Below are 57,671 nucleotides of genomic sequence, written 5' to 3' on the forward strand. Positions count from 1 at the left end.
TATAACACTTCTGTGAAGCAAGAGCTTTTAGCTGGCATCACAACTTTTTTTACATTTGCGTATATTCTTGTCATCAATCCGAAAATATTATCTGATGCAGGTGTACCATTTGAGCAAGCTTTTACAGCAACTATTATTGCGACGGTTGTAGGAACGCTATGTATGGCATTTTTAGCTAACTATCCAATTGTTATTGCTCCAGCTATGGGAATGAATGCGTATTTTGCTTATTCTGTTGTTCAACAGGCAGAGGGGATTACATATGTCATTGCGTTTTCAGCAGTATTTGTAACAGGTATCATTTTTCTTTTATTATCTTTCACTTCATTTAGGCAAAAGCTAATTGTCGCAATTCCTGATAGTTTAAAACATGCAATTGCAGGTGGAATTGGACTATTTATTGCTTTTATTGGATTACGCCTTTCTGGAATTATCGTTGATCATCCATCTAATTTAGTTACGATTGGTGATTTTCATTCTCCAGCCGTTATTTTAACTTTAATTGGTTTAATATTAGCGGCGGTATTAATGGCGTTACGTGTGAGCGGTGCGTTATTTATTAGTATGATTGTGACGGGAGTTATCGCCTTCTTTACAGGGCAACTGAAGTTTGAGGATAAAATTGTTGCAATGCCTCATTTACCAGAAGGAATTATCGTTTCAAACCCAATCAATGCTTTTTCAGATGTAATTGAATACGGATTATATGGTGTTGTATTTTCATTTTTACTTGTACTGTTATTTGATACAACAGGTGCATTACTTGGTTTAATTAAACAAGCAGGTTTAATTACAGATAATACAGAGAAACGTTTTGGTAAAGCGTTTATTGCAGATGCAATTGGTGGGACTACAGGTTCTATCTTTGGAACAAGTCCAACAGCAGCGACGATTGAATCGTCAGCTGGTATTGCTGCAGGTGGTAAAACAGGATTAACAGGCATTGTAGTTGTCGGTCTAACGATTATAACGGCATTCTTCAGCCCTGTGATTGCTTCTTTGTCAAGTGTAGCCGCTATTACAGCTCCTTCATTAATTATTGTAGGTAGTTTAATGGCGCAAAGTCTTCGTGATATTAATTGGAATGAATTTGAAGATGCATTACCGGCATTTTTAATTTTCGTTGGTATTCCGTTAACGTCTAGCATTGCGAATGGAATTGCAATTGGATTTTTAGTGTATCCAGTCTTAAAGATTGTGAAGGGGAAAGGGATGGAAGTACATCCGTTACTATACTTATTTACAATTTTATTTGGATGTCATTTATTCTTATAATATAGAAAAGGGGGCTTCTTATGAGAGGCTCTTTTTTTGTGTATAATAAGGTGGAAATCAAATTAAAAGAGTAAAATATAAATTACTTAATGGAATATATATGTTACAATATAAGTAGAGGAGGAACATGAATGGCTGTAAGTAAAATAAAAGTCGCGCGTGTTCAGTTAGATTTAACACAGCAACAATTAGCAGAAAAAGTAGGCGTTACAAGGCAAACGATTAGTTTAATTGAGAAGGGGAAATACAACCCGTCTTTAGATTTATGTTTGAAAATCTGTTATGTGGTAGATAAAACATTGAATGATTTATTTTGGGAGGAAGAGGAGTGAGAGGATGAGGATCGTGAAAGATGAACGTTTAATGATTGAGGGGCTAAAACATATTAGACTCGTTTTCATCTTACAAAATATCGTCATACTAGGTATTGTCTTTTATCGCTACGTTTTGCAAGATGCAGGATATGAAAGTGTATCAGATTTATTAATGGTATTTATGGTTGGGATAATAGTTATTAACTTTTTAAACTTAAAAAATTCGGTGGAAGTGTATGAGCATACAGGGGGAGTATCTCGTAGTTATTTTAGGAAGCTATTATTCATTCCTGTAGGTATTGTTATTGGGATTTTAGCCATTTGTATCGTTGTAACACCGGATATTTCAATAAAAGAAATTAGTATAATGGGACTTATTATGTTTGCTTGTTTTTTAGTTCCTAGTTTGTTTATATACATATATATGAACAAAATAAAAAGTGAAGATTGAAATATAAGAAAAGCTTTCCCATATTTGCGGAAAGCTTTTCTTATATTCTTTTATACAGTACTTTATGAAGGCCAATCGGTTCAATTTCAAAGATTTCACCATATTCCTGAAAACCTAAGCGCTTGTAATAGTCAACTACAGTAATTCGGCCATTACACCATAATATATTTGCTTTACGTTCTTGCAAGATTTGTACCGCCTTCTGAATTAAGGAGCTTCCAGCAAGGTTGTTTCGAAATTCGGGTAATGTTGCCATTCCGCGTAGACGGTAATGAATATCTGCTGGTAAGTCGGGATATATTTCTTTTGAGAAGGAAGCGATACTAATCAGTTCATCGTTTATAAATGCGCCTAAGTGAAAGGTTTCTGTTTCATAGTCGGAAGAGTATTTACAATCTGCTAATGTTTGATTTGGGCGTAAAATTTTTTGACGTAATACGTAAGTTTCAGATCCCTCAATATTTTTCACAGTAATCATATTAACATCCTTTCTTATAAGGCGTTTTCTGTTAATTGTATGAAGAAATAGGCAGGTGCGGCGAAAAGTCCGAGTATGCTAGCAGTTCCGAGAAGGAGTGAAAGTAAGAGGCAAGAGTATTTTATTCCATTCGATTTTTTCCATCCATAACTACAAATTTCAATGCTAACACCGATGAGAATAATAGCAATGAGTATTTCCGCCAATAATAAAAGAGCTAAAGTTACAATAGACATAATGTGATCCATCCTCATAATATGTGATAGTAACATTTTACCATATGAAATGAAAAAAATGCCCCTCAATTATGTGAGGGGCATTTTCTATTCTAATATGTTTTTCAACGTATCAATATGTTCTTTTGAACCTGTGACAAGCAATGTATCACCATGTTGTAGTCTCGTATCACCATGAGGGATTAATGCTTTATTACCGCGGTAAATTTGAATGACGAGTACATCGCCTAAAAACGGAAGGCGACGTAGTGCAACACCGTTATATGTATTGCTGCGTAGTTCAACTTCACGAACGGTTTCATTTGCTGTTGTAATTAAGCGAACGAGACTCGGTTTATCAATTAGTGCACGTAACAGAATACGTGTAGAGTTAATTGTTGAGAATACGGCTATATGTTCTTGCGTTGCTTTTTCTTGTAGAAGTGGATCTTCTACACTTGCAATAACATGTTCAACACCTAGTTCTTTTGCATGTTCTGCTAATAATAAGTTTTGTTCATCATCGCTTGTTGCAACAACAACGCGGTCTGCATGAAATGCTGCTTGTTCAGTTAATGAAGCGATTGTGATGTCATCTAATTTCACGATAGGGAAGTCATGTGATTTCGCTTCCTCATCATTTATTTTATTTTGACGCATCATATATAGTGTTACGTCATAATCTTCTCGTTTTAAATCAAGTGATAACGGAAGGGTAATTCTGCTTGCCCCAATAATAGAAACTTTTGGTTTTGGTGTCTCTACTTTTGGGAACATTTTTTTAAATAATATAGGTGCAAAAATACAAGTAATAACTGCGCTTAAAATAAGGGAAGCAGATAAACTTGGACTGATGATTCCTAGTTTTTCACCAATTTGTGCAGCTGCAATAACTAAAGAAAGTGTCGATGTTAATAAGATGGCACTTCCTAGTACGATATTACGTGGATACCATTTTCGTAAGACGAGTGATGGTATCAGTTTTGAGATAAAGAGTCCTACAATTAAAATTGGGATCATTAGCATACTAGAAGGTTCTTTAAAAATAGACCAAACCTCTAAGTTTACACCAACCATCACGAAGAAAATAGGAATGAAGAAACCATATCCAATGGAATCCAACTTTTCCACCATATCTTCATTTGGTGATAATAACGATACGAGTACCCCTGCTAAGAAGGCACCTAAAATATTTTCAGCTCCAACAGATTCAGATAAACCAACTAATATTAAGATGAGTGCAAAAACAGCTCGTGTATCAATTTGTACACTACCAGCTTTTAAGCTATCTAAGTATGGAATGTTTTTAAAGCGTTTTGCAACGAAGTAAATAACAATACCAGCGCCGAATAGAAGAAGAAGGAGCCACATGCTTTGGCCGCTTTCGGAATTTAATCCGACGAATACAGCGAGTAAAATCATTGTAACTAAATCTGCAATAACAGCGACTAATAAAATGATTTGTCCGATTGCCGTTTTTCCTAAGTTATTCTCTTTTAATGTTGGTACAACAACACCTAAAGAAATAGTTGAAATAATTAAAGTCATAAACATTGCATTATCCACGAATCCTAGCCATACGAACAGTAATGATAGGGCATAAGATAAGATGAAAATAAATAAGAAGATAATGCTTGCTGCTTGGAATGTGTTTGGTTCGTTTGTCGTATTCTTTTTCCCTTTTTGTTTAAAGATAGAAAAATCAATTTCTAAACCGCTTAAGAACATTAAGAAGATAAATCCTAGTGTCGATAAGACTTGAAGCCACATATCTGGCTCAATAATATTAAACCCACTTTTACCTACAAAGATTCCTGCGATGATTTCTGCAACAACGACAGGAAGTGCTTTTAATTTAAAGCGTTGTAACAAAAGGGGAACGAAAAACGCGATTGCAACGACAACCATAAGTGATAGAACAGAAGTATGATGTTCCATTGCGTTCTCTCCCTTCAAATAAATATAGTACTTATTTAGCCATATAATAGGTAGAAAAGCAACGCATATGAATTCGATTTCATAAAGAAAGAGTTTTCTTAACATTTGTCATAATAAGTATATTTTTCATGATTCTGTTGTTAATTCCGTAATGTGGATGTAATAGGGGAGGGGATAAAGTGAAACTTTAATTAGTAGGATCTTACTGCTCGTTAATGAGGGATAAAAAAAGACTGCTGAGGAATCTCAGCAGTCTTTTTCATGTACATTACATTGAGAAGAAGATCCATACAGTTAAACCTACTGTTGCAGTTGCAACGAAGAAACTGTATATCATTGTAAGGATTTGAACTCTTCCTTCTCCTTCTTTTAAATGCATGAACATAATTAATTGTAACAACGCTTGCGCAACAGCCATTGCGATAATGGACGTTAATATCGTTGAAAGTGGCAAGTTTGTATAAAGTGCCACGTATAAAGCTAGGAACGTTAGTGCAAGCGATAAAATAAATCCGAAAACGTGTGACCATGGGAATCCGCTATGCGCATGCCCGTTTGCTTGATTGTTATTTTGACTCATTTACGCCACCATCCCGTTCAAGTAAACTAGTGTGTAAATAAAGACCCAAACAAGATCAAGGAAATGCCAGTATAAGCTGATAATAAATACTTTACGAGCTGTGACTGGTGTTAAACCTCGTTTTAAAATTTGGATAATAACACAAGTTGCCCAAATGATACCACCTGTTACGTGGGCACCATGCGTTCCAAGAAGAACGAAAAATGCAGATAAGAAAGCACTTGTTTGAAGCGTTGCGCCTTCACCAATGTACATAATGAATTCTTCAATTTCAAAGAATAGGAAACCTGCACCTAAAAGTAATGTAAGGATGAACCATCCAAGCATTGCTTTTTGGTTGTTCTTACGCATTTCGTGAATCACGATACCACATGTGAAACTACTTGTTAAAAGTAGTAATGTTTGAATTAAAAGCGTTTTAAGTTCAAACAGTTGCGCTGGAGTTGGGCCATCTGCCGTACGACCAGCAAGTACTAGATAAGAGGCGAAAAGTGTTGCGAACAGCATAATTTCAGCCCCAAGAAAAATCCAGAATCCTAGGATATTCAATCTGCTTTGCTCGGATTGATATTCCAAAGGTAAGCTTTTATCTAAAGCCGCCATATCATTTCACCTCTCATGCTATATGTTCTGTTTCTTTAATTTCATCAACGCTTACGTAGTAGCCATCATCATAATCGAATGAACGATAGATTAAGCAAGCTAAAATACCAACGCCGCCGATTGCTGCAAGCCAGAACCAGCTAAATACTAATGCGAAACCTGCAAGACCGAAGAATAAAGACGCAATAATAGGCACGCCAGAGTTACTTGGCATGTGAATTGGTTTTAAATCTTCTGCTGCTGGTGTAATTGTTTCTCCACGTTGTTTCATGAACCAGAAAGCATCAGCTTCTTTAATTTCAGGAAGTTTCGCGAAGTTGTAATGTTGTACAGGAGATTGAGTTGCCCATTCAAGTGTACGACCATCCCATGGATCTCCAGTTGTGTCACGTTCACCGTGACGTGCACTCCAAATTACGTTGTAGCAAAGAATTAGGAAGCCGATACCCATCATTACAGCACCAACAGATGCGATTTGGTTTAGCCATCCCCATCCAAGACTTTCAGAGTAAGTGTACATACGACGAGTCATACCGTCTAAACCTAAGAAGTACATTGGGAAGAAACAGATGTTGAATCCGCTCATAAAGATCCAGAATGTCCATTTACCTAGGCGTTCATTTAACATATGACCAGTCATTTTTGGATACCAGAATGTGAATCCAGCAAGCATAGCGAACACTGTACCTGCGATTAATACGTAGTGGAAGTGAGCGATTAGGAAGTAGCTGTTATGGTACTGATAATCAGCTGCTGCCATTCCAAGCATAACCCCTGTAACCCCACCGACTACGAAGTTTGGAATAAATGCCAATGACCAAAGCATTGGAACTGTAAAACGAATACGTCCTTTATACAGTGTAAACAACCAGTTAAAGATCTTAACCCCGGTTGGAATCGAAATCGCCATTGTCGAAATCGAGAAGAATGAGTTAACCGCTGGACCTGCACCCATCGTGAAGAAGTGGTGAAGCCATACGACGAAACTTAGTAAAGAAATTGCAACCATTGAGTATACCATCGCACTGTAACCGAATAGACGCTTACGTGAGAATGTACTAATGATTTCAGAGAAAATACCGAATGCCGGTAAAATAACGATATATACTTCAGGGTGACCCCATACCCAGAATAGGTTGGCCCATAACATTGGCATACCGCCGCTCGCCATCGTAAAGAAGTGAGCATCGAATAGACGGTCAAATGTCATTAATGCAAGAGCAACTGTTAATACTGGGAAAGCGAAAATAATGATGACTGTTGTAATTAAGATTGACCAAGTAAACATTGGCATTCTCATTAAAGTCATACCAGGTGTACGCATTTTTAAGATAGTAACAAGGAAGTTAATACCGGTCATTAGCGTACCGAGACCTGAAATCTGTAATGCAATTGCGTAGTAGTTATTTCCTACACCAGAAGTAAACTCTGTACCTGCCATTGGGAAGTAAGAAGTCCACCCAGCGTCTGGAGAACCACCGATTACGAAAGCGATGTTGAATAACATTGCTCCGACAAAGAATAACCAGAAACTTAAAGCATTTAAGAACGGATATGCAACGTCACGAGCACCAATTTGTAATGGTACTACAAGGTTCATTAATCCCATAACGAATGGCATCGCCATGAAAAGAATCATAACTGTACCGTGTGTTGTAAAGATTCCGTTATAGTGTTCAGCATTTAAATAAGTTGTTTCTGGGAATGTTAACTGTGCACGGATCATTAAACCGTCCATACCACCACGGAATAACATGATAACCGCAGAAATAATATACATGGCCCCAATCTTTTTATGGTCAACAGTTGTTAACCATTCGTCCCAAAGCCATTTCCATTTTTTATACTTTGTTAGTACGAAAATGATTGCTAATGTCACAAGAACGATAGAAGCGTCTGCACCGTAAATAATCGGGTCACCTGTGACAAAGAATTCATCAAGCTTCACTGTGTTCACTCCAATCTGTTGGAATAATAGCTATTATTTTTTGTTTTTGTAGTAGTTGTAATCACAATATTCAAGTGATTTTGGATCTACATAACTTAAGTGATGACTAGAGAATGTCATACGACCAACTACACCAGGTTTAACAATTTCGTTGTACTTATCTTCTGTTAGTTTAGGAGCAGTTTGTTGTACTTCTTTTACCCACTTGTCATACTTCTCTTTAGTTTTTGCTTCAACTTCGAACTCCATGTGAGTGAATCCTTCACCAGAGAAGTTCGCGCTACGGCCTAGATAAGAACCTGGCTTATCAGCTTGTAAATAAAGATCCATAATCATGCCGTCCATTGTGTACTTCATACCACCAAGTTCTGGTACCCAGAAAGCATTCATTGGACCAACAGAAGTCAGTTTGAATTGAATTGGTACACCAGCTGGGATATTTAAATAGTTAACGGTTTCAATTTTTTCCTCTGGATAACTGAATAACCATTTCCAGTTTGCAGATGTAACATAAATCTCAACTGGTTTAATATGTTTGGACTCTTCCGGAACCTCTTCCGAAGCATAAGTTGCTTTTACTGTTGGAATCGATAATGCGATAACGATAATAACAGGAACAAGTGTCCAAATAATTTCTAATAATGTGTTACCGTGTTGATCAGGTGGCTCATAGTCCATATTCTCTGGTTTTTCACGATAACGAATCAAGATGACTGTAAACAAGATGAATACAATTGCGATAATTAATGACATAAGCAAGAATGACCAAACAATTAAATCATACTGTGCTTTTGCAACAGGTCCTTGCGGATTTAATACTGCGAGTTTCTTATCACAGCCACCGAGGAACAGAAGTAATGATAACGGAAGAAGCGAAGCCAGCTTCCAAAACGTTTTCTTTAGTTGCACGATTGAAAATCTCCTTTCTCCTTGGATTGAAACTATGCCAATAAAACAATATAAACCTATTAATTTATAGATGGCAATAGTTTTTGTGATATTGTTAAAAAATAGACACAAATGCACACTTTTTAAGGTGAATATCATTTGTAACTTGATAACATTGTAAACCATTTTCCAGTGAAAAACGTGATTGTGGAAATTTTAAGATAAATAAAGTTATACCAAGATATCCAAGAAATAGAAAAAAACTATCTTATCATAAGAAAGATAGTTGAATATTTTGTATATTTAGTTTACTTCTTTTTTTAGATTTATTTGTTGTTCAAATGTGACAACTTTTTTATATTTTAATTGGTATAAAATGTAACAAATAATCATAAATGGAATACCACAATAAAGGGCAATTCTCTGATCTGGAATGAAAGCTAAACTAACAAATGTAATGAAATTGAGTGAGAATGCTACGATTGGAACGATTGGATAAAGCGGTGTGCGATATTTTAAATCGTTAATGTCTCCGCCGTTTTTTAAGAAATTTCTACGGAAGAAAAACTGTGAAGCTGCGATTGACATCCAAACTACGACAGCGGCCATAGCTGCAATAGATGTTAAAACTAAAAAGACAGTATCTGCCGCAAATATACTTGTTAATAGAGACAAACTTGCAAAGATTAGACTGAAAATTAATGCGTTTAGTGGCACTCCTTTTTTCGTTAACTTCGTAAAAGCTGGACTTGCCATTCCTTGTTTTGCCATCGCCCAAAGCATACGAGAATTTGCGTATAGACCAGAGTTGGCTACGGATAATACTGCTGTAATAATAACAAAGTTCATAATGTCAGCTGCATATGGAACACCAGCCACATCAAATACAAGTACAAATGGACTTTCGACTAGATTAGCCTCTTGCCATGGTAGTAAACCTACAACAACTGATATTGCTAGGACGAAGAAGAAGAGAGTTCGCCAAATGGTATTTTTAATCGCTTTTGGAATTGTTTTTTCAGGGTTTTCACTTTCTCCTGAAGCAATTCCGATTAATTCTGTTCCTTGGAAGGAGTAATTTACTGTAATCATCGTAAGAAGAACAGCTAATGCACCGTTTGGAAATAATCCGCCATTTTCAGTGAAATTGTGAAGCATTGGCGCTGGTTTTCCATTAAAGTCTAGTAGACCGAACATAACTGCACCACCGAGTACGATGAAAATAACAATGGTTGCGACTTTTACACTTGCGAACCAAAATTCTGCTTCTGCATATGCCTTTGCTGATAATGCGTTTACAAGAAAGAGTGCTGCTGCAAATGTAACACACCAAATCCACGAAGAAACGTCTGGAAACCAACGTTTCATTAAAATACTTACAGTTGTTAACTCTACCCCAACTGTAACAGCCCAATTTAACCAATACATCCAACCGACAACAAATCCAAAACCAGGTGAAATAAATTTGCTTGCATAGCTTTGGAATGAACCTGCTTCTGGCATAGCAACTGATAATTCACCAAGACATAACATCGTTAAATACATAACAAATCCACCGACTAAGAATGCAAGAATAGCACCACCAGGACCGGCGTTATGGACGATTTGACCAGATCCCATAAATAGGCCAGTTCCAATAACACCACCAAGTGCAATCATAAATAGGTGTCTACTTTTCATTGTTCGTTTTAAATCTGTTTGTTCTACTTGTTGATTCATATGCCCCTCACCTCGTTATTTTCTTGTATGTATGAATTAATTTTCATTCCGAGTTTTTAATCATTAGTGGGGGATGTGACACATACTCGGCTTATTTATTATGAAATGAATGGAGTATGTAAAAATGCGAACTATGACTAAATACTCTAAGAATGTTTTTATTAACAAGGTGATATCTTCACTATGTTAATTATTTCGATTTTAGCAAAAATATTAAGAAAAGTATATTGTTTTTTCTTTTTATTAAAAATAATTAGAATTTTATAACGATGGAAGTGTGAACAATAATTCACAGAATCTTTCTAGCAAACTAGTAAGAAGAAAGGTACAATGATAGGAGGTATGTCTGTAAAATAATAATTAATGGAGTTTTGTTTAAAATGAAAAAGTTAAAATATCTTTTTGTTTTTGGAGTTATATTTGCTGCCGCGTTTTTTATAGGAAAAGATAAAATTATGCAAAAGGCGCAAGTGTTCCGTTTAGAGTTTCTATCTGAAATGAAAGAAGCGACTATGATTGAAAATGTTCCGTTTATAAAACAGTTACCAGAATTACCTCGTGGATGTGAAGTTACAAGTTTGGCTATGTTGCTGCAATACAAAGGTATACAAGTAGATAAGATGCAACTTGCTAGCGAGATTCATCGTGTTCCATTTGAACAAAATGGTTTACGTGGAAATCCTTATGAGGGGTTCGTTGGAAATATTTATACGAAGGCAGAGCCAGGATATGGTGTATATAATCAACCGATTTTTAATTTAGCAGAAAAATATATTCCTGGAAAAGTAGCTAATTTAACAGGTAGAGACGTGCAAGATATGTATAAAGTAGTTAGTTCTGGGTCGCCAGTATGGGTCATTATTAATACAACGTTTAAGCCACTAGCTGAGAGTAGTTTTGAAACATGGAATACAAGCTCTGGCGAAGTGAAAATTACATATTTTGAGCATAGTGTAGTAGTAATTGGATATGATCAAAACTTTGTGTATGTAAATGATCCTCTGAAAAATAATCCGCGTTTGGCTGTTCCGCGAGCAGAGTTTGAAAGCGCTTGGGAGCAAATGGGGAAACAAGCAATCACTATTTTATAATAATGAAAAAGTCATCTTTTTGATGGCTTTTTATTTTTAAGTTTTAGTAACTGAAAATTCAGAAGATTCTTTTAAAAAATAACAATTCGCGTTATAATAACCTTTAACTTGGTGAAGAAGGGGCGAAGAGAAATGGATGTTGCAAAGGAACTGGTTTTATCGAAAAATCAATTAATTGAGTGGAGAAGGCATTTTCATAAGTATCCAGAGTTATCTTTTCAAGAAGAAAAAACGTCACAGTTTGTATTCGATATACTTCGGAAAATCCCATATTTAGAAGTGTCAAGACCTACTAAATATAGTGTAATGGCAAGGTTAATTGGTAAACACCCTGGTAAAACTATTGCGGTTCGTGCTGACATGGACGCTCTTCCTATTCATGAAGAAAATGAGTTTGATTTTATTTCTACATATCCAGGTGTGATGCATGCATGTGGCCATGATGGACATATAGCGATATTACTTGGAGTTGTACATAAGTTAGTAGAGGAAAGAGAGAGGGTTAAAGGAGAGGTTCGTTTTCTCTTCCAACATGCAGAAGAAAACTTTCCTGGCGGTGCAGAGGAAATGGTTGCAGCGGGTGTAATGGAAGGTGTGGATTATATTATTGGTGCTCACCTTTGGGCATCGTTAGAGGTTGGTCAAATAGGAGTAATTTATGGTCCTGCAATGGCTGCCCCAGATGTTTTTAAAATTACGATAGAAGGAAAAGGTGGACATGCTGGAATCCCTCATGAAACGGTTGATAGTATTGCAATCGGTGCACAAGTTGTTGCGCAACTTCAGCAAATTGTATCTCGCCTCACAGATCCGCTAGATTCCCTTGTAGTATCTGTTACGCAATTTCACGCTGGGACAACCCATAATGTGATTCCAGAACAAGCGGAAATTGAAGGGACAGTACGGAGTTTAAGGCATGAGTTGCGAGAAGAAACAGAGAAAAGGATTGAACGGATTGTGAAGCATGTGACGGAATCTTACGGAGCGAAATATACATTTTCTTATGAATATGGATATCGACCAGTAGTAAATGATTATGAAGTTACAGAGATTATTGAGCAAACAGCATTACAGCTTTATGGAAGGGAACAAGTTACTCGTTTACAGCCAACGATGGCTGGGGAAGATTTTTCAGCGTTTTTACAAAAGGCGCCAGGAACATTCTTTTTTATCGGAGCGGGAAATAAAGAGAAAGGAATTATATATCCTCACCACCATCCTCGTTTTACGATTGATGAAGATGCATTACCGATTGGAGTGGAAGTCTTTGTATCATCCATTATGAATTTTATAAGTAAAGGAGAATGAGATGAAGAAAATACACGTATTAGCGCTTATTCCAGTTTTTTGTTTAGTTGTTGGACCCATATTTGCTAATTCAGTTACTCCTTACGTATTAGGGATGCCATTTTTATTATTTTGGGTATTATTATCGGTGCTCATTACGTCTCTTTGTATGGGGCTTGTGTACGTATTTGATCCTGCTAATAAGGGGGATGTGAAATGACCGCATTACTTATCATTATATTATTTTTGTTTCTCGCACTATTTTTAGGGATTCGGGCACAACATGGAAAAGATATGAATTTAGAGCAATGGTCAGTTGGTGGAAGAGGATTTGGTACTATTTTTGTTTTTCTTCTGATGGCAGGTGAAATTTATACGACGTTCACATTTTTAGGTGGAAGTGGATGGGCGTATAGTAAAGGAGCACCTACTTTCTATATTTTAGGTTATGGTGCATTAGCTTATATTTTATCTTACTTTTTATTGCCGCCAATTTGGAAGTATGCGAAAGAGCATAATCTTGTTTCGCAGCCAGATTTTTTTGTGAAGAAATATAGGAGTCAGACACTTGGCATTATCGTTTCTATCATTGGGGTTATTTCGATTATCCCCTACCTTGTTTTACAGTTAAAAGGATTAGGAATTATCGTTTCGGAAGCGTCTTATGGAAGGGTATCATCAGTTATTGCAGTGTGGATTGGTGCAATTGTTATAACGATATATGTAATGGTTTCAGGTATACACGGCTCTGCTTGGACGGCCGCTTTGAAGGATATTATGATACTGTTTATCGTTATGTTTTTAGGTATATATTTACCATATCATTATTACGGAGGTTTTCAGCCGATGTTCGAAGCTGTAGAAGCAGCAAAACCAGGATTTTTATCTTTACCTGATGAAGGAATGAGCATTTCTTGGTTTGTTTCTACTATTGTATTAACAGCTCTCGGTTTCTATATGTGGCCCCATACATTCGCTTCTGCTTTCTCTGCAAAAAATGAGAAAGTATTTCGTAAAAATGCAGCAATTATGCCACTGTATTCTTTAGTTTTACTTTTCGTATTCTTTGCAGGATTTGCAGCTATCTTGCAAGTTCCTGGATTAAAGGGAGGGGATGTAGACCTTTCGTTATTCCGTCTGGCTCTTCAAACTTTTGATCCTTGGTTTATTGGGATTATTGGTAGTGCTGGAGTTTTAACAGCATTAGTTCCTGGTTCTATGCTTGTCATGGCCGCTTCTACATTATTAGCGAAAAATATTTACCGAACGATGGTCCCATCTGCTTCAGATAGACAAGTTGCAAAAGCGGCGAAATTATTTGTTCCTGTAGTAACGCTTGTAGCTGTTTTGTTCACTTTTAAAGGAGGCGAAACAATAGGAGCGCTTCTTTTAATGGGCTATAGTATAGTGACACAGCTTTTTCCTGCGCTTGTATGTAGTTTGTTTCCACGTCAGATTATTACGAAGCAAGGGGCAATTGCAGGAATGGGGATTGGATTGTTAGTGGTCGCATATATTACTTTATCTGGTTCAACTATAGCTACGATGTTTCCGGGTTTCCCTCAATATATAAAAGATTTAAATGTAGGTATAGTTGCATTGTTAATGAATATGATTGTAATGTTTATCGTTAGCGGGTTGACGAAAAATGTGTCTATAAAGACAGACAATATAATAGTAGAAAAGTAATCCGTGTGCTAGAGCTATCTTTGAAAAGAGATAGCTCTTTTTTGTATATATTTTCTTCTATTAGCGGAATCTAACTAAAAACTTGTTGAAAAGGAAGTTAGGTGGGGGAATTGTTAGAGTTAAAAGGTAACTTATTTGAAATTATGAAAGAAATTAGGGATGAGTTAGGTTCTCCTAATGATTTAACAATTAGGGAAGTTGCCCTTGCTGGTAGTTTTACACGCTGTGCTGTTATTTTTTTATGTGGGTTAACAGATAAGGATAATGTTTATAAATATGTAGTTCGCACACTTCAATATGAAGAAGTACAAAAGGAAGGCGCTGTTGTTCAAACGTTATTGGATCGTTTTATTTCTATTGCGGAAGTCGGTAAGAAGACAACGTTTCCTGATATTATAAATGCGATTTTAGCGGGAGATACAGTTATATTAATTGATAATATTCAAACCGCTATCGTAATTAATAGTAGAGCTTGGGAAAAAAGAAGTTTAGAACCGCCAGTAACAGAAGATTTAATACGTGGACCGAGGGTCGGATTAAATGAAGATATTAACGTGAATAAAATGTTAATTCGTCGTAGTTTACGTGACCCAAAGCTGAGATTTGAATCTTATATTATGGGAAAGAGGTCCCAAAAAGAAGTGACGTTAGTATATATAGAAGACATTATTAATCCTTACATTGTAAAAGAACTAGATCGGCGTCTTCAATCCATAGTGACAGATGTTATTTTTGAGACGGGTACGATTGAGCAATTAATTCAAGATAATAATTTGTCACCGTTTCCGCAGTTTTTGAATACGGAAAGGCCTGATAATATTGTGGCCTCATTAGCGAAAGGGAAGGCAGCTATTTTAGTGGATGGATCACCGTTTGCTCTTATAGCTCCGCTAGTATTTGTTGATATTTTTCAGTCTGTGGAAGATCACTATGAGCGTTGGATAATTGGGACTTTATTAAGAATTTTGCGGATGGGTTCTGGTATAGTCGCAGTTTTAATGCCAGCGATGTATGTAGCACTCGTCTCATATCACCAAGGACTTATTCCTTCTAAACTGGCGTATTCAATTGCTGGGGCGAGGGAAGGTGTTCCGTTTCCTGCATATATAGAAACATTAATGATGGCATTAACGATGGAGTTAATACGAGAAGCGGGAATTAGGTTGCCAAAGCCGATGGGACAAACCATTGGGATTGTAGGTGGTCTTGTAATTGGAGAAGCAGCGGTGAACGCAGGGATTGTAAATCCGTTTTTAGTTATCATAATTGCGGTTACAGCTATTGCTACCTTTTCTCTCCCTGTATATAGCATTACGATTACGTTTCGTATTTTACTTTTTGTCTTTGTTTTAGCAGCGACTGCTTTTGGTTTGTACGGAATCATTTTAGCGCTTATTGCACTTGCAGTTCATATTACGAATTTGAAGAGTGTTGGTGTCCCATATACAACGCCTATTGCTCCTGCGTTTTATAAAGATTGGAAAGAAGAAATTATCCGCATGCCAAAATCAATGTTGAAAGATAGACCAGAGTATTTACAAACGAAAGATTCTACAATACGTCCAAAGGAGCGAGAATAATTGAAACCATTTGAGTATGGCGATGAAGAAATTGGATCTCGGGAGCTGGGTTTTGCGGTATCGTCAACGATTATTGGTATAGGTGCACTATCTATGCCACGAGATATCGCTATGCAAACTTTATTTTCAGATGGTTGGATTATTTTACTTCTTGGCGGATTGATATGTGCGTGTTTAGGGTGGTTTGTGACTCGGGTTGCTATTTTATTCCCAAAACAAAATTTTGTTCAATATACGAGCGAGCACTTGACGAAGCCTGTTTCATACACAATTAGTATCATCTTAGTGTTAACATTCGTTGCATTGACAGCATATGAGGCCCGGAAAATCTCAATTATTTCACAAACCTATTTATTTAGTGATACGCCGATCCAATTGTTATCTTTCTTTTTTTTGTTAGTTGTTGTTTATGGAATTGCTGGATCTAGAGCTGCTTTATTAAGGTTAAATGTATTATTCTTACCTATCGTTTTAATTGCGATCGTACTGCTTTCTTTATTGAATGTGAACTTAATGGAAGTAGATAATTTACTACCTGCTTTTCAAACGGACGTCAGTCAATATGCTGTTGGAGTAAAAAATTCTATTTTTACGTTTATTGGATTTGAGGTAGCTTTATTTTATGCGGTGATGTTAAACGATACGGCAAAAAAGGCACCGATGGCGGTTGCAAAAGCTGTGATGGTAAACGTGTTGTCTTACATTTTAATTTATTTAACTTGTATTAGTGTGTTTACATATATGACAACTCGTGGATTAACATATCCAACGATTGAATTAGGGAAAGAGATTGAAATTGGTGGGGGATTTTTAGAAAGATTCGATGCGATTTTTTTTACGACTTGGATTATTACTATTTATAATACGACAGCCATGTATTATGATGTTGCATCTTTATTGTTTTGTGCCATGTTTCCGAAAGTTAAGAAACATATCTTTATTTTCGTAAGTGCACCTATGATTTTTGTATTGAATATGCTTCCGGGTAATTTAAATACTTTATCAAATTATGGAACGTATTTAGCTTGGATAGATATGGGGTTTGTCGTGTTAGCGCCTTTGTTAGTTTTTATTGTATATAAAATAAAAAGAAGGAATGGTAGAAATGAAACACCTTCTTAAAATTATAATGATTCTAGTGTTAGCGGGATCGATAAGTGGATGCTCTGAGCTAGAAGAAATAGAAGAAAGAGGATTTGTAGTAGGTGCAGCTTATGATATTGTGAAAAAAAAGAAATCGAATCCGATTATGAAAGGGACGTATCAGATGGTACTTCCCAGTAAGTTAGCACAGCAAGGTGGACAAGGTGGTGGGGATAGCGAAAATTATATTAATGTTAGTGCAAAAGCAGATAGTGTCTTTGAGCAAATAAGAATTATCGCTAAAAAAATTAGTCGCTCATTATTCTTTCCGCATATACAAGTGATAATTTTTTCTAAAGATTTATTAGCGAATCCATATGTTTTACAAAATACGTTAGATGTATATATTCGTGATCATGAGATGAGACGAAATATTCGTTTGTTTGTTTCTAAGAAAGATGCAGAAGCTATTTTGAAGCAGAGTGCGAAGCCTGAAAATTTACCGGCGCAGTATATTGATATGTTAGCTGAACATCCTCCGAAAAATGCTCAAATGATTGAGGCTGCAAGAATTGGTGAGGTACAGCAAAAAATGATTGCTAACAGAAGCTTCGTATTACCTATTCTTGAACTAACGAAACAAGGGGTACAAATGAACGGGGCAGCGTTGTTTCGAGGGAAGGATAATAAGTGTGTAGGTAGTTTGAATGGAGAAGAAACATTTGGAATGAATTATATAATAGGTAAGAAAATTGGAGGGTTCTTTACTGTTCGTAAAAAAGACCAGCTTATTACATATGAAATTCATAAGATGCATCGAAAGATTAAAGTATCTACAGAAAATGCCACAAAACCGAAGTTTGATATTCATTTATCTTTGGAAGGCACTTTAGCTGAGTTACACTTTAGTGATCATAAACAAATTATGAATGAAGATCGATTGAAGAAAAACATCGCGGAAGAAATGGAGAAGCGTATCCAAAAATCGATTGAGATTGTTCAAAAAAAATATAAGGTAGATGTATTAGCATTAGGAGAAGTATATAAGCGGCATAATTATAAAGAATGGAAGAAGATAGATAAGAATTGGGATCAAGGTGAAAATTACTTTAGTAATGCTGAGGTTACTGTTCATGTTCATCCGACAATTGAGCATTCCGGTTCAGCCTTACCGAAAAGAGTGAAATAAGGTGATGTAAGTTGTTTACTGGCCTAGGGATTAGTTGCACGATATTAATGGCGGTTCTTCCGGGAGCTATATACTTTCTTCATAAAAAAATTTCAACGTACGGAGCGCAGCCTTGGAAAGAAAAAAAGAAACCTGAATGATTTTCAGGTTTCTTTTGCGCAAAGCAAATATGAAGGGGGATACCTTCTATGTATGCTTTGCTTATACAAGCCCTAACCAATGTACCAATTGTGTAGAGAGGAATGTCACAACAATGGCGATAACGGTAGGGATTGCAAACGATAAAAATGTCCATTTTGCACTTTTTGTTTCTTTATATATGTTAACCAGTGTTGTTCCACATGGGAAATGAAGAAGTGAGAACAACATTGTGTTTAACGCTGTTAACCAAGTCCAACCATTTTCTAAGAATAAATTTTTAATTTGATTAAAATCATCTATTTCAGTTAAAGCTCCAGTTGATAAATAAGACATTAATAAAATCGGGATAACAATTTCATTAGCTGGTAGTCCAAGAATGAACGCAGCTAGAATAAAACCGTCAAGTCCTAACATTTTAGCAAATGGATCTAGGAAGTTTACAAAATACATAAGTAAGCTTGTGTCGCCGATGAAAATGTTAGCAAGTAACCAAGTTAATGCAGCCGCAGGGGCAGCTACGACGACAGCTCGTTTTAAAACATAAATAGATTTATCGAGTGTTGCACGTACAATTGTATTCCAAACTTTTGGCTTACGGTACGGTGGTAACTCAAGGGTGTAGTGAGTTGGCACACCTTTTAAAGCTGTTTTTGATAGTACCCAAGAAACAGTTAATGTCATAATAACACCAATTACAACCATCCCAACTACAACGCCAGCAGTAACTAATGTTTGCATACTACCTGTATAACCAGCAGCCATAAATAATGAAGCCATTAAAATTAACATAGGCCAACGACCGTTACAAGGAACGAAGTTGTTTGTTAAGATTGCAAGCATACGTTCACGTGGTGATTCAATAATACGTGTTGACATAATAGCGGCTGCATTACAACCAAAGCCCATTGCCATTGTTAAAGATTGTTTGCCGTGTGCACCGGAGCGTTTGAATAAGCGGTCCATATTAAATGCAACACGTGGTAAGTATCCGTAGTTTTCTAATAGTGCGAACATAGGGAAAAAGATTGCCATAGGTGGTAACATAACGCTAATAACAGCACCGATACCACGGAATAAACCAAGTATTAAAATGCCATGTAACCATTCAGGTGCATGCGCTGCTTGGAACCAAGATGTTAAATATCCTTCGGCCCATCCGAAGAATTCAGCAATCATATCAGACGGTACGTTAGCACCAGCAATTGTAAGATAAAAAATAATAGATAAAATACCGAGCATAATTGGGAATCCCCAGATGGGAGATGTGAAAATTTTATCTAGTTTTTCAGAACGATACAATTTATCGGTATTTGTATATTGAACAGACTCTTTACATATGCTTGCAGATGTACGATAAATATCTCCGACAATATCATCTCGTATATCTTCTTTTGAAAGTGATTGTGCATGTTGAATAATATAGTCTAATGGAAGAGCCTTACTGGCTGAGTGAGATTCCATTCATTACGACCTCCCTTACAAGCGGTTCATTATGGTGTTTTTGAAGGGTAGTTAAGAAATTTTTATCTCCATCTAATATACGTAACGCAATCCAACGTGCTGGATACGTATCACCGAACACTTTATAAATTTGTGGTTCTAATTCTTGAATCATATTTTCGATTTTTTCACTGTAAGAAATTTTAATTGGTGTTGGAATTAATTTTTTATTTGCTACTTTAGCGATAACACTTAGCAAATGCCCAATACCTACTCGGTTACGAGCAGAAATCTTAACTACAGGTACACCGAGCGATTTTGCTAATTTCTTTTCATCAATAACGATGCCTTTTTTCTCTGCTTCATCAATTAAATTAATACAAATGACTACATTGTTCGTCATTTCCATCACTTGGAGTGCTAAATTTAAATTTCTTTCCATTGCAGTTGCATCTATAACAACTACAGTTACTTCTGGTTTTTCAAATATAATATAATCTCTTGCTACTTCTTCATCCGCAGAATTTGAATATAGTGAGTAAGTTCCAGGTAAATCTATTAATGTATATTTACTTCCGTTATGTTCATATTCCCCTTCAGCTTTTAAAACAGTTTTTCCCGTCCAGTTTCCAGTATGTTGTTTTAAGCCTGTTAAGGTATTAAATAATGTACTTTTTCCGGTATTCGGGTTGCCAGCTAAAGCAATGCGATGTTTGCTCATCTGAAATCATCTCCTATTAATACCCCGAAAATAAGGGAACTTTCTTCCTTACGTAGTGCAATAGTCGTATTGCTTACTTGATAAGCGACCGGATCTCCAAGTGGACTGCGTTGTAATACTTTAATCGTTGCTCCAGGGATAAATCCTAAATCTAATAAACGTCGTTTCATAGTTCCTTCTAATTGTATCTTCTCAATCTGTACAAACTCTCCTGTTTTAAATTCGGAAAGTGGTTTTGTATTAGCCGATACCATAAAAGTTACCTCATCTCTATATTGTTAGTTTGAGTTTAAAAAGTTTCCTTAGGTAAACTTTTTGTTAATAATATAGTAGACTACATTGGATGATGCTGTCAATTAGTACTTTAAAAATATTCATTTATTTTTAGAATTGTTCCAATTTATTTAGTTGTACTAAAAAATATTACTGAAATTCTGTTGAATGTAAATGAAGTAAGAGTGTAAAAGTTAAAAAATATAATGGATTTGTAAATGTATTTTTAACTAAAAGGGGAAAAGAGCAAAAAACATTTACATTGAATTTACATTGTTAAGAATAAATTTACATTACTGCTTAATTAGTGTGGATTTTGTTGGGTTCTTTAACTATAAATGTTGGGATTCCTAGCTTTTAAAGATTATTATCGTCATTTACTTAAAATTAAAATTTGCTTAACACTCACATAATATTGTTGTCCTACAATGAATTTGTGTTCGAAAGAAAATGAATTCGAAAAGTGATAATCCAAATGGGGGTACAAGACATGGTTATGAAAAAAGGTATTAAATTTTCTTTAGCAGCTTTAGTGGTGGCAGGAGCGTTAGTTGGATGTGGGAAAGCAGAAGATACAGCTAGTAAAGATAGTGCTAAAGGAAGCGATAATACAAAACAAGAATTATCAGGTACGATTGCAGCGGCTGGTTCTACAGCTCTTCTACCTCTTGCGGAGGAAGCTGGAAAGAAATTCATGGAAAAAAATTCGAAAGTTTCTATTCAAGTGCAAGGTGGCGGTAGTGGAACTGGGATTAACCAAGTAGCATCGGGTGCAGTACAAATCGGTAATTCAGATGTTCCATCAGGAGATAAAATAAAAGATGCTGAAAAAGCGAAAGAATTAGTAGATAACAAGGTTGCGGGTATTGCATTCGCACTTGTCGTAAATAAAGATGTAAAAGTTGATAACTTAACAGTACCACAAGTACAAGATATCTTCACTGGAAAAGTAACAAACTGGAAAGAGGTAGGCGGGAAAGATGAAAAAATCAACGTAATTAACCGTCCGGCTTCATCTGGTACACGTGCTACATTTGAAAAGACAGTTATGAAAGACGCGAAAATTAATGATGGAACTGGTACAACACAAGATTCTAACGGTGCAGTAGAGCAAGCGATTAACTCTACTCCAGGTTCAGTAAGTTATTTAGCAATGTCTTACATGGTTGGTGATAAAAAAGGTGCATTACAAACAGTGAAAATTGATGGTTCTGAACCGAAAGTTGAAAACATTTCGTCTGGTAAATATCCGTTCTGGTCTTACGAGTACATGGTAACAAAAGGTGAAGCGAAAGAAGCAACGAAAGCTTACATTGACTATGTAAAAGGTAAAGACTTTGAAAAGCAAGTAGAAGATATGGGCTACATTCCAATGTCTAAATTAAATAAGTAATAAAATTTTATGGGGCTGGCTGCAAGGCCAGCCCTGTTCATTTCAATCTATGAAGTGGGGTCTGACCTGTGATGAAGGGGAAAAAACAAATTAACTACGTAAAAAGTGAATATATAGGAAGATCGCTTGTTACGTTTTGTGGTATTTTTATTGTTTTAATTACATTAGCTATTATTGCGTTTATTTGCGGTAAAGGTATTCAATCTTTTACGCAAAGCGGTATCTCATTTACTGAGATGTTAACATCGACAAAATGGAATCCAAATGCTGATCAAGGATCCTTTGGGGCTTTGATTTTCATTGTAGGTTCAACAGTGGTTTCGTTAGGTGCGGTTATTATTAGTGCGCCAATTGCTATAGCTCTTGCTATATTCATGAATTTAATTTCGCCGAAGTTTGGAAATAAAGTATTGAAGCCTGTTTTAGAATTATTAGTTGGTATTCCTTCGGTTGTATACGGATTATTAGGGGTTACGATTTTAGTGCCGCTATTACGTGATTCGTTCGGGGGAGTGGGCTTTAGTCTAATTGCGGGTATTGTTGTATTAAGCATTATGATTTTACCTACTATTGCTAGTATCGCTTCTGATGCAATACGCTCTGTTCCGTTTGATTATTTAGAAGCTTCTTACGGTCTAGGATCAACGAAATGGCAAGCGGTTAGCCGAGTGATTGTTCCTGCTGCGAAAAAAGGGATTTTAACAGGTGTTGTTTTAGGTTTAGCGCGTGCTTTCGGTGAAGCATTAGCGGTTCAAATGGTAATCGGGAACACGATTAAATTACCAGAAGGAATATATAGTCCGACAGCAACGTTAACTGGTATTTTGACAATGGACATGACAAATACATTGAACGGAACTGCTTGGAACAATGCGCTATGGACTTTAGCGATGATTTTACTTGTTATTTCATTCCTGTTTATTTTAGTAATTCGAGCGATTGGGCAAAGAGGTGAGCGATAATAATGAATGCAAGAACGGTAAATAAAATTTGGACAGGTATCTTTTATGCAGTTGCAGCTTTAGTTGTAGCTCTGCTAGTATTCTTAGTGTTTGAAATTTTGCAAAAGGGATGGGGATTTTGGGATCCTAATTTCTTGTTTGGAGAACCAAGTAATACAAGAGCTGGTGGTGGGATTGGTCCGCAGTTATTCAATTCTTTTTACATGCTTGTTATAACGCTTGTTATATCTATTCCTCTGGGGTTAGGTGCTGGAATATATTTAGCAGAGTACGCAAAACAAGGGCGTTTTTTAAATTTTGTTCGTTTATGTATTGAGACAATGGCGTCTTTACCTTCTATTGTTGTTGGTTTATTCGGTTTGTTAGTGTTCGTTACAATGACAGGCTGGGGATACACAGTAATGGGTGGTGCTCTTGCTCTAACTATTTTAAACTTACCAGGTTTAACACGTGTTTGTGAAAATGCAATTTCAGAAGTTCCTCATAATGTAAAAGAGGCAAGTCTTGGATTAGGTGCAACGAAGTGGCAAACGATCGCTCGTATTATTATTCCGTCGTCATTACCGCAAATTATTACGGGTATTATTTTAGCGGCGGGTCGTATATTTGGGGAAGCAGCCGCACTGATTTACACAGCGGGTTTAACATCCCCAATTTTAAATTCAGCAGCGGACTTCTCAAGTCCTGCGCATCCTTTAAATCCATTTAGACCAGCTGAAACGTTAGCGGTTCACATTTGGAAGTTAAATTCTGAAGGAGTTATTCCGGATGCAAAGTTGATTGCGACAAAATCTGCAGCTGTATTAATTATTATGGTATTACTATTCAATGTTATTTCACGCTTGATAGCATCTGTATTACACAAACGTTTTACAGGAACGAAAAGAAAAAGTAAAACGACGAAGAAAGTAAAAGCAGCATAAATTATAAAGAGGAACTCTCTGCTTATAAGTAGGGAGTTCTTTTTGTATTTTAATATAGAAGGAATGGATGTAATGATTGTTGAATTTGTAATTGATTATATAGATGAATAGGGCGGATGAGAGGAGAAATTAATTTGTTTTTTTTGCAAATGTCAGGTTTTCCAGGATCGGGAAAATCTACAGTTTCTAAGTATATAGCGAAGTTAACAGGTGCTGTAATTGTAGATCATGATGTTTTGAAATCGGCATTGTTGCAATCATTAGAAATGAAAGGGATTGAATCGAGGATTGTTGGAGGAGTATCATACGATATTGAATGGGTATTGATTGATTCTTATTTAGAACAAGGGCATAGTGTGATATTGGATAGTCCATGTCTATATGAAGGGATGGTTGAAAAAGGAATAAAACTGTCTAATAAACATGGTGTAAAATATAAATATATCGAATGTTACCTTAATAATATGGAAGAGATTAATAATAGGCTACAAACACGTAAGTGTATGGTCAGTCAGATTGGAAGAGTGGATTCGGAAGTAGCTTTTAAAAAGTGGTTAGATGGTAGTAAAAGACCTTCGAATGCTGAATATCTTATTGTAGACTCTGGTAAACCGCTAGAGCGGTATGCTCAAAAAATGATGGATTATATGAGTAGGTAGAGAAAAAGCGTTATCTTCATTCATGAAGATAACGCTTTTTCTTTTAAATATCAGGTGTTTCTGTGGAAGTGCTTATTTTTCTACGAGAGCGTCTTTTTCTCCCGATTTTATCTAATAGTTCATACATAACTGGAACGACTACTAACGTAAGAACGGTTGAGACTGCTAAACCACCGATGACAACGACGGCAAGACTTTTTGATACCATGCTTCCTGCTTGCGATTGACCAAATAGGAGTGGTAGCATAGCGACGATTGTTGTTATAGCCGTCATAATAATTGGACGTAACCTAGTGGATCCCGCTTCTAGTAAGGCATCTCTTGTTTCCATTCCGTGTTCTCGATTTTGTTGCACTCTTTCTATTAATACAATAGCGTTTGTAACGACAATCCCGATTAACATTAATGCGCCGATTAAGGAATTTACATCAACGGGTGTTCCTGAAATGATTAATCCTAAAATACCGCCAACAGCAGCTAATGGCAGGGAGAACAAAATTGCAAAAGGAGCCCGCGCCTGTCCGAAGGTGATAACCATAATTAAATATACAATCCCGATTGCAATCCCCATAATTTTGAATAAATCTGTGAAGTTCTCTTGCATAGATTCAGTTGCACCTGCAATAGTTACTTTTGCGCCACTAGGTAAGTCTAATTTAGCTATCGTTTCGTTTACTTCTGCGCTTACTTTACTTAAATCTTCATTTGAGGCCTCGGCAGTAATTTGAATCGTTTCTTTTCCGTCTTTATGGAAGACTTCTGTTTGAAGTTGCTTTTCTGAAATAGTTGCAATGTCTTTTAAAGGAATTGGTCCATTGATAGGTGATAGTATGTTTGTGTTTAAAATGTCTTCTTGTTTAGTAATGTTTTCTTTTTTGTGTTCTATTATAATAGTTGTTTTTTCATTATTAATTGAAACCTCACCAATAGGTGATTTCTTCATAAGGAATGCTACTTGTTGTGCTGCTAATTCTGGTGTTAAGCCTAGTTGTTCGGCCTTTGTTTGATCAACATGGATTTGCCATTCTTTCTTAGAGTCTTCTAAATTTGTTTTTACTTTAGAGAGAGCAGTCATATCTTTTAGTTTTGTTTCGACGATAGTAGCAGCCTCTTTTAAATTCGTTTCGTTAGTAGCTGTTACGTTGAATTGCAAATTGTTTCCACCACCAGAGCTTGAATAACTCGTTTTTATATAATCTAGTTCAGCAGGCTCAAAAGCTTTATGTTCTTTCTTTAACTCTTTAATATATTGATCAATATCAGAGCCTTTCTTGAAGACTACAAATATACTGGCAAGATTATTTTTTGTCGTTTGCCCCCATTGTGCATCTTCTGCGCTAGATCCCATTCGTAAAATAACATCCGTTACATCCGAATTAGAAAGTAATTTCTTTTCGAAATCGAAGGCTTTTTGTTTTTGCGTTTCAGGGGCGTAATCAGCTGGGAAAGTCATATTAATAGATAACATTGTGTCGTCTTCAGATTTTATGTTCGCTTTCGGTAGTAATACATAGGCTGCAATCGATCCTGCGAATAATAAAAAGGCGGTAAGTAGAATAATGAATTTATGCGAAAGAGCCCACTTTAATGTAGCGACATATCGTGGTGAAGAACTTGGCTTTTTGTGTTTTGTTTTTTTGAGTAGTAAAAAAGCCATAAGTGGAACAACTGTTAGTGCAACGATTAAGGATGATAGTATAGAATATACAACTGCTAATACCATAGGTAACATTAATTTTCCGATTACTCCTGATATGAGGCCGATAGGTAAGAAAACAGCGACTGTTGTTAAAGTAGAAGAAGTAATTGCGACGGCGACCTCTTTCGTCGCATCGAGAATAATATCTTTAGAGAAAGATTCTTTTTGTAAACGACGGAAAATATTCTCAATGACAACGATACTATCATCAACGAGACGTCCAACTGCAACTGCTAAACCACCAAGCGTCAAGGTGTTAAGTGTGATGTTAGATTGGTGTAGTAAAAAGAGTGTTAATAAAATAGATAATGGAATACTGACAACGGCGATGAGTGTCGTTCGGAAGTTACGCAAAAAGATTAAGATAATTAGTGTTGCAGCAATTGCTCCAAGAATTACTTCTTTTCCCATACTAGTAACAGCATTTTCAACTTGCTCATGAGTTGAGGCTAAAAGTTTAATAGAAAACTGATCTTTATATTGTTTACCTATATCTTTGATTTTCTTATCGATTTCCTTTCCGATTGCAACTGCATTTTTACTTGGCTCTTTCATGATGATTAATCCGGTTCCTTCTTCTCCGTTTATATGTGAGATTGTATCGTAGTGTTGTTTAAGTTCAATTTGAGCAACATCTTGTAATTTTACTTGAGGTGCAACGGTTATGTTTTTAATATCATCTACATTTTTTATATCCCCAATGACACGAAGGTTATATTCTTCTTTATTAACGGTAATTGCTCCGGCTGGAGTGGAAGTTTCTTTTCCTTGTAAAACTTTTAATATTTGTTCTGTTGTTACGTTTTTATCTTTTAATTGGTTTGGGTCTAGTATGATAGATAATTCAGAGGCTGATTTTCCGAAAAACATAACGTTGGCAACACCATCAATGCTTTCGAGTTGTGGTACGATTTCTTTTTCGATTTGTTTTTCATCTGCTTTTGAAAATCCGTTTTGCTTCTGGATAGCAATTTGAGCGAGTGGAATCATAGAAGTATTTAATTGGCTAACTATGGGTTTAGTTGCATCTTTAGGTAGTTTAATTGTGTTAATGGCCTTTTCAACCTCGCGTGCTGCGTCTTTCATGTTTGCTTTGGATGTATACGCGATATCGATACGTGATAATCCCTCGTGCGTAGAAGAGGTGATGCTGTCGATGTGTTCTAAATTGCGAAATTGTTTTTCGAGGGGATCAGTTACTTCTTTCGTCATCGCTTCAGCGTCGAGTCCTTGAGATAAGGTTGTGACAGTGACTGCTGGATTATCGATGCTTGGTAAAAATTCCATAGGTAATTTAGAGCCGGAATAGACGCCGAGTATGGAAATGAGAAAAACCATGATGATAACAGCGGCGCGGTTTTTTAATGAAAACTTTGTTAACCTATCCATAAAGTAATTCCTCCATTGGTTTATTTATAGTTGAGTACGTCCTTCTTACTATATAACAAAAAATGGATATTTTTCATTAATTAAATGTAAAAAAATTCTAACAATAATCTTAAGTTAATATTTTTGTGGGAATTTCGTTATTTATTCCGCTATTTGCTGATCTGTCTGTAAACAATCGATTCGTTCAACTAATAGTTTGTGTGGAGGAACAAAACCAAAAATCGGCATGTTCACTTTATGTAGGAAGTGAAAATACTGATCGGAGAGGGTAGTGGTGAATCTGTTTTCCTTTTTAGTTTGGATTGATTTGTTTTTATATTGTTAGTCTATAGAGAAGTAGATGATCAGGGGCTTTAATATAGAAGAGAATGAAAATCTAGGAAGGGGTTATGAAATACGGTTTGGTTAATTAGAGTCTATTGGTATACAATTTAAATAGCTGTTTTCCATAGATGGGATGAGGTGTCTCTATATAGAAGAAAGTAGGATGGATATTTTTTGTGTTTTTTTAAAAAAACACTTGTTATTTAAAAACCATGATGGTATATTAATAAACGTCGCTGATGCGGAAACGCAGAAAACGACAGAAAAGAAATTTTAAAACGTAGTTGACATCAAAAAATGAAGATGTTAATATGATGAAGTCGCTTCTGAAGCGGCAGACAAGTTCTTTGAAAACTGAACGAAACAAACAACGTGAAACGTCAATTTTTATTTTTAGATGCTAGACAAACTAACTTTATTGGAGAGTTTGATCCTGGCTCAGGATGAACGCTGGCGGCGTGCCTAATACATGCAAGTCGAGCGAATGAATTAAGAGCTTGCTCTTATGAAGTTAGCGGCGGACGGGTGAGTAACACGTGGGTAACCTGCCCATAAGACTGGGATAACTCCGGGAAACCGGGGCTAATACCGGATAACATTTTGAACTGCATGGTTCGAAATTGAAAGGCGGCTTCGGCTGTCACTTATGGATGGACCCGCGTCGCATTAGCTAGTTGGTGAGGTAACGGCTCACCAAGGCAACGATGCGTAGCCGACCTGAGAGGGTGATCGGCCACACTGGGACTGAGACACGGCCCAGACTCCTACGGGAGGCAGCAGTAGGGAATCTTCCGCAATGGACGAAAGTCTGACGGAGCAACGCCGCGTGAGTGATGAAGGCTTTCGGGTCGTAAAACTCTGTTGTTAGGGAAGAACAAGTGCTAGTTGAATAAGCTGGCACCTTGACGGTACCTAACCAGAAAGCCACGGCTAACTACGTGCCAGCAGCCGCGGTAATACGTAGGTGGCAAGCGTTATCCGGAATTATTGGGCGTAAAGCGCGCGCAGGTGGTTTCTTAAGTCTGATGTGAAAGCCCACGGCTCAACCGTGGAGGGTCATTGGAAACTGGGAGACTTGAGTGCAGAAGAGGAAAGTGGAATTCCATGTGTAGCGGTGAAATGCGTAGAGATATGGAGGAACACCAGTGGCGAAGGCGACTTTCTGGTCTGTAACTGACACTGAGGCGCGAAAGCGTGGGGAGCAAACAGGATTAGATACCCTGGTAGTCCACGCCGTAAACGATGAGTGCTAAGTGTTAGAGGGTTTCCGCCCTTTAGTGCTGAAGTTAACGCATTAAGCACTCCGCCTGGGGAGTACGGCCGCAAGGCTGAAACTCAAAGGAATTGACGGGGGCCCGCACAAGCGGTGGAGCATGTGGTTTAATTCGAAGCAACGCGAAGAACCTTACCAGGTCTTGACATCCTCTGAAAACCCTAGAGATAGGGCTTCTCCTTCGGGAGCAGAGTGACAGGTGGTGCATGGTTGTCGTCAGCTCGTGTCGTGAGATGTTGGGTTAAGTCCCGCAACGAGCGCAACCCTTGATCTTAGTTGCCATCATTAAGTTGGGCACTCTAAGGTGACTGCCGGTGACAAACCGGAGGAAGGTGGGGATGACGTCAAATCATCATGCCCCTTATGACCTGGGCTACACACGTGCTACAATGGACGGTACAAAGAGCTGCAAGACCGCGAGGTGGAGCTAATCTCATAAAACCGTTCTCAGTTCGGATTGTAGGCTGCAACTCGCCTACATGAAGCTGGAATCGCTAGTAATCGCGGATCAGCATGCCGCGGTGAATACGTTCCCGGGCCTTGTACACACCGCCCGTCACACCACGAGAGTTTGTAACACCCGAAGTCGGTGGGGTAACCTTTATGGAGCCAGCCGCCTAAGGTGGGACAGATGATTGGGGTGAAGTCGTAACAAGGTAGCCGTATCGGAAGGTGCGGCTGGATCACCTCCTTTCTATGGAGAATTGATGAACGCTGTTCATCAATATAAGTTTCCGTGTTTCGTTTTGTTCAGTTTTGAGAGAACTATCTCTCATATATAAATGTATGTTCTTTGAAAACTAGATAACAGTGTAGCTCATATTTTTTAATTTTAGTTTGGTTAAGTTAGAAAGGGCGCACGGTGGATGCCTTGACACTAGGAGTCGATGAAGGACGGGACTAACGCCGATATGCTTCGGGGAGCTGTAAGTAAGCTTTGATCCGAAGATTTCCGAATGGGGAAACCCACCATACGTAATGGTATGGTATCCTTACCTGAATACATAGGGTAAGGAAGACAGACCCAGGGAACTGAAACATCTAAGTACCTGGAGGAAGAGAAAGCAAATGCGATTTCCTGAGTAGCGGCGAGCGAAACGGAACATAGCCCAAACCAAGAGGCTTGCCTCTTGGGGTTGTAGGACATTCTATACGGAGTTACAAAGGAACGAGGTAGACGAAGCGACCTGGAAAGGTCCGTCGTAGAGGGTAACAACCCCGTAGTCGAAACTTCGTTCTCTCTTGAATGTATCCTGAGTACGGCGGAACACGTGAAATTCCGTCGGAATCTGGGAGGACCATCTCCCAAGGCTAAATACTCCCTAGTGATCGATAGTGAACCAGTACCGTGAGGGAAAGGTGAAAAGCACCCCGGAAGGGGAGTGAAAGAGATCCTGAAACCGTGTGCCTACAAATAGTCAGAGCCCGTTAATGGGTGATGGCGTGCCTTTTGTAGAATGAACCGGCGAGTTACGATCCCGTGCGAGGTTAAGCTGAAGAGGCGGAGCCGCAGCGAAAGCGAGTCTGAATAGGGCGTTTAGTACGTGGTCGTAGACCCGAAACCAGGTGATCTACCCATGTCCAGGGTGAAGTTCAGGTAACACTGAATGGAGGCCCGAACCCACGCACGTTGAAAAGTGCGGGGATGAGGTGTGGGTAGCGGAGAAATTCCAATCGAACCTGGAGATAGCTGGTTCTCCCCGAAATAGCTTTAGGGCTAGCCTTAAGTGTAAGAGTCTTGGAGGTAGAGCACTGATTGAACTAGGGGTCCTCATCGGATTACCGAATTCAGTCAAACTCCGAATGCCAATGACTTATCCTTAGGAGTCAGACTGCGAGTGATAAGATCCGTAGTCAAGAGGGAAACAGCCCAGATCGCCAGCTAAGGTCCCAAAGTGTGTATTAAGTGGAAAAGGATGTGGAGTTGCTTAGACAACTAGGATGTTGGCTTAGAAGCAGCCACCATTTAAAGAGTGCGTAATAGCTCACTAGTCGAGTGACTCTGCGCCGAAAATGTACCGGGGCTAAATACACCACCGAAGCTGCGAATTGATACCAATGGTATCAGTGGTAGGGGAGCGTTCTAAGTGCAGTGAAGTCAGACCGGAAGGACTGGTGGAGCGCTTAGAAGTGAGAATGCCGGTATGAGTAGCGAAAGACGGGTGAGAATCCCGTCCACCGAATGCCTAAGGTTTCCTGAGGAAGGCTCGTCCGCTCAGGGTTAGTCAGGACCTAAGCCGAGGCCGACAGGCGTAGGCGATGGACAACAGGTTGATATTCCTGTACCACCTCTTTATCGTTTGAGCAATGGAGGGACGCAGAAGGATAGAAGAAGCGTGCGATTGGTTGTGCACGTCCAAGCAGTTAGGCTGATAAGTAGGCAAATCCGCTTATCGTGAAGGCTGAGCTGTGATGGGGAAGCTCCTTATGGAGCGAAGTCTTTGATTCCCCGCTGCCAAGAAAAGCTTCTAGCGAGATAAAAGGTGCCTGTACCGCAAACCGACACAGGTAGGCGAGGAGAGAATCCTAAGGTGTGCGAGAGAACTCTGGTTAAGGAACTCGGCAAAATGACCCCGTAACTTCGGGAGAAGGGGTGCTTTCTTAACGGAAAGCCGCAGTGAATAGGCCCAAGCGACTGTTTAGCAAAAACACAGGTCTCTGCGAAGCCGTAAGGCGAAGTATAGGGGCTGACACCTGCCCGGTGCTGGAAGGTTAAGGAGAGGGGTTAGCGTAAGCGAAGCTCTGAACTGAAGCCCCAGTAAACGGCGGCCGTAACTATAACGGTCCTAAGGTAGCGAAATTCCTTGTCGGGTAAGTTCCGACCCGCACGAAAGGTGTAACGATTTGGGCACTGTCTCAACCAGAGACTCGGTGAAATTATAGTACCTGTGAAGATGCAGGTTACCCGCGACAGGACGGAAAGACCCCGTGGAGCTTTACTGTAGCCTGATATTGAATTTTGGTACAGTTTGTACAGGATAGGCGGGAGCCATTGAAACCGGAGCGCTAGCTTCGGTGGAGGCGCTGGTGGGATACCGCCCTGACTGTATTGAAATTCTAACCTACGGGTCTTATCGACCCGGGAGACAGTGTCAGGTGGGCAGTTTGACTGGGGCGGTCGCCTCCTAAAGTGTAACGGAGGCGCCCAAAGGTTCCCTCAGAATGGTTGGAAATCATTCGTAGAGTGCAAAGGCATAAGGGAGCTTGACTGCGAGACCTACAAGTCGAGCAGGGACGAAAGTCGGGCTTAGTGATCCGGTGGTTCCGCATGGAAGGGCCATCGCTCAACGGATAAAAGCTACCCCGGGGATAACAGGCTTATCTCCCCCAAGAGTCCACATCGACGGGGAGGTTTGGCACCTCGATGTCGGCTCATCGCATCCTGGGGCTGTAGTCGGTCCCAAGGGTTGGGCTGTTCGCCCATTAAAGCGGTACGCGAGCTGGGTTCAGAACGTCGTGAGACAGTTCGGTCCCTATCCGTCGTGGGCGTAGGAAATTTGAGAGGAGCTGTCCTTAGTACGAGAGGACCGGGATGGACGCACCGCTGGTGTACCAGTTGTTCTGCCAAGGGCATAGCTGGGTAGCTATGTGCGGAAGGGATAAGTGCTGAAAGCATCTAAGCATGAAGCCCCCCTCAAGATGAGATTTCCCATAGCGTAAGCTAGTAAGATCCCTGAAAGATGATCAGGTTGATAGGTTCGAGGTGGAAGCATGGTGACATGTGGAGCTGACGAATACTAATAGATCGAGGACTTAACCATATAATATGAAGCAATGTTATCTAGTTTTGAAAGAATATAAAAAACTTGTTGACTTTCAAAGTCGAATGAGTTAAAATGATTCTTGTCTTAAATGAATACAGTCTGGTAATGATGGCAGAGAGGTCACACCCGTTCCCATACCGAACACGGAAGTTAAGCTCTCTAGCGCCGATGGTAGTTGGGACCTTGTCCCTGTGAGAGTAGGACGTTGCCAGGCAAAATGGAGGATTAGCTCAGCTGGGAGAGCACCTGCCTTACAAGCAGGGGGTCGGCGGTTCGATCCCGTCATCCTCCACCATATATGTCGGAGGGGTAGCGAAGTGGCTAAACGCGGCGGACTGTAAATCCGCTCCTTCGGGTTCGGCAGTTCGAATCTGCCCCCCTCCACCATTCTTAATTAATGGGCTATAGCCAAGCGGTAAGGCAACGGACTTTGACTCCGTCATGCGCTGGTTCGAATCCAGCTAGCCCAGCCATTAAGAGCCATTAGCTCAGTTGGTAGAGCATCTGACTTTTAATCAGAGGGTCGAAGGTTCGAATCCTTCATGGCTCACCATTTTAACAAAATATGCGGGTGTGGCGGAATTGGCAGACGCACTAGACTTAGGATCTAGCGCCTTTGGCGTGGGGGTTCGACTCCCTTCACCCGCACTTTTAATAAAATAACTCAAACATGTCTTGCGGAAGTAGTTCAGTGGTAGAATACAACCTTGCCAAGGTTGGGGTCGCGGGTTCGAATCCCGTCTTCCGCTCCAATTTTCAATATGACATGCCGGGGTGGCGGAACAGGCAGACGCACAGGACTTAAAATCCTGCGGTGGGTGACCACCGTGCGGGTTCGACCCCCGCCCTCGGCACCATATGCGCCCGTAGCTCAATTGGATAGAGCGTTTGACTACGGATCAAGAGGTTAGGGGTTCGACTCCTCTCGGGCGCGCTTTTATTAACGGGAAGTGGCTCAGCTTGGTAGAGCACCTGGTTTGGGACCAGGGGGTCGCAGGTTCAAATCCTGTCTTCCCGATATTCCCAAAAACATGGGGCCTTAGCTCAGCTGGGAGAGCGCCTGCCTTGCACGCAGGAGGTCAGCGGTTCGATCCCGCTAGGCTCCACTTTATTTATTATATGTCTCGGAGGTATACCCAAGTTCGGCTGAAGGGATCGGTCTTGAAAACCGACAGGCGGTGAGAATCGCGCGGGGGTTCGAATCCCTCTACCTCCTCCATTTTCTTTTTAAGTGGTTTACATACATATAATAATAAAATTTTTATTTTTCCTTCATGGAGGTATACCCAAGTTCGGCTGAAGGGATCGGTCTTGAAAACCGACAGGCGGCGAGAGTCGCGCGGGGGTTCGAATCCCTCTACCTCCTCCATTTTTTAAAAAAATATTATATTGTCGCGGGGTGGAGCAGCACGGTAGCTCGTCGGGCTCATAACCCGAAGGTCGCAGGTTCAAATCCTGTCCCCGCAACCAAATGGTCCCGTGGTGTAGTGGTTAACATGCCTGCCTGTCACGCAGGAGATCGCCGGTTCGACCCCGGTCGGGACCGCCATTTATGTTGGCTCGGTAGCTCAGTCGGTAGAGCAGAGGACTGAAAATCCTCGTGTCGGCGGTTCGATTCCGTCCCGAGCCACCATTTTTTTATGCCGACTTAGCTCAATTGGTAGAGCAACTGACTTGTAATCAGTAGGTTGGGGGTTCAAGTCCTCTAGTCGGCATCCTTTAGGGGCATAGTTTAAAGGTAGAACTGAGGTCTCCAAAACCTCCAGTGTGGGTTCGATTCCTACTGCCCCTGTAAAGTATATGGGCCTATAGCTCAGCTGGTTAGAGCGCACGCCTGATAAGCGTGAGGTCGATGGTTCGAGTCCATTTAGGCCCACCATATATATTATTCCGCAGTAGCTCAGTGGTAGAGCTATCGGCTGTTAACCGATCGGTCGTAGGTTCGAGTCCTACCTGCGGAGCCATGGCCCGTTGGTCAAGTGGTTAAGACACCGCCCTTTCACGGCGGTAACACGGGTTCGAATCCCGTACGGGTCATAAAAAAAGAGTCAGCATATTGCTGACTCTTTTTTATTGTGCGTGAATCCTTCTTTATCAACTGATTTTCCTGAAATAAATAAAGGGATTTAGGAAAAGCTATGGTATGTATAAAAAGGAGGAGACAAAAATGACACGAGTGAGAGACTTTATGAGTACTCATGTTGTACATTGTACACCGTTAAACAATGTATATGAGGCTGCTGTAAAGATGAAAGAAGAATCGATTGGATTGATTCCAGTTGTTGAAAATGAGCAAGTTGTTGGGCTTGTTACGGACCGAGATTTAGTTGTTCGTGGGATTGCTGAGAAACATCCTGGATCTAATAAAATTACAAATGTAATGACAACAAACATTGTTTCAGTTTCTCCAGATGATTCTATTGAAAAAGCTACAGAGTTAATGGCACAGTACCAAATTAGACGATTACCAGTAGTTGAGAGTGGTCAACTCGTTGGGATGTTAGCACTAGGTGATTTAGCTATAAGAGGATCGGCAGATGATCAAGCGGGATTTGCTTTAAGTGAAATTTCGGAGCATACGGAATGAAGAGAGACTTTCATTAGTGGGATAAGTTACGTATAAAAATCAGATGCATTATTCTAGTATATATGGATTAAACTAATATGTTAGCATGGTGTATCTGAGACATTATATAATATAAGTATACAGTTCGTAATTTCGACAGTTTTTTTAAATTTGTCATTCCTAATTTTAAATAAGAGAAAAAATGATATACTGATAGATATAAGTATTATGAAAGATTTTGAATATAACAATATTCATTGTTAATGATGTAATAATGGATTAATATTTCCTATGTAGACAAAAGGGAAGGGGAATTATATGAGGGCTGTACAGCGCGATCCAAATTGGAATTTGGTTACAGATACATATATAGAACCAAATAATTTCGCTGAATTATTTTCTTTGCTTGTACCTTGTCATCCAAAAGGTGAAGGGAAAGAACGAACTATATTAGTGTGGAAAGAAAAAGAATTTTATAAAGAAGAAAATTTAGCGGCATTTATCGTATATGGAATGGATAAAGTAAAGAATTTGCCGCAGTTTCATAAAGATGAAATTCCAACTCTAGTACGTATTCTTCGCTTATGCCAAGAGATTGGTTGGTATGAAGAAGCAAATACTTTTATGATAACTCAAGGACTAGCTGAGTTTGTTCACACTTCATTGGAATATGAAACGTGGGATCTTTTGACACAAGCGGTTGCTTTAAACTATTTAATTATTAAATATCGTATTGGTGAATTGACTGATGGGGATGTAGAAATTTGGGATAGGGTTAAATTTAATGAGAAATGTATAACGGATTGTAAACATCTATTATCTCATAAAGAAGTATTGGAATTTACATTCTTTTATATGTGTAAGAGAGCTAAATTACTATCAAAAGAGCAATTAAATAGTGATATGATGAGTCTAGCGATGTATTGTAATACGTTTGTGTATGACTTATACACACATGACTTATTACGAAAATATCGTAAGTGTACAGACTTCCTATCATATTATGGACCTAGTCAAGCGGTGTTAGCTTGTCAAAGAGCTGTACTTTCTCAAATTTCAGATCGATTAGACCCATTGAAAACTACTCATGTAGATGATTATTTATATGTAATGAAAGAAATGATGGAGCATATGACGATAGGAATAATGGATCGATATGATTATTTTATCGGGAAGTTATTATCATATGTGCCATTTTTCGAAATGATTCAAGTTCCACAACATGCATATTATTGTGAAGAATTACTGTATATTTGTAAGGGCATTGAATATAAAGAAGAAATATTACGCAATTATATATTTATACAATTACATGATTGTTTACCATCATTCTTTAAACTATTTCTTAAAAATAAGCGTTATGCAACAATTCATGATATTTTGTTCTATTGGTGTGATGATGAACAAAGAATGAGCTTAGAGAAAAAATATAATCTGAGCTTTATTTATGAAAAATATGCTTGTGGATAAAGAGCATTTTCTATATAAATTAAAAAGGATCTCAAGTTTATGTGAGATCCTTTTTTTATTAATAAAGCAAGGAGAACGCAATTAAGACGAGAAATAACATTCCATAAAGGAGAAATTGTGCCGTCTTACTTCCTTGTATACCAAAAAAAGTATTTATTTTTGTGTATAAATTCAATATATATTTTATCGGATTATCTTTGAAAGATCGGTACACAGTGTCTCCTCTTTCTAAGCTTTTTGTTCGTGTTTTTTGTTAGTAGGGACATGAATGTATCTAGCTATGAATAATAAAACAGCCATAAAGAATACAGGAAATACGGTAGATAAATAAAAACCATTACTAATAATATTTGTTATTAGGGCACTTAATAGAAAGATGGCATTATATATATGGGCAATTTTTTGTTTTAGTTGTACTTGAAAGGATTCCATCATAATTTCTAAAGCAACAAAAGCAATGATAATAGATAAAAATACAGTATTTGTATTGTAAATGATTAAACAACAGATTAAACCTAAAAAGGCTAAGTATTCAATGAAGAGAGGTATATTGATATTGCGTTGCATACAATTTACCTAACTAAATATGGCAGTGGGTTTACTGCATTTGTTTTTTCAAAATTCCATTCTCCATTGTGTAATTCAAAATGAAGGTGTTGCCCGTATGAATGACCTGTGTTTCCCATATGACCTACTAATTGTCCAGCTTGTACTTGATCACCAGCTTGTACAGTGCGATCTTTCATGTGTGCATAGACTGTTGTATATAATTTCCCGTTTATTTGATGGGCGATGAACACAACATTGCCATAGCTAGCTGAATAATATGATTTCACAACTTTACCTGCAGCTGCCGCTTGGATAGAGACATTACCCTGAGCTGCAATATCTATACCATAATGCATTTGTTCCCAACGCATATCAAAGGTTGAGCTAATTCTTCCTTGAGTAGGGAATTTGAAAACAGCTGGAATGGAAGTAGGTTGAGCTGTTTGAGTTTGAGTTTGTGTTTGATTTTGCACCACATAATGTTTTGCCACATATCCGTATCCTGTGCCAAAACGAACTTTATACCAAGTTCCTACAGTTTCCACTACTTGTATTTGTGTACCATTTTGTAATGAACCAAGTAGTGCACTACTTGTACTAGCGTTGCTACGTACATTAAGTTTAGGTGTTGCAACTGTGTATTTCGTATTATTTTCTGTGATGCCTTTTACTAAAGGTTGTGAACCATTAGACACGAATGCTTTTTGTACGTAACCTGTTTTGCCATTATGTAAAATTTTATACCACTCGCCTTGTTCTTCTTGAATGGTAACGAATTTCCCATTTGGTAATACATCTAAAATTGAAGATTCTAAATTAGGTTCAGAACGAACGTTTAATGCATTGGCATTAACGATGTATTGATTATTAGATTGAAGTTTGTTTTTTAGTAGAATAGCATCTTTTTGTACGTAACCTACTTTATTATTAACAGATACTTTATACCAGCCATTAGTTGTTTCAAGTATGTTTACTTTCGTATTAAAGCGAATCGTATCAATTGATGAGCTATTTGCGTTATCTTTTGTATGTAAGGCTACTTGATCGACTTTGACATATCCAGTTTTCACATTAGATAATTGTTCAGCGTTGGCTGTTTGTACATTTGTTTCTCCCATAGAAGGAAGGAAAGAGGCAATTGCGACAGTAGTTGCTGTTAAAGCAGTAGCTTTCATATTCATATAATAGAGACCTCCTCTAGTTGTATAGTTGTAATTTTATTATAGTATAAAGATATAATATAGTGGGTGTATTCACATAAATGTAATATGAAATCAATATAAAAATAAATTTTTTGAGGATAATGATTCCTTTTTATCCAATTAATTAGGATAATAATTTCTAAGATAGAATATAAGTATTATATAGTTTTGTTATTTTGTTGACAATTGAGAAAATTAAAACAGTTGATGATGTCTTATTACGATGTTATACTGACAGTGATAATTTTATAGTTTGCTAGGAGAGCTGGTGTTGCCAGCTGAGAGTAGGCCGTAAGCCTTTGATCCTTTTCATTACCTGATCTAGATTATGCTAGCGTAGGGAAGCAATTCGGACACTAATAATGAGTCCCCGTTTCTTTACGTATAGAAACGGGGCTTTTTTATTTGAAAATTTCATATTGAAACCACTAGGGGTGCTTGTTGTGCTGAGAGAGGAATAATCCTTAACCCTTACAGACCTGATCTAGGTAATACTAGCGAAGGGAAGTGGAGCAACGAATAAATTATAATTTTATTTGCTGTAACCACTTCTTATTTAGAAGTGGTTTTTTATTTAGATATATAAATTGAAAGGGGATAGCGAAATGAAATTTTGCGATAGATTATTAGAAACTGTACAACCAGTTTGGAAGATGAGTCATAATCATCCGTTTGTAGTAGGTATGGGAGATGGCACGTTAGAAAAAGATAAGTTTCAGTATTACATTATTCAAGATTATTTATATTTGTTAGATTATGCAAAGCTATATGCTATTGGTGTTGTAAAAGCAACGAATCCACAAGTAATGGGGAAATTTGCTGAACAAATTGATGGCATATTAAATGGTGAAATGACAATCCATAAACAGTATGCAAAAAGACTTGGAATTTCTATAGAGGAGATAGAGTCTGCAAAGCCATCTGCTAAAAATTTAGCGTATACAAATTACATGATGTCTGTATCTCAAAATGGCACACTTGCGGAATTAATAGCAGCACTTCTTCCATGTATGTGGAGCTACTGGGAAATTGGAAAGCGTTTAAATGATATTCCTGGAGCAAGAGATCATGAGTTTTTTGGTGAGTGGATTCAAGGATATAGTTCTGAAGAATACGGTAACCTTTGTATTTGGTTAATAGATTTATTAAATGAAATGGCAGTTGGAAAGTCTGAAAAAGAGCTAGATCGATTAGAGGAGATTTTCCTATATTCCAGTCGATTTGAATATTTATTCTGGGATATGTCCTATCGTAAGGAGATGTGGGGATTTGAGGAGCAAGAACATACTACAGTTTCATAATGTTTCTTTTCATTATGATGAGAAGCCAATCATCAATGAATTAAATGCTTCTATACAAGATAAAGAGTTTGTAAGTATTATCGGACCGAGTGGATGCGGGAAAAGTACTTTATTTCGCCTTATTACAGGTTTAGAAGAAGCAAGTACTGGACAGATAGAGCTGACAGAAACAAAGAGCCATCCTGTGGGGTATATGCCTCAAAAAGATATGCTTCTGCCGTGGAGAACGATTATTGAAAATGCTGCTCTGCCGCTAGAGTGCCAAGGGGTACAGAAGAAAGAAGCACAAATAAAGGCAAAGGAACTGTTACATAAATTTGGCTTACAAGGATATGAGACAAAATATCCGAAAGATTTATCTGGTGGTATGAGGCAACGCGTATCTTTTATTCGAACTTTATTAACGGGCGGGGAGATATTGCTGTTAGATGAACCGTTTAGCGCGTTGGATGCTTTAACGAAGGCATCTTTGCAAGAATGGCTGTTTGAACAATGGAAAGAGTGGGAAAAAACAATTTTATTTATCACTCATGATGTGGAAGAAGCATTGTTTCTTTCTAATCGAGTTTTCGTTGTAGAAAATCAACCGATAACTACTTTAACCGAGAGGGTTGTACCACTTGATCGTAATCGAACAAGAAAAGATTTATATAAGCCTGAAGTGTTAGCGCTTAAAGATGAGCTTCTTAGTATGTTACAAAGGCAGGTACTTGTATGATAAGCCGATTGAAAGAATTAGTTCCTGCCATTACTCTTTCTAGTATTTTACTCGTTATGTGGGAAATAGGAGCAAGAATTATAGATGAGATGTACATTTTACCGTCACCGTCTGCAATTGTAATGAAAATATGGAAACTAAAAGACATATTATTTACGGTTCATTTACCGGCAACGTTATACGTTGTTTTAATAGGGGTGGCTATTTCTATCGTACTTGGGGTAGGGCTAGCGATGTTAATGAATGCGAGTAATTGGATGGAGAGAGCATTTTATCCATTATTAGTTGCCTCACAAACGATTCCGATTACAGCGCTTGCTCCACTTTTCGTTTTATGGTTTGGATATACGATCTGGAGTAAGGTTGTTGTTACGGTTTTAATTACGTTTTTCCCAATTGCGGTCAATACGTATGATGGGCTGCGCAGTACGAAAAAAGAATGGGAGGAGCTCTTAGTTACGTATGGGGCAACGAAAAAAGATGTTTTTCTTAAATTAAAGTTACCATCTGCTCTTCCTTATTTTTTCTCAGCTTTAAAAATTGCAGTTCCGCTTAGTGTAATTGGGGCAGCAATCGGTGAATGGCTCGGTGCACAAGCTGGGCTTGGATATTTCAGTAAAAGAATGATGACACAGTTAGACGGAGCAGGTGTATTTGCACCCATTGTATTGTTATCATTATTAGCTATTTTCTTCGTCATACTTATCTCGGTATTAGAAAAGAAATTTATTAGTTGGAGGAAGTATTCATGAAATTTTTAAAACGCATCTTTGTGTTGACATTATTAGTTGCAATGATTACTGGATGTTCTAGTAATTCAGCATCAGATAAGGGTAAAAAGGAAAAAGAAATAACGGTCATGCTTGATTGGTACCCAAATGCGGTACATAGCTTTATTTATGCAGCAATTGAAAAAGGCTATTTTAAAGAAGAAGGAGTAAAGGTGAATATAAAATTCCCTTCTAATCCGACCGATCCATTAACCTTAGCAGCCGCAGGAAAAGTAACGGTTGGCTTATATTATCAGCCAGATGTTGTCATGGCAAAAGCAAATGAACAAATTCCAGTGAAATCAATTGGAGCTGTCGTACGTTCACCATTAAATCATGTTGTATCGCTGAAATCAGCAGGCATTCAATCGCCAAAAGATTTAGAGGGGAAAACAGTTGGATATTCTGGAACACCTTTAAGTGAGATGTATTTAAAAACGATGGTAAAAGAAGCTGGTGGCAATCCAGATACAGTGAAAGTAGTCGATGTTGGCTTTGATCTAGTACCGGCATTAATTACGAAAAAGGTAGATGCGGTAACAGGGGCATACATTAACCATGAAGTACCTGTTATGCGTCATGAAGGGCATGAACCAGCGTACTTTAATCCAGCTGATTATGGTGTACCGAATTATCATGAGCTTGTATTTGTAACAGGTGATAAAACGTTGAAAAAAGATAAAGAAGCGTTACAAGCCTTCTTACGTGGTACGAAAAAAGGCTATGATTTCATGAAGAAAAATCCAGATGAAGCATTAAATATTTTATTAAATCATCAAGAAAAAGAAAACTTCCCACTTGTACCAGAAGTTGAAAAAGAAAGTATGAAAATTTTATTAGAGAAAATGGAAACGAAAGATGAGTCATTCTTATCAGATTCAAAAGAATCATGGGAGAAACAAAATAAATGGCTGAAAGATAAAGGAATGACGAAAGAAATCGTTCCGGCCGATGAGTTATTCGAAAACATTTTAAAGTAGGCGAATGAATATGAAAAATGAGCTTCATGTAATCTCAAATGGTCACATGTCATTCGAAGAGTTAGTGAATGTAGCGATGCAAATTGAAAGTGAGATTGATTATTTGCATATTCGTGAGCGTGAGAAGAGTACGAAGGATTTGTATGAAGGTGTGGAAAGTCTTTTGAAGAAAGGCTTTCCGGCATCAAAAATAGTGATAAATGATCGAATTGATATCGCTATTTTATTAAACATTCCACGCGTGCAGCTAGGATATCGAAGCGCAAATGTAAAGTCAGTGAAAGAAAAGTTTTCTTATTTGCATGTCGGCTATTCTGTACATTCTTTAGAAGAGGCGATCGATGCATTTAAGAATGGAGCGGATTCACTCGTCTATGGTCATGTATTTCCGACAGATTGTAAAAAAGGTGTGCCAGCGAGAGGGCTTGAAGAGGTTTCAGACATTGCAAAGTGTTTATCCATACCGATAACAGCAATTGGTGGAATTACCACGGAAAACACTGGGGATGTTCTTACTAACGGTGTCAGTGGTATTGCTGTTATGTCTGGGATTATAAGTAGTAGTAACCCGTACAGCAAAGCGAAATCTTATAAGGAATCAATAAGAAAGTGGGCGGAAAAACATGTGTAAGAAGTATGATGTAGCGATAATTGGCGGTGGTGTAATTGGTAGTTCAGTTGCACATTTTCTAGCAGAAAGAGGACATAAAGTAGCGATTGTAGAGAAGCAAAGAATTGCATCTGAAGCCTCGAAAGCAGCCGCTGGTTTACTTGGGGTTCAGGCAGAATGGGACGCTTATGACCCGTTATTTGAACTTGCTAGAGAAAGCCGTGCTATATTTCCACAACTTGCAGAAGTTTTACGTGAAAAAACAGGCATCGATATTGGGTATGAGGAAAAAGGTATTTATCGCATTGCCCAAAATGAAGATGAGAAGGAAAGAATTCTTCATATTATGGATTGGCAGCAGAAAACAGGTGAAGATTCTTACTTTCTAACGGGAGACCTTTTACGAGAGAAAGAGCCGTTTCTATCTGAGTCAATTATAGGGGCTGTATATTATCCGAAAGATGGTCATGTTATTGCACCAGAGCTTACGAAAGCCTTCGCACATTCCGCGTCATTCTCGGGTGCGGATATATATGAACAGACAGAAGTGTTTGATGTTCGTATTGACAATAATAAAGTGACTGGGATTGTGACAAGCGAAGGTATTATCACTTGCGAAAAAGTGGTTATTGCGGGTGGCTCATGGAGCACGAAGTTACTAGGACATTTTCACCGCGAATGGGGTACATATCCAGTTAAAGGAGAAGTAGTAGCGGTAAGAAGTAGAAGACCACTTTTAAAGGCGCCTATTTTCCAAGAAAGATTTTACATTGCCCCAAAGCGCGGCGGACGTTACGTAATTGGAGCAACGATGAAGCCCCATACGTTTAATAAAACTGTGCAACCAGAAAGTATTACTTCTATATTAGAGCGCGCGTATACAATATTGCCAGCTTTAAAAGAAGCAGAGTGGGAAAGCGCATGGGCAGGGTTAAGGCCACAATCGAATCATGAAGCTCCTTATATGGGAGAGCATGAAGAAATAAAAGGTTTATATGCTTGTACTGGACATTATCGAAACGGTATTTTATTAAGTCCTGTTTCTGGTCAGTATATGGCTGATTTAATAGAAGGAAAGCAGGAAAATCATTTGCTAGATTCATTGCTTTCTAAAAAGGTTTAGAAAGGGGATGGGAGTTTGAATTTAAAAATTAATGGTAATCAAATTGAAGTACCAGAGAGTGTGAAAACAGTAGCTGAGCTACTTACACATTTAGAGTTAGATAACAGAATTGTTGTAGTAGAGCGTAATAAAGATATTTTACAAAAAGATGATCATACAGATACATCTGTTTTTGATGGAGACCAAATTGAGATTGTAACTTTCGTAGGAGGCGGTTGATTATGTTAAACATTGGACCATTTTCATTTCATTCTAGACTTTTATTAGGAACAGGAAAATTCCCTGATTTTGATGTACAGCAAAAGGCAATTGATGTATCTGAGGCTGAGGTTTTAACGTTCGCAGTACGTCGTATGGATATATTCGATGCAAAGCAGCCTAATTTATTAGAGAAACTTGATGTGAAAAAGTATAAGTTATTACCGAATACAGCTGGAGCAAAAAATGCTGAAGAAGCTGTTCGTATTGCAAAATTAGCAAAAGCCTCAGGGCTTTGCGACATGATCAAAGTAGAAGTTATTGGTGATGATAGAACGTTATTACCTGATCCAGTAGAAACGTTAAAAGCATCTGAAATGTTACTAGAAGAAGGATTTATTGTTCTTCCGTATACATCTGATGATGTTGTATTAGCACGTAAATTACAAGAACTAGGTGTGCATGCAATTATGCCAGGAGCATCACCAATCGGTTCAGGGCTTGGTATTGTAAATCCGTTAAATTTAAGCTTCATTATTGAACAAGCGACAGTACCAGTTATCGTTGATGCTGGTATTGGTAGTCCAGCTGATGCGGCATTTGCAATGGAATTAGGAGCGGATGGCGTGTTATTAAATACAGCTGTGTCAGGTGCAAACGATCCTATTAAAATGGCACAGGCAATGAAATTAAGTATTGAAGCAGGACGTTTAGGCTTTGAAGCGGGGCGTATTGCGCGTAAACGTTGTGCAACTGCAAGTAGTCCTTTAGAAGGAATGAGCGTAGTTGAATAATCGATATTCTCGCCAAGAATTATTTTCTCCAATTGGAGAAGAAGGGCAACGAAAAATAAGAGAAAAGCATGTACTCATTATCGGCGCAGGTGCATTAGGTAGTGCAAATGCAGAGATGTTTGTAAGAGCTGGTGTAGGCACAGTAACGATTGTGGACCGGGATTATGTCGATTGGAGTAATTTACAAAGGCAGCAATTGTATGCAGAGAGCGATGTAGAAAATAATCTTCCTAAGGCTGTAGCGGCGAAGAAACGTCTAGAGGAGATAAATAGTGAAGTAAGAGTAGAAGCTCTTGTTCAAGATGTAACGGCTGAAGAATTAGAAGAGCTTGTTACAGACGTTGATGTAATGATTGATGCAACTGATAATTTCGAAACGCGTTTCATTGTAAATGATATAGCGCAAAAGTATTCTATTCCATGGATTTACGGAGCATGTGTGGGAAGTTACGGTCTTTCTTACACCATTCTTCCTAGTAAAACGCCATGTTTATCATGTTTATTACAATCGATTCCGCTTGGCGGGGCGACATGTGATACAGCGGGTATTATATCACCTGCTGTATCTCTTGTTGTTTCTCATCAAGTAACAGAAGCTCTGAAATTGCTAGTAGAAGATTATGAATCACTTCGAGATGGACTTGTATCGTTTGATATGTGGAAGAATGAATATTCATGTATGAATGTGCAAAAACTTCGTAAACACAATTGTCCTTCGTGCGGAGAAAATGCGATATACCCGTATTTAAATAAAGAAAATACATCGAAAACAGCAGTTTTATGCGGGAGAAATACAGTTCAAATTAGACCACCTCATAAAGAGGAAATGGATTTTGAACGATACAAAGAGCTGCTGAATGATCGTGTGAATGATTTAAATGTAAATCCATATTTATTATCATTTTCTGTGGGAGAAAAGAGATTAGTTGCTTTTAAAGATGGTCGTGTACTCGTACATGGAACGAAAGATATAAGCGAAGCAAAAACAATTTATCATCGCTATTTTGGATAGAAAAGGATGAGTGGGATGAAAGTAAATAAAGCTTTAACAATTGCAGGATCTGATAGTGGTGGCGGTGCTGGTATTCAAGCAGATTTAAAAACATTCCAAGAGCTTGGTGTGTATGGGATGACGGCTATTACGGCAATTACTGCTCAAAATACGCTTGGCGTTCAAGGGGTATATCCAGTTCCGTTAGAAGGTATTACGGAACAGCTGAATTCAATTGGTACGGATTTAACACCAGATGCTGTGAAGCTAGGAATGTTATTTAGCAGTGAAATTATTCAAATTGTAGCAGAACATATTAATAAATTTGGCTGGAATAATATTGTACTAGACCCTGTTATGATTGCTAAGGGCGGTGCATCACTATTACAACAAGAAGCAGTACAAGCATTAAAAGAATATTTATTACCAGTAGCAACGGTTGTAACACCGAATGTTCCTGAAGCAGAAGTGTTAACTGGAATGGAGATTCATAATGTTGAAGATAGTAAGGAAGCTGCGAAAGTACTGCATGAATTAGGTGCGAAATATGTACTTATGAAGGGCGGACATGCAGAATATCAAGGGAATGAAGTAGTTGATTTACTCTTTGATGGAGAAGAGTTTATTGAATTTAGAAGTGAGCGAATTCCTTCAAAGCAAACGCACGGAAGCGGGTGCACATTTGCGTCTGCAGTTACGGCAGGACTTGCGAAAGGCTACTCGATGGAAGGGGCAGTTCAAGAAGCAAAACGATTTATTAGTATAGCAATTGAAGAGCCGTTGCATATTGGAAGTGGTCATGGACCGACGAATCATTTTGCATATAAGTTGAATAAAGCATAAGCATGAAGAATGGGAAAGCCAGTTTTACAACTGGCTTTTTTTGTTTACTTTTTCAAAATACAAGAGTAATATATCAGCCAGAATACATTTTTTGTAATACGCTGAGTCCAATTATATGGAGCGGAGGAACCAATTTGTGCATCGTCACTAGGGGTGAATCTTTCAATTTTGAAAGTAGGGCTACTCTCAAAGTCCGAATCCGACAGCTAACTTCGTAAGCGTCTTGAGAGAGGACGGTGCCATGATGGATACATCACTTCATCGATCTGATTAGTATAGGGGAATATCAATCTATGTTTGAGTTCTTTTATGCTAAGGAGGATGAGGTAAATGGAACTAACACTTATTTGTGTTGGAGGAGAAAGTAAGGTAAACAGTTTAAGAGATTTAGTTGCATTTCAACATGAGTTAATTATTTTTACAGCAAATGAAGAGATAGCGGCTGAAGTTAGGGATTGTGGATTTGATTGGACGTATAGTTGTAGTAAGGAGCAAGATTTTACTAGTATTTGTGAGTGTATTAAGAAGGTGATTTTACTGGGAGATGAACTTCCAATCGTTAGTTTCTTCACAGAACACATTCGATATTCTGTTCAAGCACCTATTACTGTTGTTACAAGGAATAAACGATATCCAGCGAGGCTCTATGAAACAATTGGAGCTAAATTTGTCGTGTTTACGAATTGTGATAATATTTCTTTTTTATTTTTTGAATAGGGCGGGGAGAGGAAGATGAAAGTGTTGCTACTAGGAGATATAGCGAATCGTTGGGCGGTATCAGTAGAGCGAGTTCAAGAATTGATCCAGATTGATCCTCTGTTTCCAAGGCCATATATTATATTACCATCAAAGGACAATTTATATTTAGAGACGGATATTAACGAATATGAACAGTTACATGTAGAATTGTCACACGTGTATATTCGTGGGAGAAATTTACGTGCTTTTTTACAAGGAGAATAAATAGTGAATGAAAAAAGAGTGAATGCGAAGTGCAACAAGCCATGCACTTCATGTCATTCGCTCTTTTTATTTCGTATTTAAAAGGTTATTTCTGTGAAAAAGAAAGAAAAGACGAGAAAACAGATGAAAGAATATTAATAACACTCAATGTAAGCGTTTAAATAGATAGATATTTTCTTATTTTCAGTAATTTGCCTCTTTACAAGTTAAATATAGAGGAGTATATTTACTCTCATAAATCATTCATAAGATTTCCAAAAAAACCTAAAATCGCTGAGTTCCAGAAATGGAGCGGGGGAACCAATTTTGTGCATCGTCACTTGGGGTGAATCTTTCAGTTTTGAAAGTAGGGCTACTCTTTAGGCCCGAATCCGACAGCTAACCTCGTAAGCGTTTAGAGAGGAGGTTTACTTTGTGTTGTTCATTTCGAACACTAAGTAGAGCTTAGTGTTCTTTTTTTGATTACTCGATGGTAAATTTTTACAAAAAGAGAGGGATATCTATGTTAGATGTTGTAATGATTGGGATTTTTGTTGTGTTAGTCGCATCGATGGCAAGTCTTGCAAGTTGGTCAGATAAAGTTGTGAAAGAAGGGAAGCAATCATGACGATTGCCTTATCGGTTATTGTTGCAGCAATTACGGTGTACTTAGTGTATGCATTATTAAATCCGGAAAAGTTTTAATTAGGGGGAGTCATTCATTATGATCTGGGTCGCAGTCGTTATTACAATGCTGTTGTTTATTCTTGTGGCAAAGCCAATGGGAATTTATTTAGAGAAAGCCTTTCAAGGGAGTAAAAAGCTAGATAAAGTATTCGGGCCTTTTGAAAAATTTATTTTTAAAATTACGGGTGTAAAAGAATACAATCAAACGTGGAAACAGTACGCGTTGTCATTAGTTTTATTAAATGGATTTATGATTGTTGTCGTATATTTCATTTTCAGACTGCAAGGGGTATTGCCATTAAATCCAGCACACATTGAAGGAATGGAGCCTACGCTCGCTTTTAATACAGCAATTAGTTTTATGGCTGATACAAACTTACAGCATTATAGCGGTGAAAATGGTTTATCTTATTTATCACAATTAATCGGAATTACATTTTTAATGTTTGCAGCGCCGGCAACGACATTAGCACTTGTAATGGCGTTTATAAGAGGGCTTGCTGGAAAAGAACTCGGTAACTTTTTCGTTGATTTTACGAGAGCACTAACGAGAGTATTTCTTCCTATCGCATTTATTGCAGCACTAGTCTTTGTCACACTCGGTGTACCACAAACATTAGACGGTGCCGTTACAGCACATACGATTGAAGGTGCAAAGCAGAGTATATTACGCGGACCAGTTGCATCATTCGTGTCCATTAAGGAACTTGGAAATAACGGTGGTGGATTTTTCGGAGCCAACTCTACACATCCTTTTGAAAATCCAGGGCAAATGAGTAATATTTTGCAAATGATGCTTATGATGTTATTGCCAACAGCACTTCCATTTACGTACGGACGAATGGTAGGAAATAAAAAACAAGGTCGCATCCTTTTCGTTTCACTATTCATGGTGTTTTTACTAGGGTTTATAACGATTACGACATCTGAACTAAATGGGAATCCCGTATTAAACGAAATGGGTATCCAGCATGTGCAAGGAAGTACAGAAGGGAAAGAAGTACGATTTGGAACAGTATTTTCTTCTCTATACGCAACAGTGACGACAGCTGCTGAAACAGGAGCCGTTAATACGATGCATGATACGTTAACACCAATTGGCGGGTTAGTACCACTCGTAAATATGATGTTAAATACAGTGTATGGCGGAGTTGGGGCAGGTTTTGTGAACATTATTATGTATGCGATTATCGCAGTCTTTATATCTGGATTGATGGTTGGACGGACACCAGAGTTTTTAGGTAAGAAAATTGAAGGTAAGGAAATGAAATTAATTGCGGTAACGATACTATTTCATCCACTGCTTATTTTAGGGTTTTCAGCATTAGCTCTTTCAACAAGTTTAGGAACAGATGCCATTTCTCATTCTGGTTTCCACGGTTTAACGCAAGTTGTATATGAGTATACATCGTCAGCTGCGAATAACGGATCTGGATTTGAAGGATTAGCGGATAATACACCGTTTTGGAATATTACAACTGGTTTAGTTATGTTTTTAGGACGCTATTTCAGTTTAATTACGATGCTAGCTGTTGCAGCTTCATTGAAAGAGAAGACGGTAGTACCAGAAACAGTTGGGACATTCCGTACGGATAATAGTTTATTTGGTGGCATTTTTATCGGAACGATTGTAATTGTCGGTGCGTTAACATTTTTCCCGATGTTAGTACTTGGCCCAATTGCAGAATTTCTTACATTGAAGTAATGGAGGGTAAATGATGAGACCGGTAGTAGTAAAAGAAAAAAGAGTAAATGAGTCACAAATACATGCGGTAGAAGATGAGCTTAGACAAGCGAAAACGATGGATCGTGATATCGTGAAACACGCGATGAAGCAATCCATTGCGAAATTGAATCCGAAAGTCATGATAAAGAATCCGATTATGTTCGTTGTGGAAATTGGGTTTATCATTACGTTCATTTTATCTTTTCTTCCAAGTCGTTCTAGTAGTATACCAGGATGGTTTAATATAACAGTTTCTCTCATTCTATTATTTACAGTTTTATTTGCGAATTTTGCAGAAGCATTAGCAGAAGGTCGTGGTAAAGCGCAAGCCGATTCTTTAAAGCAGTCGAAGAAAGATGTGTTTGCAAATGTTGTAAAAGAAAATGGAGACATTGTTCAAGTTTCAGCAACTGATCTTAGAAAAGGTGACGTTGTTATCGTAAAACAAGGAGAAATGATTCCGAATGATGGTGAAGTTATTAAAGGATTAGCGTCTGTAGATGAATCTGCAATTACAGGAGAATCTGCTCCTGTAATAAAAGAAGCGGGTGGTGATTTTTGTTCCGTAACAGGCGGAACGATGGTCGTCAGTGATGAAATTACGATTGTCATTACGAGTAACCCTGGTGAATCCTTTATTGATAAAATGATTTCGCTAGTAGAAGGGGCTGCTCGTCAAAAAACGCCGAATGAGATTGCTTTAAATACAGTATTAACGAGCTTAACTCTTATTTTCTTAATCGTTGTTGTGACGTTACCGATTTTTACAAATTATTTAGGATTTCAAATTGATACAGCTGTACTTGTTGCGTTGTTAGTTTGTTTAATTCCGACGACAATTGGCGGATTATTATCAGCGATTGGTATTGCTGGAATGGACCGCGTGACAAAGTTTAACGTGTTAGCAATGTCAGGGAAAGCAGTAGAAGCTGCGGGTGATATTAATACAATTATTTTAGATAAAACAGGTACGATTACTTTCGGGAACCGAATGGCACATACACTGCTTCCTGTAGGAAATGAGACGATTGAGCAAGTAGGGAAATGGGCTGCGATTAGTTCAGTTTTAGATGAAACACCAGAAGGTCGATCAGTTATAGAATATGTAAAAACGAAATCTATATCATATAATCGAGAAATTGCAGAACAAGGTGAGTTTGTTCCATTTAAAGCAGAAACGAGAATGAGTGGTGTTGATTTACAGGACGGAACGAAAGTGAGAAAAGGTGCTGTAGGTAGCGTGATTGAATGGGTTCAATCACAGGGTGGAACGATTCCGAAAGATGTAAATCAAAAAGCAGATTTCATTTCAAAAGAGGGAGGGACACCCCTTGTCGTTGCAGTGGATAATCGTGTTTACGGTTTAATTTATTTAAAGGATACAGTAAAACCAGGTATGCGTGAGCGTTTTGAACAATTGCGCCAAATGGGGATTAAAACGGTTATGTGTACTGGTGATAACCCATTAACAGCAGCAACGATTGCAAAAGAAGCAGGGGTAGATGAATTCGTTGCTGAGTGTAAACCAGAAGATAAAATTGCGGTTATTAAAGCAGAGCAAGATAAAGGGAAACTTGTAGCGATGACAGGTGATGGTACAAATGATGCTCCGGCATTAGCGCAGGCTGATGTTGGATTAGCAATGAATAGTGGTACGACAGCTGCGAAAGAAGCAGCAAATATGATTGATTTAGATTCGAACCCGACAAAAATTATTGAGGTTGTAGGAATCGGTAAGCAATTGTTAATGACGCGTGGTGCGTTAACGACGTTTAGTATTGCAAATGATATTGCAAAATATTTTGCAATCATTCCAGCAATGTTTACACTTGCGATTCCGCAAATGGAAGCATTAAACATTATGAAATTAACATCACCACTGTCAGCGATTTTATCAGCATTAATATTTAACGCTGTTATTATTCCGTTACTTATTCCATTGGCGATGAAAGGTATCGCATATAAACCGATGAGTTCGAATGTACTACTTGGCCGAAACCTACTTATTTATGGGCTAGGTGGAGTGATTGTACCGTTCATTGGAATTAAAGTAATTGATATAATTGTCGGCTTGTTTATATAAGGAAGAGGGGAAAAAGATGGCGAAGAAACAAAGTATACTATCACCAATCATCCGTATTACTTTTACATTTTTAGTGTTATGCGGCCTCATATACCCGCTTATTGTAACTGGTATTGCACAAGCAGTAATGAAGGATAATGCAGATGGAAGTCTAATATATAATGATAAAAATGAAGTGATTGGTTCTAAATTAATTGGGCAAAATTTCACAGATCCACGTTATTTTCAGGGGCGTGTTTCTAGTATTGAATATAAAGCAGAAGCATCTGGGTCTAATAACTATGCGCCTTCTGATCCAGATTTATCGAAACGAGTAGAGAAAAGTATTGAAGAGTGGAAGAAACAAAACCCAACTGTTCCAGTTACAGAGGTGCCAATCGATTTAGTGACGAATTCAGGTTCAGGGCTAGATCCTGACATTAGTCCGAAGGCGGCTTCCGTACAGGTAGAGCGCATCTCGAAATTAACGAGAATCCCAAAAGAAACGTTGGATCAGTTGATTAAAGATCAAACAGAAGGTGCAGCACTTGGTTTATTTGGAGAAGATCGCGTGAACGTTTTAAAGTTAAATTTGGAATTACAGAAACTACTGAAATAGTAACAGTGCTACCTCAATCTAATGGATTGAGGTAGCGTTGTTTCGAAAGAAAGGTTGTGAGTATTTTGTATGCGGATGACTATAAACCCACTTTTCAAAGGCGAACACCAGAAGAGTATTTAGAATATATTCTTCAGCAAAACCGCGGGAAGTTAAAGCTATATGTAGGAGCGGCTCCAGGAGTAGGGAAAAGTTATAAAATGCTCTTTGATGCAAGAGAGATGAAAAAAGAAGGTACGGATATTGTAATTGGTTTAATTGAAACGCATGGAAGAAAAGAGACAGAAGAAGCAATTGCTGATTTAGAAAAAGTTCCTTTAAAAGAAATAGATTATAAAGGGAAAGTATTTTATGAACTCGATGTGGAAGGAATTATAAAACGTGCACCACAGGTAGTTGTAGTGGATGAACTTGCGCATAGCAATATTCCTGGATCTAAAAATAAGAAACGTTATATGGATGTACAGGAATTGCTAGATGCGGGTATATCCGTCTTATCAGCTTTTAATATTCAACATTTAGAAAGCGTTCATGATATTGTAGCACAAATTACAAATGTCAAAGTAAGAGAACGTATTCCGGATTTTATTTTACAAAAAGCAAGTGAAATTCAGCTTGTCGATGCAACGCCCGAGGTACTAAGGAAGAGATTAATAGACGGGAAGATATATAAAGAAGAAAAAATAGAGCAAAGCTTACAAAATTTCTTTACGCTCAATAATTTAGGGGCACTAAGAGAATTATCACTTCGGGAAGTTGCCGATGATATGGACGAGAAAATTAGCCAAACCGTTATAGAACCGATTGGTGTGAAAGAAAAAATTCTCGTTTGTGTACAATACAGTTCAACAGCAGAGAAGTTAATACGAAGAGGTTGGCGTATGGCGGATCGCTTAAACGCTGAATTGTATGTATTAAATGTTGAAAGGGAAAATATAGATTCGCTTTCAGCGGGGAAAAAGCAAACGATTGAAGAGTGGAAGTCGCTAACGAATCAATTTGATGCAAGTTTTGTATTAGAAGAAGCAGGCGGTAGAAAGCCGGCTGATGTTATTATTGAAGTCGCGAAAAAACTACAAGTAACGCAAATTTTACTCGGACAATCAGCAAGAACAAGGTGGGAAGAAATTCGAAAAGGTTCAATTGTAAATGAAATTATGAGGCAAACGAAGTATATTGATATTCATATCGTTGCGGATCAAAGAGCTTAAAATAGAGACCATCTGTAGGTCTCTATTTTACTTTTTGTGTGGCGGGGAAGCGTAGCATTTTCATCGCATATAAGATTATGGTTAGAAACATAATTGCACCTAGGAAGAAAATCCAAAAGTAATTTTGATTAAATAAAAGAAATCCACCTACAAGTGGCCCTGTGCTCATACCGAGATAGCGGATGAAGTTGTACATACCGATAGCAGTTGCGCGTTCTTGTACGAATTCTTCCGTTAATAAAGTAGTATGAGTTGGCATCGAAAGCCCCATACTAAAACCGTACAAAGATGTAACGATAATGATGAATGGGATATTGATGCTATATGTGAAAGAGAATAAAGTGACACATATAATATTGAAGAAACTAGTAATGAATAAGGCTTGCTTTGTTGTGAGGCGCTTTTGCAAAAATTTATAGCAATAACTTCCTAACATAATAGAAAGGGACATCGGTACAAACATAAGACCAATTTCACTTGCAGTTAGGTGAAATGAATTTGTTAAAATGCTCGGTAAAAAAACGAGAAAGCAAAAGTAAATACAAAATTGAATAAAGCCAATAAGAGTAATAGAAAATCCAGTTTTATTTTTTAATATAAACCAGTAATTCTTTTTTGCCTTAGGTTGCTTAATTACAGTTGGTTTTGTTTCTGGAAGTAGTGAAATGTTTATAATTAATAAGAGAATGCAAAGCATAGATAAAAATAAAAATACGGATAAGTGGCCATTTATACTGCCGAGATAACCACCAATGAGGGGGCCAATCGCAGGTGCAAGAGCAAGTAACATTTGATACAGGCTCATCGCTTCTCCGCGCTCTTTTCCTTCAAATAAATCACCGATAATCGTTGCTGCAACTACAGGGATAGCAGATATTCCTATAGCTTGAACAGCCCTAAAAAATAGAAATAAATAAACGTTCGCCGAAAAAGCACATCCGATTGAACCAATTGTGCTAATGATTAAACTAGGGATAAGGACAGATTTTCTTCCTTTTGTATCAACTAAAGGCCCATATACGAGCTGCATAATTGCAAGAACGAATGTGAAAAGTGAAACTGTTACATTTACAAGATAAATAGAAGTGTGAAAAGAAGCTTGAATCATCGGCAAGATAGGTGTGTAAATATTTTGAGCGAAGGAACCGAGTAAGGCACTCATACAGACAACATACAAAATGAAATTTAATTTGGATTTTTTCATCATGTTAACCTCCTTGTCATTTGGTTTCCTTGGAAACTAAATTTATTTTAACATGATTTTCTCACTTGTAAATATGAAAAAATGACTTTAAAATGGTATATAGTTAAATTGTTTCTTTGGAAACTTAGGGGGCGAGTGGATTGGATCATGCAACGAAACAAATGGAAATACTTTCGCACATTCGTACACTTTTGCATAAAAAAGAAGAACATTTGAAAGGACAAAATGAGAAGTTTCTTCGTGAGACAGGTATAAGTGGTATGTCTTTATCTGAGTTACATGTGATCGAGTGTATCGGGAAAAATGGCTTGATGAATGTAACTGCTATTACAACAGAAATGGGAATGACGAAGGGTGCAATCTCTAAAATTTGTACAAAGTTGTTTCAAAAGAAATTCGTTGAGAAGATGCAAATGTTAGATAATCAAAAAGAAATATTCTTCCGCTTAACGGAAAGCGGAAATGAAATATATAAAGCTCATGATAAATTGCATAAACAAGCTGAAGAAAAGTGGCTGCTACTGTTAGATGGATATACGAAAGAAGAGCAAGATTTTATTCAAAGGTTTATAAAGGATGTCTCCAAACATTTGGAAATATAATTGGAAGAAAAAACTCCTTCATTTCAAGCCTTTTGAATATAATTTCTAAAAAAACTCATATATAATAGAAAAAGATACTTAACATAGTGAATATTTAAAGAGTCAATATATAAAGAGGAGAGAATAACATGCTTGAAAATACGGGGTTAGTATTAGAAGGCGGCGGTATGCGTGGTGTATATACGGGCGGGATATTAGAATACTTTATGGAACAAGATTTATACTTTCCATATGTAATCGGTGTATCAGCTGGTGCTTGTCATGCGGCGTCGTATCTTTCCAGACAAAGAAATAGAAATAAAACAGTAAATATTGATTATGCATCACACCCACAATATTTATCGTATAAAAACTTATGGAAAAAACGTCAGCTATTTGATATGGATTTCATTTTTCATGAAATTCCAGAAAAGCATGTACCGTTTGATTTTGAAACATACTTTAATAGCCCAGAGCGTTTCCTTGTAGGGACGACGGATTGTGAAACAGGACAGTCAGTTTATTTTGAAAAGGAGGGAACGAATGATGATGCACTAAATTTATTACAAGCATCTAGTTCATTACCTTTCATTGCACCAGTAGTACATTACCGAGGTAAGCAGTTGTTAGATGGTGGGATTTCTGATCCAATTCCAGTTCGAAAAGCACAATCAGACGGTTTCAAAAAATCAGTCGTTATCTTGACGAGAAACCATGGTTATGCGAAGAAAAAATCAAAATTTGGCTGGATTGCAACGAAAGCTTATAAAAAATATCCGAACCTTGTTAACACGATGTTAGCTCGTTATGAAGTGTATAATGAAACACTTCACTACATTGAAAAAGAAGAGCAAGCAGGGAATTTATTTGTTATTCGTCCAGAAGTACAACTTCAAGTAGATCGTATGGAAAAAGATACGGCAAAACTACAAAATCTATATGAGCAAGGCTATGAAGATGCAAAGAGACAGTTTGCAGATTTACAGTCGTTTTTACAAAAATAAGTATTAGGCTGTGGAGAAGAGTTTCTCCGCAGCCTTTTTTGTATTGCTTATCCGTTACTTTTTAAAAATGTATGAATGTTTAAGGGTTTAAAGAGTTTGTAAAACATATGGGTGTCTTATTGAGGAGAAGTTATTTGAAGGATATTATGATGATGTAGCGCTACTAAACTATTTAATTTATGAGGTGATTGTTAATGAAAGGAAAAGTTTTTTCAATTACGACTTTAGTAT

General features: G+C 37.8%; 52 protein-coding genes, 20 tRNA genes, 3 rRNA genes and 4 riboswitches (2 of these 79 cut by a window edge). Of the genes, 60 read left to right on the forward strand and 15 right to left on the reverse strand.

Going from position 1 to position 57,671, the window contains the following annotated elements; all coding sequences use genetic code 11:
• The 3 genes from KZZ19_RS03560 to KZZ19_RS03570 form a co-directional block, all read left to right on the forward strand.
• Positions 1-1,275 carry the 3' portion of an NCS2 family permease gene (locus KZZ19_RS03560; protein WP_088095180.1) on the forward strand. 18 nt of this gene lie to the left of the window's left edge, so only the last 1,275 of its 1,293 coding nucleotides appear in the window; its start codon lies beyond the left edge, outside the window; its stop codon occupies positions 1,273-1,275.
• Between the two features lie 131 nt (positions 1,276-1,406).
• Positions 1,407-1,607 carry a helix-turn-helix transcriptional regulator gene (locus KZZ19_RS03565; protein WP_000301187.1) on the forward strand — a complete coding sequence of 67 codons (201 nt, stop codon included), beginning with the start codon at positions 1,407-1,409 and terminating at the stop codon, positions 1,605-1,607.
• 4 nt (positions 1,608-1,611) lie between these two features.
• Positions 1,612-2,040 (forward strand): hypothetical protein, encoded by a 429-nt coding sequence (locus KZZ19_RS03570; protein ID WP_237981637.1) that lies wholly within the window; start codon positions 1,612-1,614, stop codon positions 2,038-2,040.
• A gap of 40 nt (positions 2,041-2,080) precedes the next feature.
• Here KZZ19_RS03570 and KZZ19_RS03575 read toward each other — a convergent pair whose 3' ends face one another.
• The 8 genes from KZZ19_RS03575 to KZZ19_RS03610 all read right to left on the reverse strand — a co-directional run bounded on the left by KZZ19_RS03575 (position 2,081) and on the right by KZZ19_RS03610 (position 10,409).
• Entirely contained in the window at positions 2,081-2,518 is a 438-nt protein-coding gene (locus KZZ19_RS03575) for a GNAT family N-acetyltransferase (RefSeq protein ID WP_237981638.1), read from the reverse strand.
• A gap of 14 nt (positions 2,519-2,532) precedes the next feature.
• Complete coding sequence (locus KZZ19_RS03580) at positions 2,533-2,790, reverse strand: DUF4022 family protein (protein WP_237981639.1); 258 nt, start codon at positions 2,788-2,790, stop codon at positions 2,533-2,535.
• Positions 2,791-2,841: 51 nt separating this feature from the next.
• Positions 2,842-4,671, reverse strand: coding sequence for a monovalent cation:proton antiporter family protein (locus tag KZZ19_RS03585; RefSeq protein WP_237981640.1), 1,830 nt, complete (start codon positions 4,669-4,671; stop codon positions 2,842-2,844).
• Between the two features lie 268 nt (positions 4,672-4,939).
• Positions 4,940-5,251, reverse strand: coding sequence for a cytochrome aa3 quinol oxidase subunit IV (qoxD, locus tag KZZ19_RS03590; protein WP_087979469.1), 312 nt, complete (start codon positions 5,249-5,251; stop codon positions 4,940-4,942).
• On the reverse strand, positions 5,252-5,854 hold the full coding sequence (gene qoxC, locus KZZ19_RS03595; RefSeq protein WP_088095184.1) for a cytochrome aa3 quinol oxidase subunit III: 603 nt from the start codon (positions 5,852-5,854) through the stop codon (positions 5,252-5,254).
• A 13-nt stretch (positions 5,855-5,867) separates the two neighbouring features.
• The gene (gene qoxB / locus KZZ19_RS03600) at positions 5,868-7,802 is read right to left on the reverse strand and encodes a cytochrome aa3 quinol oxidase subunit I (protein ID WP_140392342.1); all 1,935 of its coding nucleotides are present in this window, start codon (positions 7,800-7,802) and stop codon (positions 5,868-5,870) included.
• A gap of 33 nt (positions 7,803-7,835) precedes the next feature.
• On the reverse strand, positions 7,836-8,711 hold the full coding sequence (locus KZZ19_RS03605) for a cytochrome aa3 quinol oxidase subunit II (protein WP_001176180.1): 876 nt from the start codon (positions 8,709-8,711) through the stop codon (positions 7,836-7,838).
• A gap of 282 nt (positions 8,712-8,993) precedes the next feature.
• On the reverse strand, positions 8,994-10,409 hold the full coding sequence (locus KZZ19_RS03610) for an amino acid permease (protein ID WP_088095186.1): 1,416 nt from the start codon (positions 10,407-10,409) through the stop codon (positions 8,994-8,996).
• A 380-nt stretch (positions 10,410-10,789) separates the two neighbouring features.
• Between KZZ19_RS03610 and KZZ19_RS03615 the strand changes: the two genes are divergently transcribed.
• The 7 genes from KZZ19_RS03615 (at position 10,790) to KZZ19_RS03645 (ending at position 18,328) form a co-directional block, all read left to right on the forward strand.
• Positions 10,790-11,500 (forward strand): C39 family peptidase, encoded by a 711-nt coding sequence (locus KZZ19_RS03615; RefSeq protein ID WP_237981641.1) that lies wholly within the window; start codon positions 10,790-10,792, stop codon positions 11,498-11,500.
• A gap of 132 nt (positions 11,501-11,632) precedes the next feature.
• On the forward strand, positions 11,633-12,808 hold the full coding sequence (locus KZZ19_RS03620) for an amidohydrolase (RefSeq protein ID WP_237981642.1): 1,176 nt from the start codon (positions 11,633-11,635) through the stop codon (positions 12,806-12,808).
• 1 nt (position 12,809) lies between these two features.
• A complete protein-coding gene (locus tag KZZ19_RS03625) occupies positions 12,810-13,007 on the forward strand; it encodes a DUF3311 domain-containing protein (RefSeq protein WP_061676314.1) in 198 nt (65 codons plus the stop codon).
• Entirely contained in the window at positions 13,004-14,476 is a 1,473-nt protein-coding gene (locus KZZ19_RS03630) for a sodium:solute symporter family protein (RefSeq protein WP_237981643.1), read from the forward strand. Before KZZ19_RS03625 ends, KZZ19_RS03630 begins: the two co-directional genes overlap by 4 nt.
• Before the next feature lie 101 nt (positions 14,477-14,577).
• The gene (gene gerLA, locus KZZ19_RS03635; RefSeq protein WP_237981644.1) at positions 14,578-16,056 is read left to right on the forward strand and encodes a spore germination protein GerLA; all 1,479 of its coding nucleotides are present in this window, start codon (positions 14,578-14,580) and stop codon (positions 16,054-16,056) included.
• Positions 16,057-17,178, forward strand: coding sequence for an endospore germination permease (locus tag KZZ19_RS03640; protein WP_237981645.1), 1,122 nt, complete (start codon positions 16,057-16,059; stop codon positions 17,176-17,178).
• Positions 17,162-18,328: a Ger(x)C family spore germination protein gene (locus tag KZZ19_RS03645; protein WP_348638025.1), complete on the forward strand. Its 1,167-nt coding sequence runs from the start codon at positions 17,162-17,164 to the stop codon at positions 18,326-18,328. Before KZZ19_RS03640 ends, KZZ19_RS03645 begins: the two co-directional genes overlap by 17 nt.
• Positions 18,329-18,529: 201 nt before the next feature.
• On the opposite strand, the gene KZZ19_RS03650 is transcribed toward KZZ19_RS03645, so the two are convergent.
• Genes KZZ19_RS03650 through KZZ19_RS03660 form a run of 3 tightly spaced genes read right to left on the reverse strand, consistent with a single transcriptional unit; the run spans position 18,530 to position 20,884 of the window.
• Entirely contained in the window at positions 18,530-19,930 is a 1,401-nt protein-coding gene (locus KZZ19_RS03650; protein ID WP_237981648.1) for a nucleoside recognition domain-containing protein, read from the reverse strand.
• The gene (locus KZZ19_RS03655) at positions 19,908-20,630 is read right to left on the reverse strand and encodes a FeoB small GTPase domain-containing protein (RefSeq protein ID WP_088095194.1); all 723 of its coding nucleotides are present in this window, start codon (positions 20,628-20,630) and stop codon (positions 19,908-19,910) included. Before KZZ19_RS03655 ends, KZZ19_RS03650 begins: the two co-directional genes overlap by 23 nt.
• Positions 20,627-20,884 (reverse strand): FeoA family protein, encoded by a 258-nt coding sequence (locus KZZ19_RS03660; protein ID WP_000252989.1) that lies wholly within the window; start codon positions 20,882-20,884, stop codon positions 20,627-20,629. The genes KZZ19_RS03655 and KZZ19_RS03660 overlap by 4 nt, the downstream gene beginning before the upstream one ends.
• 509 nt (positions 20,885-21,393) lie before the next feature.
• Between KZZ19_RS03660 and KZZ19_RS03665 the strand changes: the two genes are divergently transcribed.
• From KZZ19_RS03665 to KZZ19_RS03680, 4 genes are all read left to right on the forward strand, one after another.
• Positions 21,394-22,296 carry a phosphate ABC transporter substrate-binding protein PstS family protein gene (locus KZZ19_RS03665; protein WP_237981649.1) on the forward strand — a complete coding sequence of 301 codons (903 nt, stop codon included), beginning with the start codon at positions 21,394-21,396 and terminating at the stop codon, positions 22,294-22,296.
• 71 nt (positions 22,297-22,367) lie between these two features.
• Positions 22,368-23,258, forward strand: a complete 891-nt coding sequence (pstC, locus tag KZZ19_RS03670) for a phosphate ABC transporter permease subunit PstC (protein WP_140392346.1) — start codon at positions 22,368-22,370, stop codon at positions 23,256-23,258.
• Between the two features lie 2 nt (positions 23,259-23,260).
• Complete coding sequence (pstA, locus tag KZZ19_RS03675; protein WP_088095198.1) at positions 23,261-24,181, forward strand: phosphate ABC transporter permease PstA; 921 nt, start codon at positions 23,261-23,263, stop codon at positions 24,179-24,181.
• Positions 24,182-24,315: 134 nt separating this feature from the next.
• Positions 24,316-24,840 (forward strand): AAA family ATPase, encoded by a 525-nt coding sequence (locus KZZ19_RS03680; protein ID WP_237981650.1) that lies wholly within the window; start codon positions 24,316-24,318, stop codon positions 24,838-24,840.
• A gap of 43 nt (positions 24,841-24,883) precedes the next feature.
• On the opposite strand, the gene KZZ19_RS03685 is transcribed toward KZZ19_RS03680, so the two are convergent.
• Positions 24,884-27,928 carry an efflux RND transporter permease subunit gene (locus KZZ19_RS03685; protein ID WP_237981651.1) on the reverse strand — a complete coding sequence of 1,015 codons (3,045 nt, stop codon included), beginning with the start codon at positions 27,926-27,928 and terminating at the stop codon, positions 24,884-24,886.
• Positions 27,929-28,667: 739 nt separating this feature from the next.
• Between KZZ19_RS03685 and KZZ19_RS03690 the strand changes: the two genes are divergently transcribed.
• From KZZ19_RS03690 to KZZ19_RS03810, 25 genes are all read left to right on the forward strand, one after another.
• Positions 28,668-30,219: ribosomal RNA gene (locus tag KZZ19_RS03690) — 16S ribosomal RNA — on the forward strand.
• Between the two features lie 145 nt (positions 30,220-30,364).
• Positions 30,365-33,286, forward strand: a 23S ribosomal RNA gene (locus tag KZZ19_RS03695).
• Between the two features lie 101 nt (positions 33,287-33,387).
• A 5S ribosomal RNA gene (gene rrf / locus KZZ19_RS03700) occupies positions 33,388-33,503 on the forward strand.
• Together the 16S, 23S and 5S rRNA genes with 20 tRNA genes alongside form the textbook arrangement of a ribosomal RNA operon.
• 5 nt (positions 33,504-33,508) lie before the next feature.
• Positions 33,509-33,584: transfer RNA gene (locus KZZ19_RS03705), tRNA-Val, on the forward strand.
• Between the two features lie 8 nt (positions 33,585-33,592).
• Positions 33,593-33,676 (forward strand) — tRNA-Tyr (locus KZZ19_RS03710).
• Positions 33,677-33,687: 11 nt separating this feature from the next.
• A tRNA-Gln gene (locus KZZ19_RS03715) sits at positions 33,688-33,762 on the forward strand.
• Between the two features lie 4 nt (positions 33,763-33,766).
• A tRNA-Lys gene (locus KZZ19_RS03720) sits at positions 33,767-33,842 on the forward strand.
• A 14-nt stretch (positions 33,843-33,856) separates the two neighbouring features.
• Positions 33,857-33,937: transfer RNA gene (locus KZZ19_RS03725), tRNA-Leu, on the forward strand.
• A gap of 29 nt (positions 33,938-33,966) precedes the next feature.
• Positions 33,967-34,041 (forward strand) — tRNA-Gly (locus tag KZZ19_RS03730).
• A gap of 16 nt (positions 34,042-34,057) precedes the next feature.
• Positions 34,058-34,146, forward strand: a tRNA-Leu gene (locus tag KZZ19_RS03735).
• Between the two features lie 3 nt (positions 34,147-34,149).
• Positions 34,150-34,223 (forward strand) — tRNA-Arg (locus KZZ19_RS03740).
• 10 nt (positions 34,224-34,233) lie between these two features.
• Positions 34,234-34,307: transfer RNA gene (locus KZZ19_RS03745), tRNA-Pro, on the forward strand.
• A 15-nt stretch (positions 34,308-34,322) separates the two neighbouring features.
• Positions 34,323-34,395: transfer RNA gene (locus KZZ19_RS03750), tRNA-Ala, on the forward strand.
• 20 nt (positions 34,396-34,415) lie between these two features.
• Positions 34,416-34,508: transfer RNA gene (locus KZZ19_RS03755), tRNA-Ser, on the forward strand.
• Between the two features lie 57 nt (positions 34,509-34,565).
• Positions 34,566-34,658 (forward strand) — tRNA-Ser (locus tag KZZ19_RS03760).
• Positions 34,659-34,682: 24 nt separating this feature from the next.
• Positions 34,683-34,759 (forward strand) — tRNA-Met (locus KZZ19_RS03765).
• Positions 34,760-34,762: 3 nt separating this feature from the next.
• A tRNA-Asp gene (locus KZZ19_RS03770) sits at positions 34,763-34,838 on the forward strand.
• A gap of 8 nt (positions 34,839-34,846) precedes the next feature.
• Positions 34,847-34,922, forward strand: a tRNA-Phe gene (locus KZZ19_RS03775).
• A gap of 9 nt (positions 34,923-34,931) precedes the next feature.
• Positions 34,932-35,004 (forward strand) — tRNA-Thr (locus KZZ19_RS03780).
• Between the two features lie 6 nt (positions 35,005-35,010).
• Positions 35,011-35,081: transfer RNA gene (locus KZZ19_RS03785), tRNA-Trp, on the forward strand.
• 10 nt (positions 35,082-35,091) lie between these two features.
• A tRNA-Ile gene (locus KZZ19_RS03790) sits at positions 35,092-35,168 on the forward strand.
• Between the two features lie 10 nt (positions 35,169-35,178).
• Positions 35,179-35,253, forward strand: a tRNA-Asn gene (locus KZZ19_RS03795).
• Position 35,254: 1 nt separating this feature from the next.
• A tRNA-Glu gene (locus KZZ19_RS03800) sits at positions 35,255-35,326 on the forward strand.
• A 130-nt stretch (positions 35,327-35,456) separates the two neighbouring features.
• Positions 35,457-35,876 (forward strand): CBS domain-containing protein, encoded by a 420-nt coding sequence (locus KZZ19_RS03805; protein ID WP_237982593.1) that lies wholly within the window; start codon positions 35,457-35,459, stop codon positions 35,874-35,876.
• 297 nt (positions 35,877-36,173) lie between these two features.
• Complete coding sequence (locus KZZ19_RS03810; RefSeq protein ID WP_088095204.1) at positions 36,174-37,325, forward strand: DUF3965 domain-containing protein; 1,152 nt, start codon at positions 36,174-36,176, stop codon at positions 37,323-37,325.
• Positions 37,326-37,553: 228 nt separating this feature from the next.
• Here the strand turns inward: KZZ19_RS03810 and KZZ19_RS03815 are convergent, their stop codons facing one another.
• Both KZZ19_RS03815 and KZZ19_RS03820 read right to left on the reverse strand, forming a co-directional pair.
• On the reverse strand, positions 37,554-37,892 hold the full coding sequence (locus KZZ19_RS03815; protein WP_237982594.1) for a hypothetical protein: 339 nt from the start codon (positions 37,890-37,892) through the stop codon (positions 37,554-37,556).
• Positions 37,893-37,897: 5 nt separating this feature from the next.
• A complete protein-coding gene (locus tag KZZ19_RS03820) occupies positions 37,898-39,055 on the reverse strand; it encodes an SH3 domain-containing protein (RefSeq protein WP_237982595.1) in 1,158 nt (385 codons plus the stop codon).
• 269 nt (positions 39,056-39,324) lie between these two features.
• A riboswitch (TPP riboswitch) is annotated at positions 39,325-39,436 on the forward strand.
• Between the two features lie 60 nt (positions 39,437-39,496).
• Positions 39,497-39,599: riboswitch (TPP riboswitch) on the forward strand.
• 82 nt (positions 39,600-39,681) lie between these two features.
• On the opposite strand from KZZ19_RS03820, the gene tenA reads away from it, so the two are divergent.
• The 18 genes from tenA (at position 39,682) to kdpDN (ending at position 54,651) form a co-directional block, all read left to right on the forward strand.
• Positions 39,682-40,377, forward strand: coding sequence for a thiaminase II (gene tenA / locus KZZ19_RS03825; protein ID WP_237982596.1), 696 nt, complete (start codon positions 39,682-39,684; stop codon positions 40,375-40,377).
• A complete protein-coding gene (locus KZZ19_RS03830; protein ID WP_088095207.1) occupies positions 40,346-41,095 on the forward strand; it encodes an ABC transporter ATP-binding protein in 750 nt (249 codons plus the stop codon). The genes tenA and KZZ19_RS03830 overlap by 32 nt, the downstream gene beginning before the upstream one ends.
• Positions 41,092-41,847 carry an ABC transporter permease gene (locus KZZ19_RS03835; RefSeq protein WP_237982597.1) on the forward strand — a complete coding sequence of 252 codons (756 nt, stop codon included), beginning with the start codon at positions 41,092-41,094 and terminating at the stop codon, positions 41,845-41,847. The genes KZZ19_RS03830 and KZZ19_RS03835 overlap by 4 nt, the downstream gene beginning before the upstream one ends.
• Positions 41,844-42,845, forward strand: a complete 1,002-nt coding sequence (locus tag KZZ19_RS03840; RefSeq protein ID WP_237982598.1) for an ABC transporter substrate-binding protein — start codon at positions 41,844-41,846, stop codon at positions 42,843-42,845. Before KZZ19_RS03835 ends, KZZ19_RS03840 begins: the two co-directional genes overlap by 4 nt.
• 10 nt (positions 42,846-42,855) lie before the next feature.
• Positions 42,856-43,476 (forward strand): thiazole tautomerase TenI, encoded by a 621-nt coding sequence (tenI, locus tag KZZ19_RS03845; protein ID WP_237982599.1) that lies wholly within the window; start codon positions 42,856-42,858, stop codon positions 43,474-43,476.
• A complete protein-coding gene (gene thiO, locus KZZ19_RS03850; RefSeq protein WP_237982600.1) occupies positions 43,469-44,578 on the forward strand; it encodes a glycine oxidase ThiO in 1,110 nt (369 codons plus the stop codon). The genes tenI and thiO overlap by 8 nt, the downstream gene beginning before the upstream one ends.
• Before the next feature lie 15 nt (positions 44,579-44,593).
• On the forward strand, positions 44,594-44,797 hold the full coding sequence (gene thiS / locus KZZ19_RS03855) for a sulfur carrier protein ThiS (RefSeq protein WP_001049505.1): 204 nt from the start codon (positions 44,594-44,596) through the stop codon (positions 44,795-44,797).
• A 2-nt stretch (positions 44,798-44,799) separates the two neighbouring features.
• On the forward strand, positions 44,800-45,570 hold the full coding sequence (gene thiG, locus KZZ19_RS03860; RefSeq protein ID WP_097831323.1) for a thiazole synthase: 771 nt from the start codon (positions 44,800-44,802) through the stop codon (positions 45,568-45,570).
• Positions 45,563-46,582, forward strand: a complete 1,020-nt coding sequence (gene thiF / locus KZZ19_RS03865; RefSeq protein ID WP_237982601.1) for a thiazole biosynthesis adenylyltransferase ThiF — start codon at positions 45,563-45,565, stop codon at positions 46,580-46,582. The genes thiG and thiF overlap by 8 nt, the downstream gene beginning before the upstream one ends.
• Before the next feature lie 6 nt (positions 46,583-46,588).
• Positions 46,589-47,404: a bifunctional hydroxymethylpyrimidine kinase/phosphomethylpyrimidine kinase gene (thiD, locus tag KZZ19_RS03870; protein WP_237982602.1), complete on the forward strand. Its 816-nt coding sequence runs from the start codon at positions 46,589-46,591 to the stop codon at positions 47,402-47,404.
• Positions 47,405-47,493: 89 nt separating this feature from the next.
• A riboswitch (cyclic di-AMP (ydaO/yuaA leader) is annotated at positions 47,494-47,641 on the forward strand.
• Between the two features lie 93 nt (positions 47,642-47,734).
• A complete protein-coding gene (locus KZZ19_RS03875) occupies positions 47,735-48,121 on the forward strand; it encodes a hypothetical protein (protein ID WP_048562513.1) in 387 nt (128 codons plus the stop codon).
• 15 nt (positions 48,122-48,136) lie between these two features.
• Positions 48,137-48,367 carry a hypothetical protein gene (locus KZZ19_RS03880; RefSeq protein WP_237982603.1) on the forward strand — a complete coding sequence of 77 codons (231 nt, stop codon included), beginning with the start codon at positions 48,137-48,139 and terminating at the stop codon, positions 48,365-48,367.
• 261 nt (positions 48,368-48,628) lie between these two features.
• Positions 48,629-48,774: riboswitch (cyclic di-AMP (ydaO/yuaA leader) on the forward strand.
• Positions 48,775-48,869: 95 nt separating this feature from the next.
• Entirely contained in the window at positions 48,870-48,974 is a 105-nt protein-coding gene (locus KZZ19_RS03885; protein ID WP_000887889.1) for a SipW-dependent-type signal peptide-containing protein, read from the forward strand.
• Complete coding sequence (gene kdpF, locus KZZ19_RS03890; RefSeq protein ID WP_000150656.1) at positions 48,971-49,051, forward strand: K(+)-transporting ATPase subunit F; 81 nt, start codon at positions 48,971-48,973, stop codon at positions 49,049-49,051. Before KZZ19_RS03885 ends, kdpF begins: the two co-directional genes overlap by 4 nt.
• A gap of 19 nt (positions 49,052-49,070) precedes the next feature.
• Positions 49,071-50,738 (forward strand): potassium-transporting ATPase subunit KdpA, encoded by a 1,668-nt coding sequence (gene kdpA, locus KZZ19_RS03895; protein ID WP_237982604.1) that lies wholly within the window; start codon positions 49,071-49,073, stop codon positions 50,736-50,738.
• Between the two features lie 13 nt (positions 50,739-50,751).
• Positions 50,752-52,842 (forward strand): potassium-transporting ATPase subunit KdpB, encoded by a 2,091-nt coding sequence (gene kdpB / locus KZZ19_RS03900; RefSeq protein WP_237982605.1) that lies wholly within the window; start codon positions 50,752-50,754, stop codon positions 52,840-52,842.
• Positions 52,843-52,858: 16 nt separating this feature from the next.
• The gene (gene kdpC / locus KZZ19_RS03905) at positions 52,859-53,440 is read left to right on the forward strand and encodes a K(+)-transporting ATPase subunit C (RefSeq protein ID WP_237982606.1); all 582 of its coding nucleotides are present in this window, start codon (positions 52,859-52,861) and stop codon (positions 53,438-53,440) included.
• 56 nt (positions 53,441-53,496) lie between these two features.
• Positions 53,497-54,651 (forward strand): KdpD-like non-kinase potassium sensor, encoded by a 1,155-nt coding sequence (kdpDN, locus tag KZZ19_RS03910; RefSeq protein WP_237982607.1) that lies wholly within the window; start codon positions 53,497-53,499, stop codon positions 54,649-54,651.
• 22 nt (positions 54,652-54,673) lie between these two features.
• Here kdpDN and KZZ19_RS03915 read toward each other — a convergent pair whose 3' ends face one another.
• Complete coding sequence (locus KZZ19_RS03915; protein WP_237982608.1) at positions 54,674-55,855, reverse strand: MFS transporter; 1,182 nt, start codon at positions 55,853-55,855, stop codon at positions 54,674-54,676.
• A gap of 140 nt (positions 55,856-55,995) precedes the next feature.
• On the opposite strand from KZZ19_RS03915, the gene KZZ19_RS03920 reads away from it, so the two are divergent.
• The 3 genes from KZZ19_RS03920 to KZZ19_RS03930 all read left to right on the forward strand — a co-directional run.
• Positions 55,996-56,457: a MarR family transcriptional regulator gene (locus KZZ19_RS03920; RefSeq protein ID WP_088095223.1), complete on the forward strand. Its 462-nt coding sequence runs from the start codon at positions 55,996-55,998 to the stop codon at positions 56,455-56,457.
• Positions 56,458-56,585: 128 nt separating this feature from the next.
• Positions 56,586-57,440 carry a patatin-like phospholipase family protein gene (locus tag KZZ19_RS03925; RefSeq protein WP_098341985.1) on the forward strand — a complete coding sequence of 285 codons (855 nt, stop codon included), beginning with the start codon at positions 56,586-56,588 and terminating at the stop codon, positions 57,438-57,440.
• 194 nt (positions 57,441-57,634) lie between these two features.
• Positions 57,635-57,671, forward strand: partial view of a hypothetical protein gene (locus tag KZZ19_RS03930; RefSeq protein ID WP_237982609.1) — the beginning only. Its footprint extends 281 nt past the window's final position; the window shows 37 of its 318 coding nt (coding positions 1-37); the start codon lies at positions 57,635-57,637; its stop codon lies off the right edge, out of view.

The organism is Bacillus thuringiensis (genome assembly GCF_022095615.2).
GTDB lineage: Bacteria > Bacillota > Bacilli > Bacillales > Bacillaceae_G > Bacillus_A > Bacillus_A cereus_AG.

Coding starts and splice junctions, on each gene's coding strand:
- KZZ19_RS03565 (WP_000301187.1), top strand. CDS start 1,407: ATGGCTGTAAGTAAAATAAAAGTCGCGCGTGTTCAGTTAGATTTAACA.
- KZZ19_RS03570 (WP_237981637.1), top strand. CDS start 1,612: ATGAGGATCGTGAAAGATGAACGTTTAATGATTGAGGGGCTAAAACAT.
- KZZ19_RS03575 (WP_237981638.1), bottom strand. CDS start 2,518: ATGATTACTGTGAAAAATATTGAGGGATCTGAAACTTACGTATTACGT.
- KZZ19_RS03580 (WP_237981639.1), bottom strand. CDS start 2,790: ATGTTACTATCACATATTATGAGGATGGATCACATTATGTCTATTGTA.
- KZZ19_RS03585 (WP_237981640.1), bottom strand. CDS start 4,671: ATGGAACATCATACTTCTGTTCTATCACTTATGGTTGTCGTTGCAATC.
- qoxD (WP_087979469.1), bottom strand. CDS start 5,251: ATGAGTCAAAATAACAATCAAGCAAACGGGCATGCGCATAGCGGATTC.
- qoxC (WP_088095184.1), bottom strand. CDS start 5,854: ATGGCGGCTTTAGATAAAAGCTTACCTTTGGAATATCAATCCGAGCAA.
- KZZ19_RS03610 (WP_088095186.1), bottom strand. CDS start 10,409: ATGAATCAACAAGTAGAACAAACAGATTTAAAACGAACAATGAAAAGT.
- KZZ19_RS03615 (WP_237981641.1), top strand. CDS start 10,790: ATGAAAAAGTTAAAATATCTTTTTGTTTTTGGAGTTATATTTGCTGCC.
- KZZ19_RS03620 (WP_237981642.1), top strand. CDS start 11,633: ATGGATGTTGCAAAGGAACTGGTTTTATCGAAAAATCAATTAATTGAG.
- KZZ19_RS03625 (WP_061676314.1), top strand. CDS start 12,810: ATGAAGAAAATACACGTATTAGCGCTTATTCCAGTTTTTTGTTTAGTT.
- KZZ19_RS03630 (WP_237981643.1), top strand. CDS start 13,004: ATGACCGCATTACTTATCATTATATTATTTTTGTTTCTCGCACTATTT.
- KZZ19_RS03645 (WP_348638025.1), top strand. CDS start 17,162: ATGAAACACCTTCTTAAAATTATAATGATTCTAGTGTTAGCGGGATCG.
- KZZ19_RS03650 (WP_237981648.1), bottom strand. CDS start 19,930: ATGGAATCTCACTCAGCCAGTAAGGCTCTTCCATTAGACTATATTATT.
- KZZ19_RS03655 (WP_088095194.1), bottom strand. CDS start 20,630: ATGAGCAAACATCGCATTGCTTTAGCTGGCAACCCGAATACCGGAAAA.
- KZZ19_RS03660 (WP_000252989.1), bottom strand. CDS start 20,884: ATGGTATCGGCTAATACAAAACCACTTTCCGAATTTAAAACAGGAGAG.
- KZZ19_RS03665 (WP_237981649.1), top strand. CDS start 21,394: ATGGTTATGAAAAAAGGTATTAAATTTTCTTTAGCAGCTTTAGTGGTG.
- pstC (WP_140392346.1), top strand. CDS start 22,368: ATGAAGGGGAAAAAACAAATTAACTACGTAAAAAGTGAATATATAGGA.
- pstA (WP_088095198.1), top strand. CDS start 23,261: ATGAATGCAAGAACGGTAAATAAAATTTGGACAGGTATCTTTTATGCA.
- KZZ19_RS03685 (WP_237981651.1), bottom strand. CDS start 27,928: ATGGATAGGTTAACAAAGTTTTCATTAAAAAACCGCGCCGCTGTTATC.
- KZZ19_RS03805 (WP_237982593.1), top strand. CDS start 35,457: ATGACACGAGTGAGAGACTTTATGAGTACTCATGTTGTACATTGTACA.
- KZZ19_RS03810 (WP_088095204.1), top strand. CDS start 36,174: ATGAGGGCTGTACAGCGCGATCCAAATTGGAATTTGGTTACAGATACA.
- KZZ19_RS03815 (WP_237982594.1), bottom strand. CDS start 37,892: ATGCAACGCAATATCAATATACCTCTCTTCATTGAATACTTAGCCTTT.
- KZZ19_RS03820 (WP_237982595.1), bottom strand. CDS start 39,055: ATGAATATGAAAGCTACTGCTTTAACAGCAACTACTGTCGCAATTGCC.
- tenA (WP_237982596.1), top strand. CDS start 39,682: ATGAAATTTTGCGATAGATTATTAGAAACTGTACAACCAGTTTGGAAG.
- KZZ19_RS03835 (WP_237982597.1), top strand. CDS start 41,092: ATGATAAGCCGATTGAAAGAATTAGTTCCTGCCATTACTCTTTCTAGT.
- KZZ19_RS03840 (WP_237982598.1), top strand. CDS start 41,844: ATGAAATTTTTAAAACGCATCTTTGTGTTGACATTATTAGTTGCAATG.
- tenI (WP_237982599.1), top strand. CDS start 42,856: ATGAAAAATGAGCTTCATGTAATCTCAAATGGTCACATGTCATTCGAA.
- thiO (WP_237982600.1), top strand. CDS start 43,469: ATGTGTAAGAAGTATGATGTAGCGATAATTGGCGGTGGTGTAATTGGT.
- thiG (WP_097831323.1), top strand. CDS start 44,800: ATGTTAAACATTGGACCATTTTCATTTCATTCTAGACTTTTATTAGGA.
- thiD (WP_237982602.1), top strand. CDS start 46,589: ATGAGTGGGATGAAAGTAAATAAAGCTTTAACAATTGCAGGATCTGAT.
- KZZ19_RS03875 (WP_048562513.1), top strand. CDS start 47,735: ATGGAACTAACACTTATTTGTGTTGGAGGAGAAAGTAAGGTAAACAGT.
- KZZ19_RS03880 (WP_237982603.1), top strand. CDS start 48,137: ATGAAAGTGTTGCTACTAGGAGATATAGCGAATCGTTGGGCGGTATCA.
- KZZ19_RS03885 (WP_000887889.1), top strand. CDS start 48,870: ATGTTAGATGTTGTAATGATTGGGATTTTTGTTGTGTTAGTCGCATCG.
- kdpF (WP_000150656.1), top strand. CDS start 48,971: ATGACGATTGCCTTATCGGTTATTGTTGCAGCAATTACGGTGTACTTA.
- kdpA (WP_237982604.1), top strand. CDS start 49,071: ATGATCTGGGTCGCAGTCGTTATTACAATGCTGTTGTTTATTCTTGTG.
- kdpB (WP_237982605.1), top strand. CDS start 50,752: ATGAGACCGGTAGTAGTAAAAGAAAAAAGAGTAAATGAGTCACAAATA.
- kdpC (WP_237982606.1), top strand. CDS start 52,859: ATGGCGAAGAAACAAAGTATACTATCACCAATCATCCGTATTACTTTT.
- KZZ19_RS03915 (WP_237982608.1), bottom strand. CDS start 55,855: ATGAAAAAATCCAAATTAAATTTCATTTTGTATGTTGTCTGTATGAGT.
- KZZ19_RS03925 (WP_098341985.1), top strand. CDS start 56,586: ATGCTTGAAAATACGGGGTTAGTATTAGAAGGCGGCGGTATGCGTGGT.